We start from the raw sequence: 56,066 nt of genomic DNA on the forward strand, positions 1-56,066 counted from the left end.
CCGTTCGCAAGTGCAGCCGTTGGGGCTCGGTGAGCCCCAAGGCCAGGACCAATCCGCGCACATTGCCGGAGCGCCCAAACTGTCGCAGTACCAGCCGCCACCATCCATCAGAGCCCCAAGGAGTCTTGAAGATGGCCCTCCCTAGCCCATATCGACCACGGTGCCCCGGGTCGGTGGTTTGCAGCCACGCCACATCGGCCGCGAACTCCACAAGCCGCCCTTGTGCTCCAAGGTGCCAAGGGCGCGGGCCCCGCAGGATAGGCGGGATGCCGCGCCCCATCAGTTCCATGTGCAGCGCCCACAACATCGCCGGATCGCCGCAGGTCTCAACCGATGCCCGGAGGTCAAGGCTAAATCGCCCAGCCAGCGCCGCCACGCGCGCATTGAAGCGTTCAACCTCCGAGCCACGCTTGCGCGCCACCAAGGCCGGGGCAGAAAAAAGGCCGCACTCGGCGGCCTCTTCGGTGTCCAGGTCAATCGCCGGATGCGTGCTCATGCCGTGGCGAAGGTTTGCCGGGCGTGGTGGTGGATTGAGCCCCCGCTGTCGTCATCTTGATCACAGGGCGACACCACCACCGCGCCGCCCGTGATTGGGCACACGATGGCCAAGACATCAACGCCACCCCAGTGCAGCACATGCACCTGCTGTGTGGGATGGTCCAGGGTTGTGATGCGCTCGCCCGTGCTCAACATGTCCCCAAGCTGCTCAATGTCCAGGTAGCTCACTTGCATGGCTCTGCCTCCATCAGACTGTTGATGAGGGCAGCTGTGCGCCTTGCCTTCGCCCCAGCGGCTGCAGCAGCTGCGTTCAGCTCATCACCAGGAGCAAGGCCGCCCATCAACAGCAGCAACTCTCGGTCGAGGTTGGCAAACAGGTCCGTGATCTGCGCCTGCACCATGGCCCGCTTTTGTGCTTCTTCTTGTGTCATTAGCATGCCTCCCGGCTGGCAAGCCACGCTTCAACGTCGCTGCGAAGGAATCCCACGCTCCTGGGACCAAGCTGCACGGGCTTGGGGAAGCCCGGGATTTTGCGCCAGCGCGACAGCGTGGCGAGGCTGATATTCAAAAGCACGGCAGCACGCTTGGGCCGCAGAACGATACTGTCCATACGAATTCCTTTGTTGTTTACGAACCTTCGTATGATTCCAAGGTGTGTCAGTTTGGAGTAGTGGGCTACAAATCATTTGCAGCCCACTGCTCCCACCCGAAGTATTCGTTTAGAAGGTCGCGGATTTCGCCTCGGCACTTTTTCTCCTGCTTGGGCTCCTGCCGCGTTTTGTTCCTCTTTGCGGCTACGAACTTCTCGTAGGCCACATCCTCAACGGCCTGCTTGAAGGACTCGCTGGTCATTCCGGTATGTTTTAGTTTCTGGAATGCCTCGTCCGCAGCATCAACAATCACCCGGCGCAAGCCCCATACCTCGGTCGCTCCCACCCGGTTCTTGGCCCTGAGGGCGGTAGCTAGATTGGCAGGCATGCCGTCATACGCGCTCAGCGCTGCCAGCAGGTAGCGCACCAAGTCCGGAGTGGCAGAGCTGGCCAAGATTTCGGCGTCCGTTGGGCTCTCCGAAAATGCCTTCGCCGCACTACGCTTCAAATCTGCGAAGGCCGTTTTTGGGGAGGCGCGTTTGCCGAAAATGTGAAGGCCATCAGCTAGGTTTTTCAGGGCACCCCGCACTTCAATGTCCGCATCCTTTGCAAGCTCCTGTGAACTGCCCATGACCAGGGCCACACCATGCGCCAGCCTCTCAGAATGCATTTTCCGCATCTCTCGAAGGTTTTTTCGCACCTCCAGGAGTTCGGCGGCCAATGTGCTCCGTTGTTGCGCCGTCAGTGCCCTGCGTGCAGCGCGTGCCTCTTCCAGCAATTCGCTCATGCCGCCCGCCCAATCGGCACCACATCCGCACCACGGCGCAGCTTGTCCAAGTAGTCCGCCCACTCGATCATCATTCGCCGCCGCTGCTCCATGAACTCCGCACGGTCATAGGCTGCGCCCAAGGGGCCACTCTTCCCGTGGGCCAACTGAGCCTCGATCACGTCGGCAGAGATGCCGTGAATGCGCTCAATCATTAGCGTGCGCGCCATGGCCCTGAACCCGTGGGCGCTCATTTCGTCGGAGGCAAACCCCATGCGCCGCAGGGCGGCATTGATGGTGTTGTCGCTCATGGCCCTCTCGCCTGTGCGCAAGCTGGGGAAAACGAAGCGGCCATGGCCGGTGAGGGGCTGCAGCTCTTTCAGGATGGCGATGGCCTGGGGCGCCAGGGGAACAAAGTGCGGCCTGCCGTTGAGCTTCTGAGCAAGTCGCCGCTTCATGTCCTGGGATGGGATCGTTAGCATGGCCTTGTCCAGGTCGATCCACGCCCATTCCATCTGCCGGATGTTGCCAGGGCGCTGAAAGAGCAGGGCGGACAGTGCCAGTGCCGCCTTGGTCATGGGCTGGCCGGTGTAGCCATCAATGGCCCGTAGCAGTTCGCCCGCCTTGGTGGGTTCCAGCACGGCAGCCATGTGCTTGACCACGATAGGCTTCAATGCGCCGTGCAGGTCGGTCACGGGGCTGCGTTCACAGCGCCCGGTTTGCACGCCGTAGCGGAACACCTGCCCGGCAGTCTGGCGGAGGGTGTGGGCGGTTTCGTTGGCGCCACGTTTCTCTACTTTGCGCAGTGCATCCAGCAGCACGGGGGCGGTGATGGCGGGCAATGTCAGCTTGCCGATGTACGGGAACAGGTCTTTCTCCATGCGCTCTATCCACCGCGCTGCATAGCGGGGGCTCCAGCCGCTGGCCTGGGTGGTGTGGAACTCCCGGGCCACTGCTTCAAAAGTGTTGGCGGCTGCTACACGGGCTGCAAGTTTCGCGGCCTTCTTGGCTGCGCTTGGGTCTATGCCTTCCGCGAGCAGTGCCCGGGCTTCGTCGCGGCGCTTTCGTGCCTTCGCCAAAGAGACTGCGGGGTACACGCCAATCGCTAGCGTTTTTTGCTCGCCCAGATGGCGGTAGCTCAGACGCCAATACTTGCCTACCGGTTTGACGTGCAGGTACAGGCCCTGCCCATCGGCGTGTTTTTTTCCCGCTGCGACGCTGGGATCGTGCTTGATGTTCTTTACGAAGGTGTCGGTAAGTGCCATGTGCGCCCTGCTGTTGGTATCTGCTCCGCTGGTATGTTCAGGTTCCAACAGAAATACCAACTTTTTGTTGGTATGTCATGGTACGTAGTGAGTCCCGGTGAGACAACAAAAAACCCGCTAAGCCAATAGGCATGCGGGTTTTTGATGTGTTCTGAGTCGGTGTGAGACGTCTATTTGGCCTGCCCGGAGGGACTCGAACCCCCGACCTATAGCTTAGAAGGCTATTGCTCTATCCAGTTGAGCTACGGGCAGAAAGGCTTTCGGCGGTGATGCCTACTGGCTGGGCGGAGTGTCCGCCCCTGCGTTGGTGCAGAGGCAGGATCATACCCGCCACGGCGGCGCCCTCTTGCAAGAAGCCCTCTGATTTTGCAGTGCAGGCGGGGATGCGGTTATAACGAGGCCATGCGCGGGCGCACGAGGCGCTCTCCCCTCCAGCACACATCACCATGCCGCACAGCGTTTCCCTTATCCACACCATTGCCGCAGCCCTTGGGCTGGCGCTGGCGCTGGGTTTTCTGGCAACACGTCTGCGTTTGCCGGCGCTGGTGGGCTATTTGTTGGCAGGGGTGGCGATCGGGCCGTTCACCCCGGGGTTTGTTGCGGATGCGGCCATGGCCAGTCAGTTGGCCGAGATTGGTGTGATGCTGCTGATGTTTGGCGTGGGCCTGCATTTCTCGCTGGGGGACCTGCTGGCGGTGCGCAAGATTGCCGTCCCTGGGGCGGTGGTGCAGATGATGGTGGCTACGGCGCTGGGTATGGCACTGGCCACCTGGTGGGGGTGGAGCCTGGGCGGGGCGCTGGTGTTTGGGCTTTCGCTGTCGGTGGCGAGCACGGTGGTGCTGCTGCGGGCCCTGGAGACGCTGGGCATTCTGGACAGCTACACCGGCCGCATCGCCGTGGGCTGGCTGGTGGTGGAAGACCTGGCCATGGTGCTGGTGCTGGTGCTGTTGCCCCCGCTGGCCGGGTGGCTGGGGAGCAGCGCTGGCGCGGAGTTGGACGCCGCACAGCTGGGGCGCACGGTGGGCTGGACGCTGCTCCAGGTCGGGGGCTTTGTGGCCCTGATGCTGCTGGTGGGGCGTCGCTTGTTCCCCTGGGTGCTGTGGCAGGTGGCGCGCACCGGTTCACGCGAGCTGTTCACCTTGTGTGTGGTGGCGGCGGCAGTGGGGATTGCGTTCGGGTCGGCCGCGTTGTTTGGTGTGTCGTTTGCGCTCGGCGCTTTTTTTGCCGGCATGGTGATGCGTGAATCCGAGTTTGCCCACCGGGCCGCGCACGAGTCCCTGCCGCTGCGCGATGCCTTTGCCGTGCTGTTTTTTGTGTCGGTGGGCATGCTGTTCAACCCTGCCGTGCTGTGGGAGCGGCCTTTGCAGGTGCTGGCGGTGGTGGCGATCATCATGGTGGGCAAAACACTGGCGGCGGCTGCGCTGGTGCTGGCGTTCCGCTACCCCCTCAACACGGCGCTCACGGTGTCGGCCAGCCTGGCGCAGATTGGCGAGTTCTCGTTCATCCTGGTGGCCCTGGGGGCATCGCTGGGCCTGTTGCCGCCCGAAGGCGCCAGCCTGGTACTGGCAGGGGCGCTGATTTCGATGGCGCTCAACCCCTTGCTCTTTCATGCGATTGCGCCGCTGCAGGACTGGCTGCGGGCCCGCTCGGCCTGGGCGCGGCGGCTGGAGCAGCGCGATGACCCGCTGGCCGAGCTGCCGATGAGCACGGATTCGCGCTACCTTGCCCGCCAGGTGGTGCTGGTGGGGTACGGCCGTGTAGGGCGGCGTGTAGCAGGCGCTCTGGCTGCACACGACATTCCGTTTGTGGTGGCCGAGCAGAACCGCGAGCTGGTGGAGTCGCTGCGGGCCGAGGGCATTGCGGCTGTGTTTGGCGACGCGGTAGAACCCGCCGTGTTGATCCAGGCACACATCGCCCGGGCCGCCATGCTGGTGATTGCCACGCCCGACTCTCTCAACGTGCGGCAGATCATTGCCACGGCGGTCACGTTGAACCCTGCCATCGAGACCGTGGTGCGCAGCCACAGCGAGGATGAGGCGCGCCGGCTGGTGCAGGAGTGTGATAGCACCGTGGTATTTCTGGCCGAAGATGCGCTGGCCCAGCTGATGTCGCACCATGTGCTGGAGCGGTCCCGGGAGCGGCAGGCGCGCTCCACCGGCCCTGCGCCCCTGCATGGACCGGTGTGATTCAAGAAAAAACAGGGCTCTGCGCGCGACCATAAAGGATTTATTGCTATTTATTTGATAGCAATTCCATGGCGTCGCCTTTTTGGGGGATAACCCAGTGCGCCTCCACCTGTTCTGAAGCGGCCCGCACGTGGCCGACGGCCCTGCCCAAAGCAGGCTGGCCATGTCGGCCGTCAAACACCCCTCGCTGTCACCGGGGCACCGGCACGTTTTGGCGGCCGCAGGCCCTCTCTGTGCAGGCGGTCTGCCCCGCCGCCACAGCGGCCGAGGGTGCCGCGCCCTTTCGTCGGGGCGCGGTTCTTCAATTACTCGGTTTCTTCAAACACCAAGGCGGGCGTGGCCATGACGCGGGCCATCTGGCCCAGGTCTTCGATCATCCGGTTGGCGAAGTAGCTGTTCTGCGTGTCTGGCTCCAGCGCGGCCACGGCCAGGTTGGCGCGGGGCTGGTTCAGCGGGACATAGAAGCTGCCCGCCGGGGCATCCACGGCGCTGCGCACGGTGGACACCTGGACACGCACGATGCCGGTGCCCCCAGCAATGGTTCCAATCACGTCCTGGCGGTCGCCGGTTTCGCGCGCGGTTTCCCGGTAGGTTTCGGCCAGCATGGCGCCGGGCTCGGCCACGCGCATCACTTGCAGGCCCAGCAGCCGCAGGCGCTCCACCGCCGCTGTAGAGCCCGCCGCCAGCCAGTACCCGCAGGGGCGGGCGCGCGACTTGGTGGCCCGCAGGGTGAGCGACGAGTTCCAGTCCACGCGGATGGTGCGGTCTGCACCAGTCTCCGGGTCCAGGAAGTCCAGGTCCCGCTGGGTGGGGGTGGCTGCCGCCTCGACCACCACCTGATCGCGGCAGGCCTGGGCGCTCACGTCCCGGGCGACAAACGAACGCACCTGTTCGAGGTTGGCGGCCCGCTCGGCCGTGCTGCGCAGGGCGCTGGAGATGGCGGTGACCTGCGAATGCACGCGGCGCTGGATGTGCATGCGGCCAATGCCCACGCCGCGTGTCTCGATGAGCAGGCTGACGGTGTTCTTGAGGCCATTCACGTTGCGCCCCGTGTCGGGCTGTGTGCCGCCCATGGAGATGCGCTTGTCCTCCAGATTGGTCGAGGTGGTGTAGTACCAGTCGCTGGCGATGCCCTGGGCCTTGAGCGCGGCCACCATGGGCTGGTGGTACCACTCCTGCGATGCCTTGGTCAGGAACTCGGGGTAGTTGGCCGTGGTGGTGTACTGCAGCAGGGCGTCGTAGCGCTGGACGGCGTTGAACTTCTGCAGGTACCGGCCCACCACGGTGTATTCGTGGGCATCCACCACCAGGATGGGACGGTAGTCGTTGATGACCCGGGCCAGTGCGCGGGCCTCGGGGGTGTTGAGCAGCAGGTGGTCGCGGTTCATGTCCGTGCCGTTGGCCGTGACGCGGGTGCCCACCTCGGCGCCATCGGGGTTGGCGCGGGGCACCACCACCACGTTGATGCGGTCCAGCAGCGGCTCCAGCAGCCCCTGGGCCAGTTCACTGCTGATGACCAGCAAGGCTTCGCTGCCTGCGGGCTCATCGCCATGCTGCTGGCCGATCAGCACCACCGTGGGACGGCCGCTGTTGTCCAGGCTGGCGGGGTCGGTGCCTGCTGCGCGGGTGAGCAGCAGCCCCTGGATGGGCTCGCCGCGCTGCGAGGTGCCGATGTTGAGCAGCTTGGTGCGTGTAGCGCTACGGGGGACTGCATCCGACAGGGACCGCAGCCATTGGCCCAGCTCGGCGTTGGTGGTGAAGGCCCGGCGATCCTGTGCCAACCCTGGGGTGTTGTAGGACGTTGGCGGGTTGGGGAAACGTGCGGCCACGGCAGCGCTGTAAGGCGGTGCCATGGGGCCTTCGTTCTGCACCACCAGCGGCGCAGTCGGGGGCAGGGGGGGGGACACCACGGCCGCGCGCTGTGGCGGCTGCTGCGGTGGCAGTTGCTGCTGGCCCAGCGGTGCAGGCACCACCGTGCCTTGTTGCGCGCGCGGCAGTGGGGCTGGTGCGGTGGGCCGCTGGGCAGCTGGTGTGGAGGGCCAGGGGGGCAGCGGTGTGCTGCCACAGGCCGTGAGCAGCAGGGCAGCGAGGGTGGCTGAGGTTGTCCAGCGCATGGCCCGCAAAGAAACCGTGACGGGGTGGGCGGTGTCTGTCCCTGCGGGGGGCGTGCGGCGAAGAGATGGGTGCATGGTCATGGGTGTTCTGCCAAGGGATGCCTCGCTGGGGGGCGTCTGTGCCGTTGATATTACCTGTGCAGTTGTGCCCAGCTGTATCGGCGTACATCCCGTTGCAATGCGCTGGTTGACACGGCGAGGGCCTGTGCTCTGGGCCAAATGGTCTTGTGGCGATGGCTACGGTGGTGACTGTGGTGTTGCGGGCGGCATCTTGAGCCGCAGCAGCGCACGCACAAACCCGTGGTCGGACCGGGTGCGGTCGCGGCTTTCGTGCAGGTGGTCGTTGAAGTAGTCCACCCGGCGCACATCGCCCACGCTGTTGCGCCCGGTGGCCATGAACTCTTCGCTCACCAGGATCTGGTCGAGCACGGAGGGGGAGCCCTGGTGGATGTGCGAATACGCCACATCTTTTTTCAGCGCGGCGTCGCCCTGGAGGTCGTAGGCATTGAACAGGGCCACATCCCTGGCCGACCGGTCGTAGGCGATCTCGGTGGTGGCACAGATGAGTTGCGTGGTCACGCTGTCGGGCGTGTCGTTGAAGTCGCCCAGCACCACCAGCGGGATGTTGGTGCGGTGTAGGAGGTCGATGACCAGGCAGCGCAGTGCCATGGCTTCGGCACCCCGCATGACCAGCGAGCGCAGCGAGGCCAGCGCCATCACCTTGCGGTCGTCGCGGTCCTCGGTGGGGTGGCCCTGCGCATCCTGCAGAAACTTGGGGCGTTTGGATTTGAGGTGTGCGGTCAGCACATTGAGGGGCTGACCATGTTTCATGCGCAGCGTGGCGACCAGGGGCGGGCGCTCGAAGCGGGTGTGCGGCCCCATGCCGGGCACCTCCACCTGGAAGCCCGGGGGGAAGTCAGGAAACGACTGCAGGGCCTCCACCTTGAGCCGTGTGGCAATGCCCACGCGGGGTGTGCCTTGTGCGCCATGGCGCCCGGTGTCGTTCTCGGCACCGGGGACGGCCACAAAGTCGTAGCGCAGGCCGCTGCGGCCCAGGGCGCCCTTGAAGGCGGCTTCATCCCAGACCTCCTGCACCGCCAGCACATCGGCGTTGAGCATGCGCAGGCGCTCCCCCAGCCAGGTGAGCTTGCGCTCGAACTCTGCGGCGCTGTAAGGCTCCTGGTTTTCATAGAACATGCGCCCGGGGTTGGCCAGGTTCAACACATTGCAGGTGGCCACCATCAGGGTGGCCAGGGGCTGGGGTGGGTCGTTGGGGCGCATGGGGCAGAGGAGCCGGGTAATCCGTAGGGGCAACAAACTTGCGGGTCAGATCTCAAGCGCGGGGACTGGGCAGGCGTCAAGGCGGCTGCAGCGCGCGCCCCGACAGCACCTGCAGCCCGGGCGGGCCTGACTGTACGGCATGGACCAGCGCACGCCCCACATCGACGCCGGGGCGGGCGCGGTAGTTGTCAGGAATGAGCGGGTCCAGCCATTTGAAGAGCTGGATGGAGAAGGATTCGGCCGGGCGTGTGGCCTGCTGCAAAGCCTGGCGCTCGCCAATCATCAGGGAGGGGCGGGTAATGACCAGGGTGGCAAAGCCCAGGGCTTTCAGATCGCGCTCGACCTCGCCCTTGACGCGGTTGTAGAAGATGCGTGAGAGCGCATTCGCGCCCATGGCGGTCACTACGCCGCAGCGGCTTGCGCCCGCGGCACGTGCTGCCTGCGCGGTGGCCATGACGGCGTCGTAGTCCACCTTGCGAAAAGCGCTTTGGCTGCCCGCCGCCGCGATGGTGGTGCCCAGGGTGATGTAGACATGGTCCACCGCAGGCAATGCGGGCAGGTCGGAGAAATCGACCGCGTGCAGTTGCAGCCGAGGATGGGCCAGCGCCGGAGGGCGCCGGTCCCGGGCATGCAGCACATGGATGGTGGCTGCTGCGCCCAGGGAGGCTGTCGGGTGAGGTGGCGAGGTGCCCGCAGCGGCCGCTGGCGCCGCCGCGTGGCCCCCCGACGGGGTGGTGTCAGCGGTTAAAAGAGCCGCGAGGACCGCCCGACCCACGAGGCCCGTTGCCCCGGCCACCAGAATTGCCGCCGCCATAGCCGCCACCTCCACCGTTGCCGCCACGATAACCGCCACCACCACGGCGACCGCCGCCGCCCATGCTGTCTACGCTGGTGCGCATCGGGTCAGGCTGTCCACCGGCCGCATGGCCCGAGTGGCGGTTGCCGGGGTTGCTGTGGCCCGAGTGTGTACCCAGGTGGGCATTGGCGCGTGGGGGTTGCGAATCGTCATAGCGATTGCCGCCGCCGCCACCTTCATAACCACCGCCACCGGAGCGACCGCGTGCAGGAGCCTGGCCACCGGCGCGTGCACCGCCGCCCTGGCCACCACCACCGGCACCACCAGCACGGCCACCACGTGGACCATTGCCGCCGCCATTCGCTGCGGCACCGCCACCGGCGCGCCCGCCACGGCCACCGCCGCCATTGCCACCACCGGCAGGTCGGGGGCCGCGCTCGCTGCCGCCGTTGCCAGCGCCCTGGCCGGCCTTGTTGGTGCGAATGCGTTCCATCATTTCGCTGCGGGCGGCCTTGGCGGCTGCCTGCATCACGTCACGGCTCGGGGGCTTGCCTGCGCCGCCCCAGATGGTCTGGCGGCCCATGGCGATGGGTTCGGCCTTTTCACCTGCATCGGGGCCAAAGCCTTCAATGACCTGCACGGGGATCTGCTGCTTGGTGAAGCGCTCGATCTCCATCATGAAGCCTTCTTCGTCCATGCAGACCAGGCTCACGGCTTCGCCCGTTGCGCCTGCGCGGCCGGTGCGGCCAATGCGGTGCACGTAATCCTCCGAGACGTTCGGGATTTCGTAATTCACCACATGGGGCAGGTCGTCGATGTCGATGCCGCGTGCTGCGATGTCGGTGGCCACCAGCGCGCGGATGTCACCGCTCTTGAAGCCGGCCAGGGCCTGCGTGCGGGCGCTCTGGCTCTTGTTGCCGTGCAGGGCCATGGCCTGAACGCCGTTCTTGGTCAGGAACTCGGCCACGTTGTTGGCGCCGAACTTGGTGCGGGTGAACACCAGCACCTGGCTCCAGTTGTGCTGCTGGATGATGTGCAGCAGCACCTGTTTCTTCTTGCCACGGCCCACGGGGTGGATCACCTGGGTGATGCGCTGCACCGTGGTGTTGCGGGGGGTGACCTGGATGCTTTGCGGGTTCTTGAGCAGTGTGTTGGCCAGGTCGCGGATCTCGTCGCTGAAGGTGGCGGAGAACAGCAGGCTCTGCTTGTCCTTGGGCACCAGGGCCAGCACCTTCTTCACGTCGTGGATGAAGCCCATGTCCAGCATGCGGTCGGCTTCGTCGAGCACCAGCACTTCCACGGTGGACAGGTCCAGGAAGCCCTGCTGCTGCAGGTCCAGCAGGCGACCCGGGGTGGCCACCAGGATGTCCACGCCGCGCTTGATGCGGTCGATCTGCGGGTTCATGCCCACGCCGCCGAAGACGACGGTGGAGTTGATGTCGAGGTACTTGCCGTATTCGCGTACGGACTCTTCCACCTGGGCGGCCAGTTCACGGGTGGGGGTCAGCACCAGGGCACGGATGCCCTTGCCGCCGAACTTGTTCTTGGGGGCTGTGCCTTGCGAGAGGCGGTGCAGCATGGGCAGGGTGAACGCGGCGGTCTTGCCCGTGCCAGTCTGGGCGCCGGCCAGCAGGTCGTGGCCTTCCAGAACAGCGGGAATGGCCTGTGCCTGAATGGGCGTGGGGGTCTCGTAGCCCGTTTCGTGCACGGCCTTCAGGATGGCAGGAGCCAGGTTCAGTTCGTCAAATGTCATGTCTTTGGATGCGCCCGTCCGGGGCGCTGGGTATCGGCCTGTCGTACAACCGGGGGGTTGTCGAGCCAGTCTCAGGCTGATGAGGTTCAGGATTGGGAGCCCGGAAGCGTTGCTTCTTTCGTCCCCAGCAGTGTGCTGATGTGACGGGCAACTGGAGCCCGCTACGGTGGGTATTGTCGCATGGCCTGATAATCTAGGTTTGCACGCAGAATTTCTGCTGCCCACTTTCGCAGGTTTAAGACACAAGCAAATGGCCCAATACGTATTTTCCATGAACCGCGTCGGCAAGATCGTGCCGCCCAAGCGCCAGATCCTCAAAGACATTTCCCTGAGCTTCTTCCCCGGCGCCAAAATCGGCGTGCTGGGAACGAACGGCTCCGGCAAGTCCACGCTGCTCAAGATCATGGCGGGCCTGGACAAGGAAATCGAAGGCGAAGCCATTCCCATGGCCGGCCTGAACATCGGCTACCTGCCCCAGGAGCCCCAGCTCGACCCCACCCAGACGGTGCGCGAAAGCGTGGAAGCCGCCATGGGCAAGGTGTTTGCCGCCAAAGCCCGCCTGGAAGAGGTGTACACCGCCTATGGCGAGGAAGACGCTGACTTTGACGCCCTGGCCGCCGAGCAGGCCGAGCTCGAAGCCATCATCGCCACCGCTGGCACCGACTCCGAACACCAACTGGAAATCGCCGCCGACGCGCTGCGCCTGCCCCCGTGGGACGCCAACATCGGCGTGCTGTCCGGCGGTGAGAAGCGTCGCGTCGCACTGTGCCGCCTGCTGCTGTCCAAGCCCGACATGCTGCTGCTCGACGAACCCACCAACCACTTGGACGCTGAATCGGTAGACTGGCTGGAGCAGTTCCTGCAGCGCTACTCCGGCACCGTGGTGGCCATCACCCACGATCGCTACTTCCTCGACAACGCCGCTGAGTGGATTCTGGAACTGGACCGTGGCTCTGGCATCCCCTACAAGGGCAACTACTCTGACTGGCTGACGCAAAAGGGCGCCCGCCTGGAAGCCGAGCAAAAGGGCGAAGAAGCCCGTGCCAAGGCCTTGAAGAAGGAACTGGAATGGTCGCGCCAGAACCCCAAGGCGCGCCAGGCCAAGAGCAAGGCCCGCCTGGCCCGCTTTGAAGAACTGAGCGACTTCGAATACCAGAAGCGCAACGAAACCAACGAAATCTTCATCCCCGTGGCCGACCGCCTGGGCAGCCAGGTGATCGAGTTCAAGAACGTCACCAAGTCCTTTGGCGACCGCGTGCTGATCGACAACCTGAGCTTCAACATCCCTGCCGGTGCCATCGTCGGCATCATCGGTCCCAACGGCGCTGGTAAGTCCACGCTGTTCAAGCTGATTGCGGGCAAGGAGAAGCCGGATTCGGGCGAAGTGGTGATTGGCTCCACCGTCAAGATGGCCTTTGTGGACCAGCACCGTGATGATCTGGCCAACGACAAAACGGTCTGGGAAGACGTGTCGGGCGGGCTTGACATCCTGAACGTGGGCAAGTTCCAGATGGCCAGCCGCGCCTACTGTGGTCGCTTCAACTTCAACGGCGGCGACCAGCAAAAGAAGGTCGGCATGCTCTCCGGGGGGGAGCGCGGTCGCCTGCACCTGGCCAAGACCCTGATTGCGGGTGGCAACGTGCTGATGCTCGATGAGCCGTCCAACGATCTGGACGTGGAAACCTTGCGTGCTCTGGAAGATGCACTGCTGGAGTTTGCTGGCACGATGTTGGTTATCAGCCACGATCGCTGGTTCCTGGACCGTATCGCCACCCACATCCTGGCGGCCGAAGGTGACAGCCAGTGGACGTTCTTTGACGGCAATTACCAGGAGTACGAGGCCGACAAGAAGAAGCGTCTGGGTGAGGAGGGGGCCAAACCCAAGCGGATGCGCTACAAAGCCCTGAAATAAGCCGCTGGTAGCCAGCTCAAAGACCTGAATCCAGCCTTCAGGTCAAGTAGGATTGCAACTGGAAACCTGTTCGCCGACTCCTCCCCACCATGTCCCAGCAGCCTGCGTCTCGTACGAGAACCGTGTTTCGTGCCTGTGTCGTCAACGCCGTGCGCGGGGGCGAGGCATTGATGCAGCAGCTGGTCAAGGTCACCCAAGGGGCCTTGGCGGAGGAAGAGACGGGCAGCGTCGGCATCCAGCAGCGCAATCTGATCAGCGACAGCCTGCGCTACCTCAACCAGCATGAGGCTGCGCTGGTCAAGGGTTACCCCATGGCCCTGCTGGAAATCTTTGCAGAGGGGCCTGCTGTCACCAAGGGGCGCAATTCGGCCGACGACACCGGCATGGATTTCGGTGAGCTGTCGCTCATGGACGAGAACGAGATGCTGGCGCAGGTGGAGCTCTCCAAGGCCCAGCAATCGGCCTTGCATGCCACCGATGCTGTGCTGGCTGAACTCAATACCCTGGTCAGCGCGGCACAGGGGTTGCGCAGTGTGCAGCCCGAGCGCAACCCGCTGCGCCCCGAAAGTTACATACGGGCCCTGCAGCGGGTGGTCAGCGATACGGGTGTGTCCCCCGAAGTCCGGCAGCTCTGGATGCAGCACATGCGGGACTTGCTGGGCAAGCTGCTCGTAGAGGAATACAAAAACACCGCCAAGAGCCTGCGCGAGCATGGTGTCCAGCCCGTGGGCTATGCCGTGCTGGGCACGCCTTCGGGCGGCGGCGGCCGCAACAGCGGCCCGGGCACGGGCTATGGGCAGGGGGGCTATGGTGGTCCTGGAACCGGCTATGGCACCGGGTATTCGGGCTACGGCCATTCAATGAACGCCCCCATGGGCGACTACGGCAACACCGGCTACGGCAGGGGCGTGGGGCCGTCCACGGGCTGGAGCGGAGACTCCCAGCAAGCGCCGATGTCGGCGGCGGTCGATGCGGCCGAAGAAGCCCTGCTCACGGTGGGCATCCTGCGCCAGATGCTGGCCGGTGGCGATCCGTTTGCGCCCCCTGGCTATGGGGCCGTGGTTGCGCAACCTGTGGCAGGGCAACCCGGATGGGTGGATCCCCGCGCGGGCACGGCCAGCGCGCAGTCTTCGCTGTCCGGGGCGTACTTCCCCGCAGGGGCGGCTGCCGAGGCCATCGAAGACATGGCCCAGCTGGAGCGTCTGGTGGGGCGACTGGCGGGTGGTGTTGGTGCCAGCCAAGGGGGCTCATTGCCAGTGCCCTTGTCTGGGTGGCGCGGCCCAGGGGTGGCGCCGGTGGTGTATGCCTCCATGCCCATGGAGGCCGCGACGCAGTCCACCGCCATGGCAGTGGAGGTGGTCGGGCGCATGATGGCGAACATCGCGCAGGATGCGCGCTTGCTGCCCCCCGTCCAGCTGGCGGTCAAGAGCCTGGAGCCTGCGCTCAAGCAACTGGTGCACCACGATGGGCGCTTTTTTACCGATGGCACCCATCCCGCGCGCCGCCTGCTTGACGAGTTGACCCAGCGCAGCCTGGCTTTTACCGCCGAGACAGACCAGGGATTCAGCCGCTTCATGCGCCTGGTCACGGAAGCCGTAGAGCACCTGTCCACCAACGAGATCAAAGACGCCGGTCCTTTCGATACCGTGCTCAAGGCGCTGCAGTCGGCTTGGGACAAGCAAGAACAGAAAATCAAGGCAGAGCAGGAGGCCGAGGAAAAAGCCCGCCTGCATGCCGAGCAGCGGGAGCTGCTGGCTGAAAAGGTGGCGGCGGATATCCGCAAGCTGCCTGACCTGGAGCAGGTGCCTGCCGATATTCTTGACTTCGCCGCAGGCCCCTGGGCCGACGTGATTGCCCTGGCGCAGGTGATGAACAGCGACGGCGGCAAGGACGACCCGGGGGGTTACCTGGCGCTGGTGCCCGTGCTGCTGTGGAGTGCCCAGCCGGATTTGACACGGCAAGAGCCGGACCGGCTCAATGACGCCATTCCCGGGCTGCTCGCCAAGCTGCGCAAGGGCCTCAAGACCGTCAACTACCCGGCAGTCCAGACCAGCGCCTTGCTCCAGCGCCTGGTGGGGTTGCACCAGGAGGCCTTTGAAAAGCCAGCCCCCGTCGTCGCACCAGAGCCCGTGGTGGAGGTCCCCCCCGAGGCCGTAGCCGCCGAAGCGCCGCCTGCCGTGCCCGAAGAGGCCGAGGGCAGCAGCACACCGCCCGTGGAAGCGCCCGACCCCTATGCCGATTTTGTGATCGGTGCTTGGGTGGAGCTGGTGACCAATGGGCGCGTGGTGCGCACGCAGCTCACCTGGGCCAGCCCCCATGGCACGCTGTTCCTGTTCACCGCGCCAGACGCCAGCACCCAGTCCATGACGCGGCGTATGCGGGACAAGCTGGCCCAGGAAGGGGCGCTGCGCGTGGTGCTAGCGCTTCCCCCCAAGGGGGCCAGCCGCGCAGCCGATGCCGCTGGTGCAGGGGCTGCAGGCGCTGATCGCAGGCCATCCGATGGTCGGGCCTCCGGTGCACGGCCATCATCCAGCTCCAAGATGGCGCCACTGTCCAAGTCGGCGCCTCTCTCGCCCTCGTCGGGCGCCAAGTCTTCCAAAAGCCGCTGAGTTTCCCCGCCTGGTTTTTTGTGGTCAGGAGGCTTCTGCCTCCGGAATCGGCTTGGGCTCTCCCCCCTCCGACACCCGAAGGAGTTTTTTGCGGACCAGGTGAATGTGGTTGCGCAGGGCGTACAGCTCATCGGCATAGGAGAGAGGCACGCTCACTTTTTCGGCCTGGGCTTCCAGCGCGCTGAGGGCCTTGAGCAACTCGGCCGTGTCGGTTTTGCCGATCTCCAGGTCGCTCTCAATCTCGCGCAGGCGGCCATACCAGCGGAACACCCGCGAGCGCACGCGGAACTGGTACAGCGGCGGCACGATGCGTGACAGCGGCAGCATGATCGCCAGCAGAATGCCCAGCACCAGCCACATGCGCTCGATCAGATTGGCAATCCAGAACGGCAGATAGCGCTGCAGCATGGGCACGGCCTCGTTCATGGCGCGATCGGCTTCCTTGGCAGTGGGCAATTCGCTATTGCGCGCGTTGGGGAACTCGCGCGCGCGGTTGAACCAGCCTGCGCCACTGTGCAGCTTCTGGGCATTCTGTGCAAACAGCGTGAGCAAGGCCGGGTGGGTGCCCTCGCGGGCCAGCAGCGATGTGGTGGACGCCACCAGCCGCACGTCCCTCACCGGCACGTTGCTGGCCAGATCCACCACGCCGCGCGGCAGGGTGACTGGTGTCAGGAAGGGGAAGCGCCGTGCATAGGCCTCGTGCTGCGCGAAGTCCAGCAACTGGACGCCAGGGGTTTGCAGCAGCATCTGCACCATCAGGGATTCGGGGGCCGATGCGAACACCAGCGCGTCCAGCTTGCCCGCCAGGAAGTCCACGGTGGCCGGGGTCTGGTCCAGGCGCGAGAGCTTGACGGCCCCCCGCTCGACCTTGTTGGCCTCCAGCAGGCGCTCCATCAGCGTGGGCACGCCACTGCCTTGTGAGCCCACATTCACATGCAGGCCACGCAGCTGCCGCAGTCCATCCAGCCGGGGCGTGTTGTACATGCGCTGCGCCGTCTCTGTGCGGTAGAACAGCCACACAGGCTCCACAAACAGGTTGCCCAGCGACACCAGTTCATCGGGGTCGTCGGGCAGGAGTTCGGCGGTTCCGCCCTGTACGAAGGCCACATCCGCCTTGCCTTCGCGCAGCAGTTGCAGGTTGTGCGATGAGCCTTCGCTGGGCAACAGCACCACCTCGATGCCATCCACTGCGAGTGCCTTCTGGTAGCGCTTGCCAAACTCTTCGTAGGCGCTTTGCGCTGGCCCGGTGGCCAGGGTCACTGTTTTAGGCGGATTGGGGTTGAGCCACCAGTAAGCCAGCGCCAGCAGCCCCACGGCAAGAAAAGCGAGCGGACCGGCGGAAACGATCAGATCGCGCAGGGAGAGCAGGGTGTTGCGAAAGGCCTGGGACATGGGATGGGGATGAAGATCACAAAAGCAGCGGGGGCAGGTGCGACACCGTACATGGGGTGGGACCAAAAGAATGCCCCCCGCAGAAAGACTGTTCGGCGGCCCTGTGGATTATCCCGGGCCTTGGGGTGCGTGGCGGGCGGAAGTCCGCGCCACCCCAACCCCAGCTGGTCGCAGCGGAGCAGTGCGGGGCAAGGGGGCGGCAAGACAGCCCGCCGCTCCTTGCCCACGGCCTACTGTGGCTGGCGCCGCCGTTGGCGCTCGTAGGCGATGCACTCCTGCAGGGACAAGAGGTCGTCCTGGTTGCCGTCAGCGGCCTCGAAGTAGGCCATGCGCGCCTGCACCACCTCCGAGAAAGACAGCTTGCCATCGGCGTCCTTGTCGGCCGCAGCCAGCCGCCGCAGTGCGCCCTTGCCGATGCGGGGCACCTGGCCCAGTTGAGCCAGGTGCACATAGCCCTGTGCATCGGGCCCCAGGCTGTGCCAGCTTTGCACGATGTCCTGGTGGAACTCGTCCAGCGACACGTTTCCATCGTGGTTGAGGTCGGCCGATGAACAAATGGCCTGGAGGCGGTCGGCGAGGGGCCGGGCCGCCTGCTTGGGGCCCGCCTTGGCGGGCCGGGCCGGGGTGGTGGGGGAGGTCACGGGGGCATCGGCTGCGTGGGCTACCGGGGCAGCAGCCAGGAAGGCCAACGAGGCCAGAGCGCAGGTGGCTGCGCAGAGGCTGTGAACGGTATTTTTCATCATCATCACGCACTCCTTACCACCACCAGCGCTGGCTGGGGCTGCGGTTGCAGGGCCAGACCATGGTGTGCGCGCCCGGGCGAACCTGGCCGGCCTCCACATCCAGGCATTTGCCGGTGAGCTGGCTCACGATCTGCCCGCCCCGGGTGGACCAGCTCTGGCTGCGCGAGCCCGAGCAGGACCACAGCACCACCCGTGCGCCATCGCGCGGGTCGCCCCGGTCCACGTCCACGCACAGGTCGCGCACCCGGATCTCGCCGCCACGCCCCACTGCGAATCGCTGCGACGCCGTGCCGTTGCACTCATACACCTGCAGCGTGGTGCCGGGCTGGAACTTGCCGCCGCGCACATCCAGGCACAGGCCGCCGCCCGCACGGATCTCGCGGCCCCAGTCGCCACCCTGCTGGGGGTAGTCCGGGTACTCGGGGCGCCGGTCGTTGTCGTGCCGGTTGTGGTTGGCCAGCAGGGCAATCCCCGCGATGGCGGCCACCGCCGCCACGGCTGCTCCGGCGTTGGAGCCACTGCTGTTGCCGGGGGCGTAGCTGCGCGTGATCTTGAAGCGTCCGCCGCAGCCGCCGTTGGTCCACAGCTCGCGATTGGTCAGGTCGTAGCCCCAGGTGCGGTTGAAGCGGCAGGTGCCCTGGGTTTGTTCCACCAGATCCACCTGGGTCACATCGTCCGCCAAGCGGTAGGCGGTGTAGCCGCCGCTGGACTGCAAATCCACCAGCTGGTCCTGTGCCTGCACCGCCTGGACGCTCATGAGCAATGGCAGGCACAGCAGCCACGCGGGTTTCCGAAAGGCCGGGTCTTTCATGGTTTTCTCTCCTCGTTGCGATAAGGGGCGGGGGCTTGCAGAGCTCGCCGCGGGGCGCCACCCGCTGTCTGCATCATAGGATGGCCTGCAGCCATTGCGTTCGGTTGTAGTTCGCGCCATCGGTTGAAATCCCGTTGGCCCGGCGGCGCTGGTTCGTGCATGATGGCACCGCGCCAAGGCAAGCCTGTGTCTGCCTGTGTCACCCCCAACCACTGCCGTGCCCGATGAAACGCTTCTATGTCGTTGCCTCCATCCCACTGCTGCTGGCGGCGCTGATCCCCATTGCGGCCTCATTGTGGGTGGCCCATCGCAAAGCCAAGGACGATCAGATCACCTACCTGACGTCGTTGGCGGACGAGGCGCTGCGGCGCGGCGTGGCCTCGCGCCAGCAGCTGGTGGCCGCGCTCAACGAGCTGGACCGGGACCCGCACCCCCCCTGCAGCCAGGCCAGCCTCACGCGCATGCAGCAGCTCGTGGGCACCTCGTTCTACCTGCAAGGCATGGGCTCGGTGATGAATGGCACCCTGGTCTGCAGCACGCTCACCCAGGGCAGCGACCTGGTGCCACTCACCGGCAACCACATGGTCACCTCCACCGGGATTGCCAGCTGGATTGGTGCCCGCCTGCCTTTTGCGCCCGATCAGCCCTTCAACATCTACGCCCGCAACGGCCACGCGGTGATCATCCACCCCGGCATCGTGATCGACATGCCGGTGCTTCACGACGATGTTTCGCTGGGGCTGCTGATCAGCGCGCCGCAGGCGCTGATACGGTCCAAGGGCCCGCTGGATGCGCAGTGGCTGGCTTTGTACACCCCCCATGCCAGCAGCCAGGTCGAAAGCGACACCCACCACATCGTTTTCCGGGCGTCGAAAGACAACAACATCGCCGCCATTGCCGCAGCCCCCAAGGCACAGGCCTACGGCGGGCTCAGGGCCCAGGCGCTGATCCTGGCGCCGTTGGGCCTGGTGGCCAGCGCCCTGTTTGCGCTGGGTGTGGCAATGCTCACCCGGTGGCAGCTGTCGCCGCGCGTGCGGCTGCGCGCGGCCCTGCGTCGGCGCGAGTTCTTCATCCTCTACCAGCCCATCGTCGATCTGCAGACCGGCCAATGGGTGGGGGCCGAAGCCCTGCTGCGCTGGCGCCGCCGCAACGGCACCCTGGTGCCACCCGACGAGTTCATTGCCGAAGCCGAGAAGGCCGGGGTCATCGCTTCCATCACACGCTACGTGATGGACATGGTGCTGGCCGACCTGCCTGAGCTGCTCAAGGCCAGCCCGGGTTTTCATGTGAGCCTGAACCTCTCGCCGCAGGACCTGGTGGCCGACGGGCCGGTGCAGTACCTGCAGCGGCGCTTCAGCGCCATGGAGTTTCCGGCGGGCGCGCTGATGCTCGAAGTCACCGAGCGGGGGCTGGTGGACATCGAGGCCGCACGGCCCGCGTTGCAGGCGGCGCGGCAGATCGGGGCGTCGATTGCGCTGGATGATTTCGGCACGGGCTACTCCAGCCTGTCCATGCTGGAGTCCATCGACATCGACACCCTCAAGATCGACCGCATCTTCATCGCCAGCATCGGCGCGCAGGCCGCCATCAGCCCGGTCACCACCCACATCATCGAAATGGCCCACACGCTCAAGCTGGCGTTGATTGCCGAGGGCGTGGAGACGCAGGACCAGGTGGACTTCCTGATCGCGCGGGGCGTGCGCCAGGCCCAGGGCTGGAAGTTCGCCCGTGCCATGCCCCTGGTGGAACTGCTGGCCGGGCTGCGCGCGGCCCCGGCCGCCCGCCAGCGGTAGCGCCACCCGAATCAAGGCAGCCCTGCGCCGGTTGTTTTTTAGCCGCGCCTGCTTGTGCTCACTTGAGCAGCAGTGCCGACCCGCTGCCGTGAATCCGGAAGACCGCCACGGCACTGACGAGGTCGTCGGCCTGCCCGCGCAGGCTCGATGCGGCGGCGGCCATTTCCTCCACCAGCGCCGCATTCTGCTGGGTCGCCTGGTCCATCAGCGTGACGGCTTCACCCACCTGCGTGACCCCCGCGCTCTGTTCAGAGCTGGCAGCGCTGATCTCGCCCATGATGTGCGTCACGTTGCGGATGCTGGCCACCACCTCCGTCATGGTCTGGCCAGCCTTGTCCACCAGGGCGGTGCCATGCTCCACGCGGCCCACGCTTTCGGTGATCAGCTGCTTGATCTCCTTGGCGGCGGCGGCGCTGCGCTGGGCCAGGTTGCGCACCTCGCTGGCCACCACGGCAAAGCCCCGGCCCTGCTCGCCTGCGCGGGCGGCTTCCACTGCGGCATTCAGCGCAAGGATGTTGGTCTGGAACGCAATGCCGTCGATCACGCTGATGATGTCGTTGATCTTGCGGCTGGAGTCGTTGATGTCCTTCATGGTGGCCACCACCATGGCCACCACGTCGCCCCCCTGCTGCGCGACAGTCGAGGCCGAATGCGCGAGCCGGTTGGCATTGACCGCGTTGTCTGCGTTCTGCTTCACGGTCGAGCCCAGCTGTTCCATCGACGCCGCCGTCTGCTGCAGCGCACTGGCCTGCTGCTCGGTGCGCATCGACAGGTTCTGGTTGCCCTGCGCGATCTCGGCGCTGGCGGTGGAAACACTCTCCGACCCCTGGCGCACCCCCGGCACCAGGTTCGACAAGCTTTGGCGCATGGCCTCCATCGAAGCCACCACCGTGGCGATTTCGTCCTTGCCCTGCGCCACCAGCGGCGTGGCCAAGTTGCCCCGCGCAAACTCCTGCGTGGCCCGACTGGCCTCGCTCAGGGGCCGGACGATAGAGCGCATGGTGGCGATGCCCAGCACGCAGGCAAACAACACCATTGCCACACTCAGCACAATCAGCTGCAGGCGCAGTGATTCAAACTGGCGCACCGACTGCTCGTTGGCCCGTTTGCTGATGGCGTCACTCTCGGCCAGAAAGGCGTCGATGTTGCCGACCAGCTTGGCCAGCAGGGGGCGGCATTCCGTGTTGATCTTCTGGATCGCCACGTCCTTCTCGCCCTGGCTGCCCAGCCGCGTGATCTCCAGCGCGATCGGCCCATAGGCGGCTTCCGTCTCTTTGATCTGTGCCAGCAGGCTGCGCAAAGGGGTTGTTTCGGGTGGAGCCGCCTGGAGGGCTTCCTCCACGCTCTTGAGTGCCCGCCCCATGCCGTCGTGCGCCGCCCCGATGAGCCGGAGTTCGGCGGCGGCATCTTCCTTCGACCCGGCAATCATCAGGTTGCGGGCCGAGATGGCCCGCGCATTGGCCGCATCCAGCACTTGGTTGCCCAGGCTTTTGACCACATTCAGGTGATTGACCTGGTTGTCCAGGCTCTCCTGCGTCTGCGCTTCTCCATGCAGGCCCATGATGGCCACCAGGATCAAGGCACCGGTGATAACTAAATAGCCAATACCAAGACGCGTCTTGATGCTCAGGTTTTGCAGGACATTCATGCAATGGGCCCTCCAGCTGGTGATAACGATGATGCGCTTTTGTGGGCTAAAGCGCCATGTTTTCAATCTCTTGTGAGCAGGTGGCCACATGCGTTCAAGTAGCGTGGGGCGTCACGGCGCGACACAGCCCTTGATGCTGGGCTGCTTTTCAGTCCCGTCAAGGTTTTTTTGACCGCGCACGGCAGGGTTTTGCATGCCCTGCGTTGCGTTTCTGGATGCCGTTGGAGCGCCGGGAGTGCTTTCAGCGCATCGGGGTGGCCCAGTGCCACCCGGTGGGCCTCAGCCCAGTTCGGCTGCAGAGGGAAGGTACAGGCCTTCGGCCGTGGTGATGGCCCGGGCTGCCCGCGCCGCACGGGCCGTGGCGATGGCCGTGGCTTCGGCCGCCATGGTGGCCAGCACCATCATGCCCAGGCTCTTGCCGCTGCGGCCCGTGCCCAGGCTGAAGAGGGTGTCGCCGTCGGACATGGTGTGCACCGGGTTGATGCTGCGCGCCAGGCCGTCGTGTGCGGCCACGGCCAGGCGGTGGGCCTGCACCTTGGTGATGACTGCGTCGGTGGCGACCACGCCGATGGTGGTGTTGGTGCCCGCCAGCAGCGGCTGGGGTGGGTCGCCGCGCAGCAGGGCGCGGCGTGTGTCGCGCAGGCGCAGGCCGTCGTCGGTGCGGGCCCCGGCAATGACTTGCGCGGTGTCGGGGTCGATCACATCGCCCAGCGCATTGCAGGCGATGAGGGCGCCCACCGTGACGCCGTCCACGGTGACGGACGCGGTGCCGATGCCGCCTTTCATGGCCCGCTGGATGCCAAAAATCTTGCCCAGCGCCGCGCCCGTGCCTGCGCCCACATTGCCTTCGGCCGGGTCGGCGGTGGTGGCCGCCTCGCACGCGGCGTAGCCTGCGGCGGCGTCGGGGCGCACGCGCATGTCGCCCACCAGCAGGTCGAACAGCACGGCGGCGGGCACGATGGGCAGGCGGCCCACGGCCACGTCAAAACCCACGCCACGCTCTTCGAGCCACCGCACCGCACCGGTGGCGGCGTCCAGCCCCCAGGCGCTGCCGCCCGCGAGCATGATTGCGTGCACCTTATCCACCAGGTTGGAGGGGTGCAGCAGGTCCGTCTCGCGTGTGCCGGGGGCGGCACCCCGCACGTCCACACCGGCCACGGCGCCCTCGCGGGTGATGATGACGGTGCAGCCCGTGGGGCGGCGGGTTTCGGTGAAGTGGCCGACCTCGATGCCGGCCACGCGGGTGATGCTGCCGACGTCGCCAGCCAGTGCGTGTGGAGAACTCATGGCCGTTGATTATGGTGCCCCGGCGCCGTGCGGCACTTGCGCAGCATCAGGGGCCCTGTGCCGCGCGTGGAGCCGCTTCAGTGCGCTTTCTCGATCCGCTGGACGTGGTAGGCCCCGCTGATCTGTTCGGCCCGAAAGCGCACCTTGTCGCCGGGCTTCAAGTCGCCCAGCACGCTGGCATCCGCCACGCGGAACACCATGGTCATGGGCGGCATCTCCAGGTTCTTGATCTCGCCGTGCTTCAGCGTGACGCGCAGGGTGCGTGGGTCCCAGCGGGTGATTTCGCCTTCGCTCAACTCCGCGCCCTGCGGCGTGGGTGGGGCGGCATGGTGGCTGCTGTGGCTGTCCGATGCGGTTGCGGCCGGTGCTTGCGCCAGCGCGGGCCCTGCGGCCAGCAGGACGAGGCTGGCCGCCAGCGGGATGGAGAGGAATGCAATCTTCATGTCGATGCCTTCTTGTTGTAGCTGTTGAACACGCGCGTGCTGCCGTCGTGCGCCACCAGCAGCACGTCGTAGGGGTCGCGCCGGTCGCCATACACGGCGCCGTCCATGCCCGGCGAGCCCACGGGCATGCCGGGCACCGCCAGGCCCAGCGCCTTGGGCTTTTGCTGCAGCAGCTTGCGCACGTCACTGGCGGGCACATGGCCTTCAAGCAGGTAGCCGCCCACCAGCGCGGTGTGGCACGACCCCAGCGTTTGCGGCAGGCCCAGGCGGGCGCGCACCGCGTTGTTGCCGGTGGCGTGCACTTTCACGGCAAAGCCGTTGGCTTGCATGTGGTCCACCCAGTCCTGGCAGCAGCCGCAGTTGGGGTCTTTCCAGACCTCGACGGGCGTGGGTGTTGCGGCACGTGGGGCGGTGGGCAGCAGGGCGATGGCCAGGCCCGCGCCTGCGAGGGGCAGGGCGGTGGCAAGCCATTGGCGGCGGCTGGGCTGGGCGCGGGAGGCAGAGGGTTGCGTCATGGTGGGGCTCCAGAAAGTCGGGTTGCGGCTCATGGCTTGCGCGGCAGCACAGTGATGGTGCCCGTCATGCCCGCCTGGTAGTGGCCCGCGATGAGGCAGGCAAAGTCGAACTGGCCTGCGCGGTTGAACTGCCACACGATGTCGCCCTTCTTGCCCGCGCCCACATGGGCCATGTAGGGCTCGTCGTGTTCCATGCCGGGGTGCTTGGCCATCATCTCGGCGTGCGCATCCAGCTCGGGCTTGGTACCGATCACGATCTCGTGCAGCACCTGGCCCTTGTTCTCGGCGCGCAGCCGCACGGTCTCGCCTTCGCGCACTTCGATGTGACGGGGCGTGAAGCGCATGTCGTCCGTCATGCGGATGGTGATGGTGCGGGCTACGGCCTGGGTGTCGCCAGCAATGCCCCAAGGCTTTTGTTCCTTCACCACCGGGGCGTTGCGGGCCGTGTGGGGCATGTTTTCATGGCCAAAAGAGGCGTTTCCGCCCGCTAGTAAAGCGCAAGCAGCTATCAATTTAATAGTATTCATGGTGTGTCCTGTCTCAGTGCTGGTGGCCGCTGGTGGCGGGTTTGCGGGCGCTGGCGGCGCCGGGGGCGGTGCCCGGCGTGGTGGTGCGCGCGGGGCGGGGTGTGCTGGCGGGTGCGCCCTGCCATTCGTAGGCCTGCGTGCCTGCTGGCTGGGTGTAGTCGCCGGGGTCGCGGTAGTCGCCCGCCGCCTGACTGGCGCGCACCTTGAAGGTGGTGAACATGCCGCCCATCTCCAGCGGGCCATAGGGGCCGGTGCCGGTCATCATGGGAAAGGTGTTGTCGGGCAGCGGCATCTCCATGGCACCCATGTCGGCCATACCGCGCTCGCCCATCACCATGTAGTCGGGCACGATCTTCTGGATCTTGCCGACCAGGCCTGCATGCTGAACGCCGATCATGGTGGGCACGTCGTGCCCCATGGCGCCCATGGTGTGGTGGCTCTTGTGGCAGTGCAGGGCCCAGTCGCCGGGCTCGTCGGCAATCAGCTCGATCTGCCGCATCTGGCCCACGGCCACATCGGTGGTCACCTCGGGCCAGCGCGCGCTGCGCGGCACGGGGCCGCCGTCGGTGCCGGTCACCTCGAACTCATGGCCGTGGATATGGATGGGGTGGTTGGTCATGGTGAGGTTGCCCACGCGGATGCGCACGCGCTCGCCCTGGCGCGCCACCAGCGGGCTGATGGCCGGGAACACGCGGCTGTTCCAGCACCAGATGTTGTGGTCCAGCATGGTGTTGACCTTGGGGGTCATGCTGCCGGGCTCCACATCGAAGGCGTTGAGCAAAAACGCGTAGTCGCGCTGCACGGTGGCAATCTGCGGGTGGCTGCCCTTGGGGTGGGTGATCCACAGGCCCATCATGCCCATGGCCATCTGCACCATCTCGTCGGCATGCGGGTGGTACATGAAGGTGCCGGGGCGGCGCGCCACGAACTCGTAGACAAAGGTCTTGCCCGGCGCAATGCCCGGCTGGTTGAGCCCGCCTACGCCGTCCATGCCGTTGGGCAGGCGCTGGCCGTGCCAGTGGATGGTCGTGTGCTCGGGCAGGCGGTTGGTGACGAAGATGCGCACGCGATCGCCCTCGACCACCTCGATGGTGGGGCCGGGGCTCTGGCCGTTGTACCCCCATAGGTTGACCATGAAGCCGGGCGCCACCTCGCGCACCACGGGCTCAGCCACCAGGTGGAACTCTTTGACGCTGGCATTCATGCGCCAGGGGGCGGTCCAGCCGTTCAGGGTGACCACGGGGTTGTAGGGGCGGCCCGTGGGCGGGTGCAGCGGCGGCGCGGTGTCGGCGCTCGACTGCATCGCGGGCTCGGGCAGCGCGGCCAGGGCCACGCGGCTGACGGAAGCGGCGGCCACGGCCGTGGCCGCGCCGGAGAAGAAATTGCGGCGGTTCATGGTTCAGTGGCCTTGTGGGGTGGTGGAGGCGGCGGCGCCCGAGGTGAGGCCCTGCAGGGCGCCGGGCGATGTGCCCGTCAGTGCGAGTTGCAGGTCGGTCTCTGCCAGCCAGAAGTCGCGCTGCGCTTCGATGGCATTGGCCACGGCCTGCGTGCTGTTGCGCGCTTCGGCCAGCATGTCCCACACACTGGCCAGCATGCCGTTGTAGCGCAGCGTGGTTTCGTCTGCGATGAATTGGCGCAGCGGCACCACCTCGCTGTGCTGCTGGCGCGCCAGGTCCAGCGCGGTGCGGTAGGTAAGCCAGGCAGCGCGCACCTCGCTGCGGGCGCGCACGGCGGTGTCCTGCAGCTGGGCGGCGGTTTGTTCCACCTCGGCCTGGGCGCGGGTGCGTGCGGCGCCGCCCCAGTCGAACAGGGGCAGGGGCAGCTCCAGCTCCCAGCCGCGTTTCACATCGGTGTGCCCTGTGTCGCGTTCGGTGCTGGTGTTGCGGTTGTAGGCGATGCCGATGTCGCCAAACACGGCGCCCGCACGGCTCCAGCCCTGGCGCGTGGCCTGGGTGTCGAGCTGGCGGCGGGCCGCCTGCACATCCAGCCGTTCGCGCAAAGCCGTGGTTTCGATGCCGTCTGCGGGCAGGGCGCGGGCGGGCAGCGGTGGCAGCTGGGTGGCCAGCTGGTATTGCGTTTGCGCGCCCCACAGGCCCAGGCGGCGGTGGAGCTCCTCACGCGCAGTGGCGGCGGCCAGCCTGGCGCGGGCGTGCTGGCTGCGGGCCTCTTGCAGCGCGGCCTGTTCGCGGGCCTGCCGCAGGCGGCTCCAGTTGCCCACCTGCACCATGCGGCGGGCCAGCTCGGCACCGGCCTCGGCGGCTTCCACCATGCGCTCGTGTGTGGCGGCCACCTGTTCGGCCGCCACGGCGCGCAGCCAGGCTCGGCGCGTGTCGGCGGCCAGCAGCACCACGTCCTGCGCGGCTTGCAGCGTGGCGATCTGCAGGCGCTCGGCCTGGCGCTCGGCACGCCAGGGCAGGGTGATGAGCTCGAGCAGGCCAAAGGCCAGGGTGCGCTCGATCTCGCGCTCGTGGCTGTTGGCAAAGCGCCCCAGGCTCAGGTGTGGGTTGGGCAGGGTGATGGCCTGCACTCGCTCGGCATCGGCCACGCCCAGCGCGGCCAGCCGGGCCTGCAGGCCGGGGTTGTTCAGCAGCGCAATGCGCACGGCCGCGTCCTGCGTGAGGGGGTGGGCCAGCCAGCCTTCGATGGACTGCTGCGCCTTGGCGCGGGCGGCGGGCTCGGCGGCGGGCAGAGCGGCGTGGGGGCTGCCGGTGCGGCCCTGGGTGAGTGCGGCCACGTCGCCGCGCAGGCCGTCGGGCGACACGCTGGCGCAGCCCGCCAGCACCAGGACTGTGGCGAGGAGGGGCAAGCGATGGTGCAGGCGAATCATGGCTTGCCCCCGTGCATGGGCTGGTCGCCGTGGTGGCTGCGGTGGTGCGGGGGCATGGGCTTGCGGGCTGCACCGGGGGCCGCTTCAGCGCCACTGTGCTGGTGGGGCGAGGACGATGACGAGGGCGGGTTGGTCGCGGTGCCCTGCCGCTTCTCCCACACCACGATGTCAGCGTGGCCGCGCGGGAACTGGCCGACCGCGTGGTGGGCGTCCTGCCACGCCTGCCCCGTGGGCAGCTCGGCCAGGGCGGTGGGGGTTGGGGGTGCGGGATGAATCAGTGGCGCCGTGGCCGCACCGGGGGCGGCCGCCAGGGCGGCAGCGTGGGGGCTTTGGGCAAAGGCGGTGGGCACCGCGACCCAAGGGGTGAACAGCGGTGCAAGCAGGGCAAGACAGGCCAGTCGGGTGCGGGGTGGCCGCAGGCGTGGGGTCGGGCGGTAAGGGGGGTAAAAAAGGGCGCGCATGGCGATCTCCAGACAGCGAGAAAAACAGGCAATGCGCTGCAACCGGTGCGCCCCAGGTGGGGCGGACCGGCGGTGCAGACGCACTTCGGGCGTCGGAGATCAGGCGATGGGGGGTTTGATGGTCAGTGCTGCCGGGGCACTGTCAAATGGCGCGGCGCCCAGGGCGCGCAGGGGGCCGGCAGGCTGGTGCGCCGGGGTCAGCGCTGCAGGCACGTCCAGCATGGCCGAATGGCAGATGTCACAGGCCGAACAGGCGCTGGCGTGGTGGTCGTGGGCCGCGCAGCCGGTGCTGGCGCCATCGCAGGCGGTCACATCGGCGGCAGGGGCCGCCAAGGCGTGGTCGTGATCGTGGTAATCGTGATCGGCTTCGGGCTCTGTGGCCGGGCTCTCGGGGGGCGGGGGGCTGCCGTGGTGTGAGCCATGTGCGCCATGTGCGCCATGTGCGCCATGGGTGGCAGAGGGGGGCTGATGGGCCTCGGCCGGTGTGTGGGGGGCGGCACGGGCGGTATCAGCCTGGATGTGGCTGTGCGGTGCGGGGGGGGACTGCAGCGGGGGCAAGACCCCGGCGGCCATGGCGGTGCCGGTGAGGCCCCGCAGGACCAGCACCACCATCAGCAAAAGGGAGAGGCCGCGACGCATCCGTGAATGATACGGCGCGCAAAGGGTTGGTTCCCCTGGGCGCAGGTTCTTTCCCTCCCGGGGGCTGCGCTGCCGGGTGGGCGACCCGGGCAAACGAGGGAGGACGGCCAGGGCGGTGGGCGCTAACATGCAACAAAACATGTCCGCTGCGGGGTGCGGCCCACGGGTTGTGGCCTGTGCGGCGGGCCCGCGCACCAGCCTTCTTTCCTTGTCTTGCACAGAAAGGTCGGTATGTCCCCCTGGGTTGCAGGAATGTGGAGCACCTTGCCCGCGCGCATCCGCTGGCTGGTGCTGTGGGCCACGCTGCCAGCGGTGCTGCTGGTCGTCTACCAGGCCCGGGCCCACCGCGCCGACGCGATTGCGGCGGCAGAAGCACGCGCGCTGCAGACGCTGCATTCGGTGGCGGGCACCCAGCAGCGCCTGATCCAGAACACGCGGCAGTTTCTGCAGCAACTGGCGGCCATGCCGCAGGTGCGCGACCCCGCAGCGCCCGAGTGCGGTCGTTACCTGGCCGAGGTGCTGTCGCTCAACACCACCTACGTGAACATCGGTGTGCCGCGTGCGGACGGCGATCTGCTGTGCAATGCCCGCCCGCTGAAGGCGCCGGTCAATGTGGCCAACCGCCCGTATTTTCAGCAGACCATCACCGGCCGCGACTTTGCCGTGGGCAGCTTTCAGGTGGACCGCGCTGCCCAGGTGGCCAGCGTCAACTTTGCCTACCCGGTGATCCCGGCGGGCACGCAGGACGTGGTGGGCGCCGCCGTGGCCGTGGTGTCGCTGGAGTGGTGGAGCCTGCGGCTCACCGACCTGGGCCTGCCCGATGGGGCGGTGGCACGGGTGTCAGACCCCGATGGCCGCGTGCTGGCCCGCTACCCGCCCGAAGCCAGCGAGCTGGGTGCCCCGTTTGCCGATGGCGAGTTCCGCGCGATGGTGCTGCAAACCCCGCAGGGCCAGCGCCTGCGCACGCGTGCCGACGGCGCCCCCGAGCTGGTGGTGTTCCAGCCCCTGATCGAAGCGGGCGGCAAACCCGTGGCCACCATGAGCCTCGCGGTGCCGCTGGAGAACCTGTATGCCGCCGCCAACCAGCGCATGTGGACCGAGATGGCCTTCCTGCTGGCCGGGCTGTTGGTGTCGGTGGTGGTGGCCCAGGTGGGCGTGCAGCGTGGCGTGGTGCGGCCCCTGCAGCGCCTGCTGCACGCCACCGACGAGTTGGCCGAGGGGCGTTATGTGTCGCGCACGCCCGCCACGGGGCTGCAGGAGCTGACCGAGCTGGGCCGCCGCTTCGACCGCATGGCGCTGACCCGCCAGAACGCCGAGGCCGAGCTGCGCCAGAGCGAGGAGAACCTGGCCATCACCCTGCACTCCATCGGCGACGCCGTGGTGGCCACCGATGCGCAGGGCCGCATCACCCGCATGAATGCGGTGGCCGAGCGCTTGACCGGCTGGCCGCTGGCGCAGGCCCTGGGCCAGCCACTGGCCGATGTGTTCCGCATCGTCAACGCCGGCACGCGCGAACCGCAGGTGGACCCGGTGCAGCAGGTGATGGACAAAGGCCAGGTGGTGGCGCTGAGCAACCACACCACCTTGCTCGCGCGCCACGGGGCCGAGTACCAGATCGCCGACAGCGCTGCCCCCATCCGCAACCCCCAGGGCCAGATCGTGGGCGTGGTGCTGGTGTTCAGCGATGTGAGCGAGTCCTACCGCGTGCGCCGCAAGCTGGAGGACAACGAGGCGCGTTTTCGCACCCTCACGGCGCTGTCGTCCGACTGGTACTGGGAGCAGGATGCGCAGTTTCGCCTCACGCATGTGGAAGGCCGCGCCGATGACCGGCTGGTGCAGGAGGCCGCGCTGCACATGGGCAAGACGCGCTGGGAGCTGGCCGCGCCGGGCATGAGCGATGCGCTGTGGGAAGAGCACCGCGCGCTGCTGGAGCGCCACCAGGAGTTCCGCGACTTCGAGTTCGAGCGCCACGACCGGCAGGGCCACTCATACTGGGTGTCCATCAGCGGCACGCCGGTGTTCGATGCAGACGGCATGTTTTGTGGCTACCGGGGCGTGGGCAAGGACATCACCGCCCGCAAGCGCGACGAAAACGAACTGCGCATTGCCGCCATCGCGTTCGAGTCGCAGGAGGGCATGGTCGTCACCGATGCCGACACCCGCATCCTGCGCACCAACCGCGCCTTCAGCCGCATCACCGGCTACAGCGCCAACGAGGTGGTGGGCCAGCCCACCCGCCTGCTGGCCTCGGGCCACCACGACAAAGCCTTCTTCGACGCCATGTGGGCCAGCCTGGCCAGTGCGGGCGAGTGGAAGGGCGAGCTGTGGAACCGCTGCAAGAGCGGCGAGGTGAACCTGCACTCCATGGCCATCACCGCCGTGACGGACCGCCACGGGGCGCTGACCCATTACGTGGCCACGCTCAGCGACATCACCCAGCGCGCCGCCGCCGCGCGCGAGATCGAGCACCTGGCGTTCTACGATCCGCTCACGCACCTGCCCAACCGCCGCCTGATGATGGACCGGCTGCAGCAGGCGTTTGCCACCAGCGCCCGCGCCGGTCTGCAAGGGGCCCTGTTATGCCTGGACCTGGACCACTTCAAGACCCTGAACGACACCCTGGGCCACGATATGGGCGACGTGCTGCTGCAGCAGGTGGCCGAGCGCCTGACCCGCTGTGTGCGTGAAGGCGACACCGTGGCGCGCCTGGGCGGTGATGAATTTCTGGTGCTGCTGGAAGACCTGGGCGCCCAGGCCACCGATGCGGCCGAGCAGGCGCAGACCGTGGGCGAGAAGATACTGGCCGCGCTCAACCAGCCGTACCAGCTGGCATCGCACCATGTGCACAGCACCACCAGCGTGGGCGCGGTGCTGTTTCGGGGCCAGGGGCAGACGGTGGAGGATGTGGTCAAACACGCAGACCTGGCCATGTATGCGGCCAAGACCGCCGGGCGCAATAGCATCCGCTTTTTCGACCCGCGCATGCAGGCCGCCGTCACGGCCCGCGCAACGCTGGAGAACGACCTGCGCACGGCCGTGGAGCAGGGCCAGTTCACGCTGCACTACCAGACCCAGGTGGGTTGCGGCACCCGCGTGGTGGGGGCCGAGGCGCTGATCCGCTGGAACCACCCCACGCGCGGCATGGTGTCGCCGTTCGAGTTCATCCCCCTGGCCGAAGAAACCGGCCTGATCCTGCCCATGGGCCTGTGGGTGCTGCAGACCGCCTGCACGCAGCTGCGCCGCTGGCAGGACCACCCCGCCACTGCCGAGCTGCAACTGGCCGTGAACGTGAGCGCGCGCCAGTTCCACCAGGACGACTTCATCGAGCAGGTGGTGACGGTGCTGCGCCAGACCGGCGCGCGGCCCGACCGCCTGAAGCTGGAGCTGACCGAAAGCCTGGCGCTGGACAACGTGGACGACACCATCGCCAAGATGAATACCCTGCGTGCGCTGGGCCTGGGGTTTTCGATGGACGACTTCGGCACGGGGCAGTCGTCCCTGTCCTACCTCACGCGGCTGCCGCTCGACCAGCTCAAGATCGACCAGAGTTTTGTGCGCAACATCGGCATCCAGCACACGGATGCTCTCATCGTGCAGACCATCATCGGCATGGCGCAGAGTCTGGGCATTGACGTGATTGCCGAGGGCGTGGAGACCGAGGCGCAGCGCGCGTTTCTCGAGCAGCATGGCTGCACGCTGTGGCAGGGCTACCTGTTCAGCCGCCCCGTGCCCATCGAGGTGCTGGAGCAGCGCCTGCACAGCGGGCTGGGCTGGCAGGTGTCAACGTAAAAGGCGTGTTTTTGTAGAGCGCTCAACCGCCCTTGGCCCGGGGCTACACCGCCATGTAGCGCCCCGGCCGGTGGTTCATGGCCAGCACCAGGTTGAGCGCCACGGCGCCCGCAATGGACCAGGCCACGCGCAGGGGCTCCACCGTCCACAGCGCCAGCAGCACGATGCAGCAGTCCACAGCCATCTGCACCTTGCCCGCGCGCCAGCCGTAGCGGTCTTGCAGGTACAGCGCGGCAATGCCCACACCGCCCAGGCTGCAGCGGTGGCGGAACAGCACGAGGAAGCCCGTGCCCGTGATCAGCCCGCCCGCAATGGCCGCATACAGCGGCTGCAGTTGCGCAAACTGCAGGAACTGCGACTGCAGCTCGGTCAGCAGCGACAGCAGCAGCACCGCGATGAAGGTCTTGACGGTGAACGCCCGCCCCAGCTTGCGCAGCGCGAGCCAGTAAAACGGCAGGTTGAGCACAAAGAAGATCTTGCCGAAGCCGATGCCCGTGGCGTAGTGCAGCAAAAACGCCAGCCCCGCCGTGCCCCCGGTGAGCAACCCCGCGCTGGTGAAAAACGCCACCCCCACCGAAATCAGCAGCACCCCGGTGAAGATGGCCACGGCGTCTTCCGTGAGGCTGTGGGGCACCACCACCGGTGCGGCGGGGGTGGACGGGGCAGGGGCTGCGGGGGAGCTGGACATGGGCAATAAGGAAAGGCTGGAGGAGTGCGTGCGCCGAATTGGAGCACGCAAGCCCCATGCCTGGCTTGTCGCGCGTCAAGTTCTGGCGCCGTGCCGGGCGCTGATCGCGGTGGGGTGGGGGCCCCGTTGTGGCACGGGTTTACTCCTCATTTGATAGCTGCTTTGGCAAGCTGGTCGTGCGCAGAGGCCACTTTTTATCCAAATTTTCACCAACTGCCGTGGCGGCCAGCGCTTCGTCGATCAGCTGGGTGATCTCCGGCCGGGGCGCCATGGGCGCGAACGCACTCACCCGCGCGCGGCCGATGTTGCCCATGGGCAGCCGTGCCAGCGCATGGCCCAGCGGCACCAGCGCCAGCCGCAGCAACTGGCCCGCCGCCTCGCGCGGGTCGCGCAGCTGCAGTGCATAGCGCAGCATGGCGGTGTGCGAGCGCCAGTGCAGCGACAGCGTGGTCTGCCCTAGCACATGGGCGGCCTCCAGCCAGTGCCAGCGCGTCGTGGGTGGTGCACCTGCATCGCGGGCGAAGGCGGCGAGCAGGTGGTCGAACGCGGCCTGTTGCTGCCAGGGCGGGGTGGTGGCGCTTGCCCCGCGCTGTGCGGCCAGCTGGCGCCAGCGCCGCTGGCGGTGCCGGTAAAACAGCTGGGCAAAGGCCGCGCTCAGCGGTGTCATCAACCAGGGCAGGTGGCGGGCCACAACCTCGATGTCGTCGGTGTACAGCGTGCGGCCGTCGGGCAGCGCCTGCAGGGTGATGCGGTGGTCCCAGCGCCGCATCAGCGCACCCTCGCCGTTGTCGCGCAGCGTGGGCCAGCCACCGGCCTGCGCGGGCGCCTCGATGGAGATGCGCACGGTTTGCGGGCCCATGGGCAGCAGGCCCAGCAGCCACATCTGCACGCGCAGGTCGCCGGGGGACCAGTGGGCGGGCCAGGGCGTGCCGCCCGGGCGCTTGAACCGTACCAGCGGCGCGGTGATGTGGCGGAACACGGCGGTGCTTTGCAGCTGCGCCGCCACCCAGTCGGGCGGCGCATTCAAGGGGTGGACAGGTGCACGCGCATGGCTCAGTGCCCCTGCAGTGGTGCGCCTGCGGCAGTGCTGGCCAGCTCCTGCCGGGCATGGCGGACCACGCTCCAGCCCCCGCTGATGGCCAGGCCCGCCATGATGGCGGCCACCACCAGGTCGGGCCACACGGTGCCTGTACCCAGCACGCCCAGGGCCGCGCCCATCACGGCCAGGTTGCCCAGCGCGTCGTTGCGGGTGCACAGCCACACGCCGCGCATGTTGGCGTCGCCCTCGCGATACGCATACAGCAGCGCCGCCACGCCCAGGTTGGCGGCCAGCGCCAGCAGGCCCACGCTGCCCATGGTGAAGGGCTCGGGCGGAATGCCCTGCCACGCGCCCCAGGCCACGCGGCCGATCACAAACACGCCAAAGGCCAGCATGCTGGCGCCCTTGACCAGGGCAGCGCGGGCGCGCCAGCGGAGGGCCATGGCCAACACCCACAGCGACAGGCCGTAGTTGGCCGCGTCGCCCAGAAAATCGATGGCATCTGCCAGCAGCGAGGCCGAGCCCGAGCGCAGACCCGCGCCCAGCTCCAGCACAAACATCGCGGCGTTGACGATGAGCGCAATCCACAGGATGCGGCGGTAGCGCGGGTCCGCGCCAGCGGGCGCGCCATGGCTGTGGCCAGGGGCGCTGTGGTCATGGTGGTCGTGATGGCAATGGGCAGACATGGGTTTCTTCTCCTGGCAGTTTTTGAGGTCGATGGCATGATTGGAAACCTTGAAGTCACTTGAAGGTCAAGCCCATGCACCCCAATACCGCGCAGTTCCGCATCGGCGAGGCCGCCCAGCAGTCCGGGGTGTCGGCCGCCAACATCCGCTACTACGAAAAAGAGGGTCTCCTCCCCCCCGGTGCACGCGAGGGCAACAGCTACCGCCTGTACAGCGGCGCCGATGTGCACCAGCTGCGCTTCATCCGCCTGTGCCGGGCCATGGACATGTCGCTGGACGAAGTGCGAACCCTGCTGGCGCTGGACTGGGGCCGCAAGGCCGATTGCGACGCCGCGCGCGACACGCTGGATGCCCACCTGCAGCATGTGCGCACCCGCCTGGCCGAGCTGCAGGCGCTGGAATCCGACCTGCTCGCGCTGCGCAGCCGCTGCGACGGCTCGGACGCCACCTGCCACATCATCGAAGCCCTGCACGAGCGCGCCGATGCGCAGCAGGCGGCCCTGCCCACCCCGGCAGGCCTGGGCAAGCGCCATGTGTGAGGGCATGTTTCCTGGTGATGTGGTTTGCTATTATTTTGGTAGCTATAAAGGCATGACCATCAGGCGGGAGAGCCCAAAAAAGCTTGTATCCCTGTGCCTGCAGGCGTGCCATGCGCCCACCCGCAAGCCGCCGCTATGATTCGGCCATGATCTCGCGCCTGCCCGGCCTCTCCCTGCCCGAACGTGTGTGGAACACGGCGCGGCGCTGGGCGGTGGCCTGGTGGCGCATTCTGTATCTGGGCGCCGTGGTGCTGGTGCTGGTGTTGTCGCCGTCCAGCTACGGCAAGGGCACACGCCGCGCACTGGCCCGGCACCTGTACCTGGATACGGCGCCGGTGCTGCTGGGCTTTACGGTGCTGGCGGCGCTCATCAGCCTGGTGCTCACGCGCATCGTGGTGGTCACGGCGCTGAGCTACGGGCTGTCGCGCTACGCGCTGGAGATGGTGATCCGCGTGCTGGTGCTGGAGCTGATCCCGCTCACCGCAGCCCTGTTTGTGGCCATGCGCTGCACCATCCCCAATGGCGCCCAGCTGTCGCGCCTGCGGCAGGCGGGGTGGTTTGATGCGCTGCGCAGCCAGGGCTCCGACCCGGTGCGCATCGAGCTGCTGCCGCGTGTGATTGCCGGGGTGTTTGCCTGCGTCACGCTGGCTGCGCTCAGCTGCGTGGTGGCGCTGGTGCTGGCCTACCTGGGCGTGTATGGTTTCAACATGGCCGGGCTGTCTGGCTACACGCGCATGTTTGGCCAGGTGTTCTCGCCCAGCGTGACCATGGTGTTTGTGCTCAAGACCCTGTTCTTCAGCCTGGCCGTGGCGCTGATCCCCATGGCCGCAGGCCTGTACGACAGCGGCGAGCACACCCAGCCCGACTCGGAGCTGGGCGGCCTGGCCCGCATGTTTGCCGTGCTGCTGCTGATCGAGACCGCCTCGCTCATGGGCAACTATTACTGACTGGTTTGCTCTACCCGCATCGATGAACGACCCCATCCCCACGCCCCCCACCGCAGCCGATGGTGTGCCACCCGTCGAAACCCTGCGCCCCGTGGCCCACCTGGAGCTGAAGGCTGCCGCGCTGCTGCTGTTCACATTGGCGCTCATCGTGGGCTCGGGCCTGTACCTGCTGTATGCGCGGGGGGCGTTCGAGCCCACCCAGACCCTGGTCCTCACGGCCGACGATTCCGAAGGCGTGGTGGTAGGCATGGACATGACGTTCTCGGGCTTCCCCATCGGCCGGGTGCGCCGCATCGAACTGGCCGACAGCGGCAATGCCCGCATCCTGATCGATGTACCCCGCAAGGACGCGCACTGGCTGCGTGCATCCAGCGTGTTCACGCTGGTGCGGGGGCTGGTGGGCGGCACCAACATCCGGGCGTACTCCGGCATCCTCACCGACGACCCGCTGCCCGACGGCGCCGTGCGCCCCGTGCTGCGCGGCGATGCCACGGCCGAGATCCCCCAGCTCATGGCCACCGCGCGCGAGTTGCTCACCAACCTCAATGCGCTGACCTCGCCGGACGCCGCGCTGGGCAGCAGCCTCGCCAATGTGAAAACCCTCACCGATCGCCTCAACGGCCCCGGGGGCGCGCTGGGTGTGCTGATGGGCAACGAGACTGATGCTAAAAAAATCATCGCCACGCTGGAGCGCACCAACACGCTGCTGGCGCGGCTCGATGGCATGGCCGCGCGGGCCGACCGGCAGGTGCTGGGCAGCGACGGCAGCAAGGACGCGCTGGTGCCCGAAGTGCGCGCGGCCGTGGCGCAGCTCAATGGCCTTCTGGCCGACACCCGCGCCAGCGTCAAAAAGGTGGACGCCGTGCTGGCCGAAGCCCAGGCCGTTGGCGCCAACGCCCGCGAGGCCACCAACGACCTCGGGGCTTTGCGTGCCGAGGTGGAAAGCAACCTGCGCAAGGTGGAGAGCCTGGTCAACGAGATCAACCGCAAATGGCCTTTTGCGCGCGACACGGAGCTGAAACTGCCATGAAGCCATTCGCCATGCCCCGTCTGCGGGCGCCGGTGCGGTTCGCTGTTGTCAGCTGCGCCTTGTTGCTGGTGGCCTGCTCCAGCAAACCCCCGGTGCCCGACTGGCAGATGAACGCCCAGGCAGCCGCCACCAAGGCCACCGAGGCCTATCTGTCGGGCAATGCGCGCGTCGAGCAACTGGAGTGGGACCGGGCCCGCGCCGAAGTGGCCCGCACCGGCCGTGCTGATTTGGTGGCGCGGCTGGAGCTGATGCGCTGCGCTGCGCAGGTGGCCAGCCTGGTGGTGGCGCCATGTGACCGGTTTGAAGCGCTGCGCCCGGATGCTGCTGCGCCCGAGTGGGCGTATGCCGACTATCTGGCCGGCCGGGTGTCGCCACAACAGCTGCCTTTGTTGCCCGAGGCGCAGCGCAAGGTGGCCGCCTCGGGTGACGCCGCCACGCTGGCGGGCATCGAAGATCCGCTCTCGCGTCTGGTGGCTGCCGGGGTGTTGTTCCAGACCGGGCGCGCCAGCCCCGCTGTGATGGCCGCCGCAACAGACACGGCATCCGCCCAAGGCTGGCGCAGGCCGCTGCTGGCCTGGTTGTTACTTCAGGTGCAGCGGGCCGAGGCAGCCGGGGATGCAGAAGCCGCCGCCGCACTGCGCCGCCGTGTGGGCATCGTGGAGCAGGGCGCGGCCCGGGTGAAGTAGGCGGCGGCGCGCTGGTTCAGCGCAGGCGCGCCTGGAGCTGGCTTTCGATGTCGCTGCGCTCTGCGGCAAATTGCTGGGCGCTGATCTCGTTGGCTTCGAACTTGCGCGCCATGGACAGCAGCAGCACCGTGTTTTCCAGCCGCGTGTCTTGCTGCAGCGACGGTGGCAGGGCCGTGAGTCGGTCAAAGCTTTGTTTGTACAGCTCGCTCCAGCTGAGCGCACCCGCCTGGGCCTGGGCCTGCGCGTTGTCATGCCATCGCGAGAATTCCTCCAGGGCGCCATCGCGGGGGCTGGAGCAGCCTGCAAGCACGCCCAAGAGCGCCAGGGCTGCCCAAGGATGGGCGGTGAAAAGTGAGCGAAGAATGTCTGCAGGGATTCGAAAACGTGGGTTCACGATCGTCCTCCATTCCTGAATGCCACCCAAAAATCAAGGTGTGCAGCGCCGAATGGTACTCTGATGCTATCGTTTTTGCTACGGTGTTGCTGTTTTGACCCACACGCCCGCGCGTCGGGCGCGATACCCAAGTCGCAAGGGGTTTGGTGGCTCAGTGGCTCACAAAGCCGCTGGACAAAATTTCGTCCAGCCCGGCAGGCAGGTGCAGCATCGAATCCACCGACTGCACGGCCACGTCGGGCATCAGCACGGTGACTGCCGCCAGCACGGCCAGCACCACGGTGCCCAGAAAGGCTGCAACGGCGCGTGTGCCAGGTGGGAGGGGATGGCGTTTCATGATGAAGTCCTCGTCATCAAGAGACAAAAAAGGGGTGGGCGTCTCAATGACCGCCCAGACAGCCTCAATGGCTGCCGGATAGGATTTCAACAAGGTGCCGCAGTTCCGTCTGTAAGACAAGAGCGATATCTGGGCGCCACAGGCAGGCTGTTACGGCTGGTTGCCTTCTTTGCGAAGCCGACACGACTGGCGCAGGCGATGGGGCGGGGCTGGCAATGCGGTGACCACCGGGATGGCTCAAGAGCCGAAGATCCTGTGTGATCCGCGTCTTGTGAGTTGAGCACATCGGGGCCGAGGCTCAAGCGTGTTTTTGGGGCGAGACAGGCAAAGAAAAAGCCTGCAAGTTTTGCAACTTGCAGGCTTCGTATTTGGTGCCCAGGAGAGGACTCGAACCTCCACGATGTTACTCGCTAGTACCTGAAACTAGTGCGTCTACCAATTCCGCCACCTGGGCTTTCAGATCAGCTTCGAATTATATAGCGTTTTTTTGGGGCTCCAGCCAAATTGCTCATTTTTCTGAAAATTGTGCGCGGCAGCCTTTGGCCATCGTGCAGCGTGGTGGCCGGATGGTGTGTGCACGAGGCGGCGGTGGGTTCGGTCGGTGCGGCCTGCCTGATGCGCGCATGTGGTTAGCGTGCGCAGGTCGTTTGAAAAATAAAAAAGCCGCTGTGTGTGCAGCGGCTTTGATATTTTGAAAACCGTCTCCGGTTCTCGTTAAACTTGGTGCCCAGGAGAGGACTCGAACCTCCACGATGTTACTCGCTAGTACCTGAAACTAGTGCGTCTACCAATTCCGCCACCTGGGCATTTCAGGAAAGACTCAGATTGTATAACAAAAAAACCACCCCCGGCGCGCAACCCGTTGCGCATTTGTCTCAGGAAATTGAAGGCAGCGTGCAGGGGCACCGTGATGGACACGGTTTTGTCATCCGCGACGATGGCGAAGGCGACATCTTTATTCCCCCCAACGAAATGCGCGCCGTGCTGCACAAGGACCGTGTGCGCGTGCGCATCGTGCGCCAGGATCGCCGTGGCCGCCCCGAAGGCCGCGTGGCTGAAATCATCGAACGCCCGCCCCAGCCCATCATCGGCCGACTGCTGCAGGAGAGCGGCGTGTGGCTGGTGGCGCCAGAAGACAAGCGCTACGGCCAGGATGTATTGATCCCCAAGGGCGCTACGGGCGCCGCGAAACCTGGGCAGGTCGTCGTCGTTGAACTGACCGAGCCGCCAGCACTGTTCGGCCAGCCCGTGGGCCGCATCACCGAAGTGCTGGGCGAGGTGGACGACCCCGGCATGGAGATCGAGATCGCCGTGCGCAAGTACGGCGTGCCGCACGAGTTCTCGGCCGAGTGCCTGGCCCAGGCCAAGGAGCTGCCCGACAAGGTGCGCGCGCAAGACAAGAAGCGCCGCGTGGACCTGACCGACGTGCCCCTGGTCACCATCGACGGCGAAGACGCGCGCGACTTCGACGATGCCGTGTACTGCGAGCCCGCCAAGGTGGGCCGCAGCAAGGGCTGGCGCCTGCTGGTGGCCATTGCCGACGTGAGCCACTACGTGGAGACCGGCAGTGCCATCGACATCGATGCGTACGACCGCGCCACCAGCGTGTACTTCCCGCGCCGCGTGATCCCCATGCTGCCGGAGAAGCTCAGCAACGGGCTCTGTTCCCTGAATCCCGACGTGGAACGCCTGTGCATGGTTTGCGACATGCTGGTCACGGCCAAGGGCGAGGTGCATGCGTACCAGTTCTACCCGGCCGTGATGCACAGCCACGCACGCTTCACATACACCGAAGTCGCGGCCATCCTGGCCAACACGCGCGGCCCGGAGGCCAGCAAGCGCAAGGACCGCGTCAAGGACCTGCTCAACCTGCACGACGTGTACCGCGCGCTGCTCATTGCACGCCAGGCGCGCGGCGCGGTGGACTTTGAAACGACGGAGACGCAAATCGTCTGCGACGAAAACGGCCGCATCGAGAAGATCGTGCCGCGCACCCGCAACGATGCGCACAAGCTCATCGAAGAGGCCATGCTGGCCGCCAACGTGTGCAGCGCTGACTTCATCGCGCAGGGCGGCCAGCCCGGCCTGTTCCGTGTGCACGAAGGCCCCACGCCCGAGAAGCAGGAGATCCTGCGCAACTACCTCAAGGCCATGGCCGTGGGCATGAGCATTGGCGACGACCCCAAGCCGGGCGACTTCCAGGCGATTGCCACGGCCACCAAAGACCGGCCCGACGCGCAGCAGATCCACACCATGCTGCTGCGCTCCATGCAGCAGGCCATCTACACGCCCACCAACAGCGGGCACTTTGGCTTGGCGTTCGATGCGTATACCCACTTCACCAGTCCCATCCGTCGCTACCCCGACCTGCTGGTGCACCGGGTCATCAAGGCCATCCTGAACAAGACGCAGTACAAGCTGCCCGCGCTGCCCACACCGGGCGAGGCGCATGCCAAGCTGGCCAAGCGCTTGGCTGCGCGCGTGGCCGCGCCTGGCACCAAGCCGCGCAAGGACGTGAAGCCGCCCAGCCGTGAGACCCAGGCCTGGGAGGCCGCCGGCCTGCACTGCAGTGCCAACGAACGCCGCGCCGACGAGGCCAGCCGCGACGTGGAAGCCTGGCTCAAGTGCAAGTACATGCGCGAGCACCTGGGCGAGGAATACAGCGGCGTGGTCAGTGCTGCGACCAGCTTCGGCATCTTCGTGACGCTGGACGCGATGTACGTCGAAGGCCTGGTGCACATCACCGAGCTGGGCGGCGAATACTTCAAGTTCGACGAAGCGCGCCAGGAGCTGCGCGGCGAGCGCACCGGCATTCGTTATGCCATCGGCGCCCGCGTGCGGGTGCAGGTGAGCCGCGTCGATCTGGACGGCCGCAAGATCGACTTCCGCCTGGTGCGTGAGGGCGAAGAGCTGCTGGGCCGCGCTCTCAAGGACAAGGGCGTTGGCGCTGACGGGGCAGGCGGTGGCGCGCGCAAAGCCAGTGGCCGCTCAGGCGGCCGCAAGGCAGACAAAGGCGCTGCGATGTCGGCCACCGAAAAGGCGGGCCTGACCCGCGAGCGTGCGGCGCGTTCGCCCATACAGTCGCTGAAGGCTTCGGTCAAGAAAGCGGTGGCGGGCAAGTCCAGCAAGGGCAAGGCGCGCAAGCCGCGCCGGGGCTGACCGCTCACGAACCCCTGGGCGCTGGTGGTTGCATCAGATTGCTCATTAATTGATAGCTGCTACCGCTTGATAGACGGGCGGTAGCGGCTATTTTTATTGGATTTTCTGGGATGCCAGCGCGCTGGACGGGGCAAGGCCCTCCAGAAAACGCGCATACCGCTGCGCCGTGTCGGCGGGCGCTTCCATCATGGGCAGGTGGCCGACACCGGGCAGGGCTTCCAGCTGTGCCTGGGGCAACAGCTTTTGCAAGGGCAACAGGCCCGAGCGGTCGAACACGCGGTCGCTGTCGCCCCACAGCGCGAGCACGGGGTGCTGCTGCAGGCCGCCCAGCCGTTGCTCCAGCAGGTAGCGGTCCTTGAGCTGGGCATCCCACAGGCGGGTGTTCGACGCAGCGTTGCCCAGCGCCGCCTGCTCGGTGGCGTGCAGGATGGGGTAGGGCAGAAAGGGGCGCTTTTCAAACACCAGATCCATCATGGCGCTGAAGGTGGCGGCGTCGTGGGCGACCAGCGGGCGCTGCCCGGCGTCGATGAGGCGGTCCATGGTGCTGGGCTTGGGCGAGTGGATGCCATGGGGCGCGCCGATGAAGGCCACGCTGGCCACGTGCTCGGGGTGTTGCAGCGCAAACAGCGCGGCGATGGTGCCGCCCATGGAGTTGCCCGCGAGGTGGGCTTTTTCGATGCCCAGGGCGTCCAGCAGCGCGCCCAGGCGCTGGGTGTGCGCGGCGTAGTCATAGGGCTGGTCGTCCAGCCGCGTGCTCTCGCCAAAACCGGGGAAGTCTGGGGCAACCACCCGGTACTGGGCGGTGAGGGGGCGCGCAAAATCCACCCAATGGTCCTTCTCCGCAAAAATGCCGTGCAGCAGCACCAGGGGCGTAGTGTCTGGGTTTGTGGGCGCCGGCTGGGAGGGCGCCCCGCTGTCCAGGTAGTGGATGGTGTGCAGCGCCGCGGTGGTGGTTTTTTCTTCCATGCCCGAGAGGCTGCGGTTGAGGTGGAGCAGGGGCTCCTTCAGCAGCGACGGGGCGCCGTAGTAGAGGCCCACGCCGCCCAGGGCGAGTGCGGCGGCAACAGAAAAGAAGGCAATGCGTTTCAAGAACCAGTCTCCAAAAAAACAAAGGGGTACCGTGGCGCTGCGCTGGGGCTCGCGAGCGCCGTGCAAGGCTACCGAGAACCGTGCCGCAAGACTTGTAGGTTTGGGCTATGCCGCAGCGCACGAACACCCTGACGCTGGGCGCTGACCGCGCGCTGTATGTGGGCGAGATCCCGGCCACGGGCTGGCATTGCCATGCGTCGCCCGTGCTGCTGATGGGGCTCTCGGGCCGGTTTGCTTTGCATTGGGGTGCAGGGCTGGTGGAAACCTGTCACAGCGCGCTGGTGGATGCCGGGGTGGAGCATCTGTTCGACCCCTGTGGCGAAGTGGTGGCGCTGGTGTACCTGGAACCGGATTCGCCAGAGGCGCGCAGCCTGCGCAGCGTGTTCCAGCGGCAGGGTGGCGTGCTGCTGGATGTGGCGGCGCCGGTGGGGGCGCGTGCGGCCATGGAAGACCATCTGCGCGCCTTCGATCTACCGGCCCTGCTGCACCGCCACCTGCTGCAGGCGGCGCCCCCGCTGGACCCGCGCGTGGCCCACAGCCTGCACGCCCTGCGCCGCCCGCAGCAGGAGCAGGGGCGCCTGGCGCGGGCTGGGTTGGCGTCCGGCGTGCAGCTGTCGGCCTCGCGCTTCAACCATTTGTTCCGCGCCGAAATGGGCGTGAGCCTGCGCAGCTACCGCGTGTGGTCGCAGGTGCGGCTGGCCATGGCGGGGCTGGCGGTCAGCCCGCGCCTGACGGATGCGGCGCTGCATGGGGACTTTGCGGACTCGGCGCATTTCAGCCGCATGTTCCGCCAGACCTTTGGCATGACGCCGTCGAGTGTGCTCAAGCCGCTCAAGCAGGTCACGCTGTTGGATTGACTCCCATCACCCGCCCACACACCGTGCCAGCGCACTGGCGGTGAGGGCCCGGCCCGCTGGCCACGCATCCGCCGCCTGGCCGTGCTGGTACACCGCTTCGCTCGCAGCGCGCAGGGCGCTGGCACCGGCGGCCAGGTGCGCGCCCACCATGCCCGCCAGCACATCGCCCGTGCCCGCCGTGGCCAGCCGCGCATTGCCGGTGGGGTTGATGGCGGGGACGCGGTCGGGGGCGGCAATCACGGTGCCCGAACCCTTGAGCACAGCCACGCAGTTGAATTGGTCAGCGAGTTGTTGCGCGGCCTCCAGCCGGTCGGCCTGGACTTCGGCGGTGGTCAGGCCCAGCAGGCGCGCGGCCTCCAGCGGGTGGGGGGTGATGACCGTGGGTTGTCCATGCTGGCCCCGTGCCACCACCAGTGCGTGCAAGGCGGCTTCGGTGGCGATGGTGTTGAGCGCGTCGGCATCCAGCACCAGGCGGGCCGCGCGGGTGATGACCTTGGGCAGCACGGCGGCAATGGCCTGGCCGCCGCCGCAGCCGCAGACCACGGTGAGCTGCTCCAGTGCCAGCGCATCGAAGCGGCGGAACATCAGCTCGGGCTGCTGCACATCGAGCTGCTGGTATCCGTTGTCGAGCAGTGCCACCAGCACCCGGCCCGCGCCGCTGTGCAGGGCGGCCGACGCGGCCAGCAGCGCCGCACCCGCCATGCCCATGCCGCGTGCTGCCAAGCCCTCGCCACCCACCACGGCCACGTCGCCAAAGCTGCCCTTGTGGCTGGCATGGGCGCGTGGCGCTGGCAATGGCGGGCCGCAGAGCCAGGCCGTGGGTGCCTCATGCCCGGGGTGGGTGCCCAGGTCGTCCCACCACACCTGGCCCGCAGCGTCGCGCCCGGCGGCGGTGAACAGGCCGGGCTTGAGGGTGAGCAAACTCAGCGTGTGGCGTGCCGGGCCTGGTGTGTGGGGGCTGCGGGCCATGTGGGCATGGTGGTGTGGCGCAGTCTGGGGTGCAAAGCCCGCTGCGAACTGGCCGGTGTTGGCATCCAGCCCGCTGGGCAGGTCCACCGCCAGCACGGGCGCCGGGCTGTGTTGCAGGGCGTGTAGGCAGGCCAGCAGCCGCGCATCGGGCACGCGGATGGGGGCGTGGGGCGATGAAGACACGCCAATGCCCAGCAGCGCGTCAATGCGCAGGTCCTGCGGGCCCAGGTCGGCGGGCGGGGCGTCGGTCCATACCACGCCAGCCGCCTGCGCGCGTTGCCATGACGCCTTGGCGTCCGGCGGGGCCTTGTCAGGGTGGCCTAGCCACGTCACCACCACGTTGCGGCCTTGGCGCTGCAGGTGCATGGCGGCCTCCAGCCCGTCGCCGCCGTTGTTGCCGGGGCCGCAGGCAATCCAGACCGTGCGCGCGTGGGGCGCCAGGGCCTGGGCCAGCTGCCCTACGGCCAGGCCCGCGCGCTGCATCAGGGTGTGCGCGGGCAGGGTGGCGGCCGCCGCCTGCTCGATGCGGCGGGTGGCAGCGGTGTGGAACAGCGGGTGGGGTTGGTGGGGGGTGATGCGGTGCATGGTGGCGGCAGGTGCTGCACGGCGCCATGCCGTGCGCCTGCCATTGTGCGTCGCCACCCCGGGGGCGACAACGCACCTGCGTCAGAACGGCCGCATGCCCAGGCCGTCCAGCGGCACCTCGGGCACGCGCTGTGCCATCAGGTCCGCCAGGGCCCGCGCGCTGCCACAGGCCAGGGCCCAGCCCCCGGCGCCGTGGCCGGTGTTGAGCCACAGGCCGGGCACGCCGCTGGCGCCCACCACTGGGGCGCCGTCGGGCAGCAGGGGGCGCGCGCCGCGCCAGACCTGCACGCCGGACGAAAGCTGTGCACCCCCCGGGAACCAGTCGTTGAGCGTGCGGTACAGGCGCTGCAAGGTGGCGGCGTGGTGCTCGGCGTCGGCACCTGCCAGTTCGGCGCCGCCCGCAATGCGCACACGCTGTCCCAGTCGCGTGATGGAGATCTGCTGGGCGGCGTCCACCACACTGGCCTGGGGGGCGTGGGTGGATTCGCGCAGCGGGGCGCTGACGGAGTAGCCATACACCGCCGCCATGGGCAGGCGCATACCCAGCGCTGGCAGCAGCGCGGCCGAGGCGGTGCCGGCGCACAGCACCACGGCGTCAAAACGCCGCAAGTCGCTCTCGCCCTGCACCACCACGCCGACCGGGGTGGTCCCGATGCGATCGATGCGGGTGTTGAAGGCGAAGTGCACGCCCGAGCCCTGTGTGCCCTGGCGCAGCAGCTGCGCAAACAAGCGGCAGTTGCCTGCGCGGGCATCGGGCAGGTGGATGGCACCGGCCAGCGGCGCTTCGGGCGACAGGCCGGGCTCGATCTGGCGCGCGATGTCGGCATCCACTTCGCGCAAGGCCACGCCGCTGTCGCGCAGCACCTGCAGCGCGGGCTGGAGCTGGGCGCGTTCCTGTTCTGTGCGCAGCAGCACCAGGCGCCCTTGGCTGGCCTCAAAGTCGAGTTCGTGCCGCTGGGCCAGGGCCTGCAGGCGGCTTTGGCTGTATTGCGCCAGGCGCTCCAGCGCGGCCGCTGGGGCGCTGCTGGCGTGTGTGGCGCTGCGCCAGCGGCTGAGCCAGGCCCAGTTGGCGCGGCTCAGCCCGCCAGACAGCCGCAGCGTGGCGTGTGGCCCCATCAGCCGCAGGGCGTGACCGAATCCGGGCACGGCCCAGGGGGTGAGCAGGTGGGGGGCGAGCAGGCCGGCCGTGGCAAAGCTGGCTTCTTCGGCGGCGGCGCTGCGTTGTTCAAAAACGGTGACTTCGTGGCCGTCGCTGGCCAGCTCGTACGCGGTGGTGACGCCGACAATCCCGGCGCCCACGATGGCAATCTTCATGAAATTTGGGTGTTTTTGGCCTCTTGCGCCTGATGGTAAAGCGCGAGTAGCTATTATTTTTGTAGTGTTTGTTCGATCTGCAGGCCCACATTGAGCACGGTGTCGTCCCGCAAGGCCCCGTGCCAGACCATCAGGCCCACCGGGAGTTCCCCCGGAGCGTGGCAGGGCAGAGACAGCGCGCAGCCGTCCAGCAGGTTGACGACACTGGTGTTGCGCAGCAGCAGATTGTTGACGCGGAAGAACTCGGCATCGCGCGCGGCATCCCGGGCCTTGTCCGTGCCGTCTGCGGGGGCAACATCGGCCACCAGCGGCGCCACGATGGGCACGGTGGGGGACAGCAGTGTGTCGTACGGCTCCATATCGGCGAGCATGCGTGCAATCCACTGCTGGCGCGCCTGCAGCAGGTCGATGTACTCCCAGGCCATCAGCGTGGCGCCTTTTTCGATGCGCATGCGCACCCGGGGGTCGTAGCGGTTGCCTGCGCGTTGCAGCAGCTCGCGGTGCCAGGCATAGGCCTCGGGGGCGGCAAAACCATAGGCGGGTTGCTCCGCCACGGCGGGCAGGGGGATGGTGTCGATGTGGGCCCCGGCCTGGCGCAGGGTGCGCAGGGTGCGCTCGAACGCCTGGGCCACGGTCGCGTCGAGCCCGTCCAAAAACAAGGTGGACGGGACGGCCAGCCGGTATTGGGACAACGGCGCCAGGCTGCGCGTGACGCGCCGGGCGGCCAGCACCTCGTGCGCCACGATGGCGTCGCGCACGCTGCGCGTCATGGCACAGGCGGTGTCCAGGGTGGTGGACAGGGGGACGGCGCCCGTGGTGGGTACCAGGTGCGCCGTGTTCTTGAAGCCTACGATGCCATTGAGGGCGGCCGGAATCCGGATGGAACCACCAGTGTCCGACCCCAGCCCGATGAACGCAGCCCCCGTGGCCACCGACACGCCTGCGCCGGAGGACGAGCCGCCCGGCACACGCGGCGCGCCAGGCAGGGCGCCAGAGCGTGCATCCCAGGCGGCGGGTGTGCCGTGGTGCGGGTTCACGCCCACGCCCGAAAAGGCGAACTCGACCATGTTCGTGCGCCCGATCAGGCTGGCCCCGGCCGCGCGCAGGCGGGCGACCGCAGGGCAGTCCTGGGCGGCGGCCGGTGCGTCGGCCAGAGCGGTGGAGCCTGCGGGTGTGGCCTGGCCTGCGATGTCGAACAGGTCCTTGACCGACACCGCCAGCCCCGCAAGGGGCAACTGGGCCAGGCCGGGCTGCACCGCTGTGGTGCGTGCCTCGTCGAACATCGTGCGGACAAAGCTGTAGGTGTTGGCGGGGGCCTGGGCGGCGTCGATGCAGCGTTCCAGCTCGGCGGGCGCGGTGGTGGCGCCCTCCCGCAGCTGGTCGCGGGTGGTGATCAGGTCAGGCAGCATGGTGTGCTAGAATCTTTGGGTTTTGCTGGGAGCAGCGACGCAGGCGGTGCATGCATCGCAGGTGTGGCGGCTGTCACAAAGCCAATCGCAAAGCAGCCCTGTCAAGGTGTTGCGGCATTCGTGAAGAACACGGTGCTGCAAATATTGGGGCTGATTTTAGACCTAACCTTTGGAGTATTTTTATGTCCGTTACCATGCGCGAAATGCTGGAAGCCGGTGTCCACTTCGGTCACCAAACCCGCTTCTGGAACCCCAAGATGGCCCCCTACATCTTCGGCCATCGCAACAAGATTCACATCATCAACCTGGAAAAGTCGCTGCCACTGTTCCAGGAAGCCCAAAAGTTCGCCAAGCAACTGGCTGCCAACCGCGGCACGATCCTGATGGTCGGCACGAAGCGTCAAGCCCGTGAAATCCTGTCCACCGAAGCCCTGCGCGCTGGCGTGCCTTTCGTGGATCAGCGCTGGCTGGGCGGCATGCTGACGAACTTCAAGACCGTGAAGACCTCGATCAAGCGCCTGAAGGACATGAAGGCCCAGCAAGAAGCTGGCCTCGACAGCCTGAGCAAGAAGGAGCAACTGACGTTCTCCCGCGAAATCGAAAAGCTCGAAAAGGACATCGGCGGCATCCAGGACATGGCTGCACTGCCCGACGCCATCTTCATCATCGACGTGGGCTTCCACAAGATCGCCGTTGCTGAAGCCAAGAAGCTGGGCATCCCGCTGATCGGTGTGGTTGACACCAACCACTCGCCCGAAGGCATCGACTACGTGATCCCCGGCAACGACGACTCGGCCAAGGCCGTGACGCTGTACGCCCGTGGCATCGCTGACGCGATCATCGAAGGCCGCGCCAACGCCGTGAACGAAGTGGTCAAGGCCGCTGCGTCCGAAAGCTCGGACGAGTTCGTGGAAGTGCAAGAAGCCGCCGCCTGATACCCGGCTGCGCGATTCGTCGCGAAGAAAAGCGGGGCCCCTGTGAGCCCCCTTTTTTTTAGGCTGAATCCAATCCAATCCGATCCAATCGATTGAACTGAACACTGAAGGAATAAAGATGGCTGCAATTACCGCAAGCATGGTGGCTGAACTGCGTGGCAAGACCGATGCCCCCATGATGGAATGCAAGAAGGCACTGACCGAAGCCGAGGGCGACATGGCCAAGGCCGAAGAGCTGCTGCGCGTCAAGCTGGGCACGAAGGCTGGCAAGGCCGCCTCGCGCGTGACGGCTGAAGGCGTGGTCGCCAGCTTCATCAACGGCAACCTGGGCGCCCTGATCGAAGTCAACAGCGAAACCGACTTCGTCTCCAAGAACGACAGCTTCATCGCCATGGCCAACGCCGCTGCCAAGCTGGTGGCCGAGCACAACCCTGCCGACATCGAAGCCCTGGGTGCCCTGGCCTACGCACAAGACAGTTTCGGCCCCACGTTGGAAGACGTGCGCAAGGGCCTGATCGGCAAGATCGGCGAGAACATGTCGTTCCGCCGCTTCAAGCGCTTCAGCGGTTCCAACCTGGCTGCCTACCTGCATGGTTCGCGCATCGGTGTGGTCGTCGAGTTCGACGGCGACGCAGCTGCCGCCAAGGATGTGGCCATGCACGTGGCCGCCATGAAGCCCGTGGCCCTGACCAGCGCTGACGTGCCTGCCGAACTGATCGCCAAGGAGCGCTCGGTGGCTGAAGGCAAGGCCGACGAAGCCAACAAGGAGCTGGTGGCTGCTGGCAAGCCTGCACAAAGCGCCGAAATCACGGCCAAGCGCATCGACGGCGCCGTGCAGAAGTACCTCAAGGAAGTCTCGCTGGCTGACCAGGTCTTCGTGAAGGCTGCCGACGGCAAGCAGACCGTTGCCCAGATGCTCAAGGCTGCCAACACCAACGTGAAGGGCTTCACCCTCTACGTCGTGGGCGAAGGCATCGAGAAGAAGGCTGACGACTTCGCTGCCGAAGTGGCTGCCCAAGTGGCTGCCGCCAAGGCCGCTGCTGCCTGATCGGCTGCACTGCAGCCCCGTCCCCCACATTTTTTACCGCCGTACCTGCCTTTGGAGAAATCACCCATGTCCCACGCTGCACCAGCCCACAAGCGCATCCTGCTCAAGCTGTCTGGTGAGGCGCTGATGGGGGATGACGCCTTTGGCATCAACCGCGCCACCATCGTTCGCATGGTGGAAGAGATCGCCGAAGTCACCCGCCTGGGCGTGCAGGTGGCGGTGGTGATCGGTGGGGGCAATATTTTCCGTGGTGTCGCGGGCGGCTCGGTCGGCATGGACCGCGCCACCGCCGACTACATGGGCATGCTGGCCACCGTGATGAACGCGCTGGCCCTGGCCGATGCCATGGACAAGCAGGGCCTGGTGGCCCGTGTGATGTCCGCCATCGCCATCGAGCAGGTGGTCGAGCCCTATGTGCGCCCCAAGGCCCTGCAGTACCTCGAAGAGGGCAAGGTCGTTGTGTTTGCCGCTGGCACGGGCAATCCTTTCTTCACCACTGATACGGCAGCGGCCCTGCGTGGTGCCGAGATTGGCGCCGAGCTGGTGCTCAAGGCCACCAAGGTGGACGGCGTTTATACTGCCGACCCCCAGAAGGACCCCACGGCCACGCGCTACACAAAGCTCAGCTTTGACGAGGCCATGTCCCGCAATCTGGGCATCATGGATGCGACCGCCTTTGCCCTGTGCCGCGACCAGAAGCTGCCGGTGAAGGTGTTTTCCATCATCAAGCACGGCGCCCTGAAGCGCGTGGTGATGGGCGAAGACGAAGGTACGCTGGTTTACGCTTGATCACGATGGATGGGCCTGCACCGGATGCAGGCTGGCCCGAGGAGAAAACATGACGATTGCCGACATCAAGAAAACCACAGAGACCAAGATGGACCAGTCCATCACGGCCTTCAAAAACAACCTGCAGAAGATCCGCACCGGCCGCGCCAACCCCGCGCTGCTCGATACGGTGCAGGTCGAGTACTACGGCTCCATGGTTCCCTTGAGCCAGGTGGCCAATGTGGCGCTGATCGACTCGCGCACCATCAGCGTGCAGCCCTGGGAAAAGGGCATGGGCGCCAAGATCGAAAAGGCCATCCGCGAAAGTGATCTGGGCCTGAACCCTGCATCGCTGGGCGATCTGATCCGCGTTCCGATGCCCGCGATGAGCGAAGAGCGCCGCAAGGAAATGACCAAGCTGGCGCGCAACGAAGGCGAGAGCGCCAAGATTGCCGTGCGCAACCTGCGCCGCGATGCCAACGAATCCGTCAAGAAGCTGGTCAAGGACAAGCTGGCATCCGAAGACGACCAGAAGCGCGCCGAAACCGACGTGCAGAAGTTCACCGACAAGCACATCGCCGAGATCGATGCGCTGGTGGCCGCCAAAGAGCAGGAAATCATGGCGGTTTGAGCCCCCAGGGCTTGATCGTTCCCATGTCTGTTTCTCCGGTGGTGCCACACCACATCGCCATCGTCATGGATGGCAACGGCCGCTGGGCCAAGCGCCGCTTTCTGCCGCGCCTGGCGGGCCACAAGCAGGGGGTTGATTCGCTGCGCCGCTGTGTGCGCGCCTGCGCTGAGCGCGGCGTGGGCGTTTTGACCGTTTTTGCGTTCTCTTCCGAAAACTGGAACCGCCCTGCCGACGAGGTGTCGGGCCTCATGGAGCTGCTCGCGCTGGCGCTGGGCCGCGAAGTGCCGCAGCTCAAGAAAGACGGTGTGCGCCTGTACTTTGTGGGCGAACGCGCGGGTCTCTCGCAGAAGGTCCGCGACGGCCTGGTGCAGGCAGAGACCGCCACGGCCGAAAACACGCGCCTGGTGCTCAATGTGTGCTTCAACTACGGCGGCCGCTGGGACATTGCCCAGGCGGCTGCGTCGCTGGCGGCGCGCGGCGAGCCCATCACCGAGGCCAGCCTGCACGGGGCGATGGGCATGTCCCATGTGCCCGACCCGGACCTGGTGATCCGCACCGGCGGCGAAATGCGGATCAGCAACTTCCTGCTGTGGCAATCTGCCTACGCGGAGTTTGTGTTCAGTGACCGGCTGTGGCCGGACTTCGATGAGTCGGCGCTGGACGAGGCGATTGCCGCCTTCGGCAGCCGCGAGCGCCGCTTTGGCAAAACTTCTGAACAGATCCTGCCCGCGCATCCCGATCCGATGCCGGGCTGAGAACCCCAGCAGGTTCTGAAAGGCCCCATGCTCAAACAGCGTGTCATCACCGCCCTTGTTCTGCTGGCCATCTTGCTGCCAGCACTTTTTTATCCTTCCACGGTGCCCTTTACCGTGGTGGTGCTGGTGCTCATGGCCGCTGGCGCATGGGAGTGGGGCCGCCTGAGCGGGCTGGGCCAGACGGGCTCAGTGGCCGTGGGTGCTGTCTGCACGGCATTGTGTGCGGGGTCCTGGGCGCTGGGCTGGGTGGATCGCCCGCTGACGGCGCTGTGGGTCGCGGGGGGCGGGCTCTGGGTGCTGGCGACCGCATGGCTGCTCCAGGCCGGCGTGCCGGGCTGGCCCCGCATTCCTGCAGTGGTGCGCCTGGTCGCCGGTGTGCTGGCCCTGTGGCTGGCCTGGCTGGCGGTGGTGCAGGCGCGCAATGTCGGGATCAACTTCTTGCTGTCGGTGCTGCTGCTGGTGTGGGTGGCCGACATCTTTGCCTATTTTGCGGGCCGTGCATTTGGCCTGCGCTTCACCAAGGGCAAGCTGGCCCCTTCCATCAGCCCGGGCAAGAGCTGGGAAGGTGTGTGGGGCGGGCTGGCGGGCGTGGTGGTCATGGCCTTTGTCTGGGTGGTGGCCGACGCCTACTGGCAAGCGGCGGTGCCCAGCTTCTACAGCCGCATGGCCCAGCAGGGCTGGTGGCTGCTGGTGGTCGCGGCCTTGTTCATGGTGGCCATGAGTGTGTCCGGCGACCTGGTGGAGTCGCTCATCAAGCGCAGCGCAGGGGTCAAGGACAGCAGTGGACTGCTGCCGGGGCACGGCGGCGTGCTCGACCGCGTGGACGCCTTGCTGCCAACCTTGCCCCTGGCCATGATGCTCACGCGCCTCACGACCCCATGATGAAACAAAAAATCACCGTCCTCGGCTCCACCGGGTCCATCGGCACCAGCACCCTCGATGTGGTGGCCCGCCACCCGGACCGTTTTGAGGTGTTTGCCCTGAGTGCGGCCACCCAGGTGGATTTGCTGCTGGCCCAGTGCGCGCAGTTTCGCCCTCGTTATGCGGTGATGGCCAGTGCGCCCCATGCGCAGCTGCTGGCTGAAAAAATCAAGGAAAATAGCCTGCCTACGCGCGTCCTGTTTGAGGTGAATGCTATTGAAAATATAGCATCACACCCCGATGTGGATGCCGTGATGGCCGCCATCGTCGGGGCTGCGGGTCTGGGGCCTTGCCTCGCTGCCGCCCGGGCGGGCAAGCGATTGCTGTTGGCCAATAAAGAGGCGCTGGTGGTGGGGGGGGGCTTGTTCATGCAGACGGTGCGCCAGGGCGGCGCCACGCTGCTGCCCATCGACAGCGAGCATTCCGCCATCTTTCAATGCCTGCCTGAAGATCCGTCCACCTGGCCCGACCGGGTAGACAGCATTTTGCTCACGGCATCCGGCGGGCCCTTCCGCCAGCGCGACCCCGCCACTTTGGCCGAGATCACCCCGGCCCAGGCCTGCGCGCATCCCAACTTCTCGATGGGCCGCAAGATCTCGGTCGATTCGGCCACCATGATGAACAAGGCGCTCGAGGTGATCGAGGCGCGCTGGCTGTTCGACCTGCATCCCGACCAGATCAAGGTGGTGATCCATCCGCAGCAGATCATCCATTCGATGGTGCAGTTCAAGGATGCATCCATCCTCGCGCAGCTGGGCACGCCGGACATGCGCGTGCCCATCGCCTGTGGCCTGGCCTGGCCTGAGCGTATTGCCAGCGGTGCCAGCAAGCTGGATTTCTCGACCCTGAGCGCACTGGCGTTCGAAGAGGCCGATGCCGTTCGTTTCCCGGGCCTGCATCTTTCGTGGCAGGCGCTGAAGGCGGCCGAAGGCACGACCGCCGTGCTGAACGCCGCCAATGAAGTGGCCGTGGGGGCGTTTTTGTCCGGGCGCCTGCGGTTTGATCGCATTCATGCGGTCAACCTTGCAACTTTGGAGGCCGTGACGCCCTCCAAGCCGGATTCGCTCGAAGCCCTGCTGGATCTGGACACCCAGGCCCGCAGCGCCGCCGAGCATGCCGCAGGCCGATTGGCGGCCTGAGCCCTCCCGACCCACGGAACCATTTCGCCATGCTGCTGACCCTTGTTGCTTTTGTCGTGGCCCTCGGTCTTTTGATTGCGGTGCATGAGTACGGCCACTACCGGGTGGCCGTGGCTTGTGGGGTGAAGGTGCTGCGCTTCTCCGTGGGTTTTGGCCACCCCCTGCTGCGCTGGCAACCCAAGGGGTCTCCCACGGAGTTTGTGGTCGGTGCCTTTCCGCTCGGCGGCTATGTGCGCATGCTGGATGAGCGCGAGGCGCCTGTGCCGCCCGAAGAGCGCCACCTGGCGTTCAACACCCAGCCTCTGCGCTCGCGGGCCGCCATTGTGGCGGCCGGCCCCCTGGCCAACCTGTTGCTGGCGGTGCTGCTGTATTCCATTGTGAACTGGAATGGCGTGGAAGAGCCCCGCGCTCTGCTGGCGAGTCCCGTGGCCGGGTCGGTCGCGCACAAAGCGGGCTTGCGGGGCGGTGAACTGGTGGAGCGTGCGGCGCTGGGAGCCGACGAAATGGAGCCCGTCCGCTCGTTCGAGGATCTGCGCTGGCTGCTCACGCGGGGTGCGCTGGAAGGGCAGGCGGTGCGCCTGGATGTGAAGCCGCAGGCGGGCGCCGCGCACCGAGAGATTCTGCTGGACATGTCGGGCATCGACAGCCGCGAGGCCGATGCGCAGCTGTTCCGCAAGATCGGAATTCTGGGCCCGTGGACCCGCCCGGTATTGGGCGAGGTCATGCCCGATGGCGCGGCGGCCCGCGCTGGCTTGCGCGAGGGCGATGTGGTGCTCAAGCTGGGCGCCGCTGACGTGGTGGATGGCCAGCAGTTGCGCGAGCTGATCCGCCAGTCGCTGCGCGGCAATGAGCCTTTGTCGCAGGCCTGGCGCATTGACCGTGCAGGGCAGTTGCTCACACTGGATGTGTTGCCCGAAGCCAAGCAGGATCAGGGCGCCACGGTGGGGCGCATCGGTGCCTTTGTGGGCGCGCCCCCCGAGTTTGTGACCGTGGAATACGGCCTGTTCGAAGGCGCCTGGGCTGGGGCGGTCAAGACCTGGGATGTGTCGGTGCTGACCTTGCGCATGATGGGGCGCATGGTGATCGGCGAGGCTTCGCTCAAGAATCTGAGCGGTCCCTTGACGATTGCTGACTACGCCGGGCGTTCTGCCAGCATGGGGTTGACCCAGTACCTCGTGTTTCTTGCCCTCATCAGCGTGAGTCTGGGCGTGCTCAACCTGCTGCCGCTGCCTGTCTTGGACGGTGGGCACCTGATGTATTATCTTTGGGAGGGTGTCACGGGCAAGGGAGTGTCGGACGCATGGATGGAGCGTCTGCAGCGTGGAGGCGTTGCGGTCCTGCTTCTCATGATGTCCATAGCCCTGTTCAACGATATCACCCGGCTCTTTGGCTAACCTTTTGCCGCGATTGCCCTGCAATGGCGGCTCCAGCTTCATTCATGAAAAAACACATCAATCGCCTGGGCGTGCGTACCGCATCGGCCGTTGCCGCCATGG

At 66.7% G+C, this 56,066-nt stretch carries 51 protein-coding genes and 3 tRNA genes (2 of these 54 only partly in view); 20 read left to right on the plus strand and 34 right to left on the minus strand.

Going from position 1 to position 56,066, the window contains the following annotated elements:
- The 7 genes from A1D30_RS03820 to A1D30_RS03850 all read right to left on the minus strand — a co-directional run.
- Window positions 1–496, minus strand: the 5' portion of a protein-coding gene (locus A1D30_RS03820; protein WP_063459474.1) for a hypothetical protein. Its footprint begins 305 nt before the window's first position; only the first 496 of its 801 coding nucleotides appear in the window; it begins with the start codon at window positions 494–496; its stop codon lies off the left edge, out of view.
- On the minus strand, window positions 493–732 hold the full coding sequence (locus A1D30_RS03825) for a hypothetical protein (protein ID WP_063459475.1): 240 nt from the start codon (window positions 730–732) through the stop codon (window positions 493–495). The genes A1D30_RS03820 and A1D30_RS03825 overlap by 4 nt, the downstream gene beginning before the upstream one ends.
- Window positions 723–929 (minus strand): hypothetical protein, encoded by a 207-nt coding sequence (locus A1D30_RS03830; protein WP_063459476.1) that lies wholly within the window; start codon window positions 927–929, stop codon window positions 723–725. The genes A1D30_RS03825 and A1D30_RS03830 overlap by 10 nt, the downstream gene beginning before the upstream one ends.
- Window positions 929–1,108, minus strand: a complete 180-nt coding sequence (locus A1D30_RS03835) for an AlpA family phage regulatory protein (protein ID WP_063459477.1) — start codon at window positions 1,106–1,108, stop codon at window positions 929–931. Before A1D30_RS03835 ends, A1D30_RS03830 begins: the two co-directional genes overlap by 1 nt.
- A 65-nt stretch (window positions 1,109–1,173) precedes the next feature.
- Window positions 1,174–1,875: a hypothetical protein gene (locus A1D30_RS03840; protein WP_063459478.1), complete on the minus strand. Its 702-nt coding sequence runs from the start codon at window positions 1,873–1,875 to the stop codon at window positions 1,174–1,176.
- On the minus strand, window positions 1,872–3,119 hold the full coding sequence (locus A1D30_RS03845) for an integrase arm-type DNA-binding domain-containing protein (RefSeq protein WP_063459479.1): 1,248 nt from the start codon (window positions 3,117–3,119) through the stop codon (window positions 1,872–1,874). Before A1D30_RS03845 ends, A1D30_RS03840 begins: the two co-directional genes overlap by 4 nt.
- A gap of 175 nt (window positions 3,120–3,294) precedes the next feature.
- Window positions 3,295–3,371: transfer RNA gene (locus A1D30_RS03850), tRNA-Arg, on the minus strand.
- 194 nt (window positions 3,372–3,565) lie between these two features.
- On the opposite strand from A1D30_RS03850, the gene ybaL reads away from it, so the two are divergent.
- Window positions 3,566–5,305 carry a YbaL family putative K(+) efflux transporter gene (gene ybaL, locus A1D30_RS03855; RefSeq protein ID WP_063459480.1) on the plus strand — a complete coding sequence of 580 codons (1,740 nt, stop codon included), beginning with the start codon at window positions 3,566–3,568 and terminating at the stop codon, window positions 5,303–5,305.
- 305 nt (window positions 5,306–5,610) lie between these two features.
- On the opposite strand, the gene A1D30_RS03860 is transcribed toward ybaL, so the two are convergent.
- From A1D30_RS03860 to A1D30_RS03875, 4 genes are all read right to left on the minus strand, one after another.
- On the minus strand, window positions 5,611–7,419 hold the full coding sequence (locus A1D30_RS03860; protein WP_242421783.1) for a M14 family zinc carboxypeptidase: 1,809 nt from the start codon (window positions 7,417–7,419) through the stop codon (window positions 5,611–5,613).
- A 237-nt stretch (window positions 7,420–7,656) separates the two neighbouring features.
- Window positions 7,657–8,700: an endonuclease/exonuclease/phosphatase family protein gene (locus A1D30_RS03865; protein ID WP_063459481.1), complete on the minus strand. Its 1,044-nt coding sequence runs from the start codon at window positions 8,698–8,700 to the stop codon at window positions 7,657–7,659.
- Window positions 8,701–8,776: 76 nt separating this feature from the next.
- Window positions 8,777–9,337: a nucleoside-diphosphate sugar epimerase gene (locus tag A1D30_RS03870; protein WP_242421776.1), complete on the minus strand. Its 561-nt coding sequence runs from the start codon at window positions 9,335–9,337 to the stop codon at window positions 8,777–8,779.
- A 100-nt stretch (window positions 9,338–9,437) separates the two neighbouring features.
- Window positions 9,438–11,249: a DEAD/DEAH box helicase gene (locus tag A1D30_RS03875; protein WP_063459483.1), complete on the minus strand. Its 1,812-nt coding sequence runs from the start codon at window positions 11,247–11,249 to the stop codon at window positions 9,438–9,440.
- A gap of 250 nt (window positions 11,250–11,499) precedes the next feature.
- On the opposite strand from A1D30_RS03875, the gene ettA reads away from it, so the two are divergent.
- Both ettA and A1D30_RS03885 read left to right on the plus strand, forming a co-directional pair.
- Window positions 11,500–13,161, plus strand: a complete 1,662-nt coding sequence (gene ettA / locus A1D30_RS03880; RefSeq protein WP_063459484.1) for an energy-dependent translational throttle protein EttA — start codon at window positions 11,500–11,502, stop codon at window positions 13,159–13,161.
- Between the two features lie 89 nt (window positions 13,162–13,250).
- The gene (locus tag A1D30_RS03885) at window positions 13,251–15,770 is read left to right on the plus strand and encodes a DUF1631 family protein (RefSeq protein WP_082836310.1); all 2,520 of its coding nucleotides are present in this window, start codon (window positions 13,251–13,253) and stop codon (window positions 15,768–15,770) included.
- Between the two features lie 24 nt (window positions 15,771–15,794).
- On the opposite strand, the gene A1D30_RS03890 is transcribed toward A1D30_RS03885, so the two are convergent.
- The 3 genes from A1D30_RS03890 to A1D30_RS03900 all read right to left on the minus strand — a co-directional run bounded on the left by A1D30_RS03890 (window position 15,795) and on the right by A1D30_RS03900 (window position 18,716).
- Entirely contained in the window at window positions 15,795–17,162 is a 1,368-nt protein-coding gene (locus A1D30_RS03890) for a TAXI family TRAP transporter solute-binding subunit (RefSeq protein ID WP_063459486.1), read from the minus strand.
- A 230-nt stretch (window positions 17,163–17,392) separates the two neighbouring features.
- Window positions 17,393–17,902, minus strand: a complete 510-nt coding sequence (locus tag A1D30_RS03895) for a hypothetical protein (RefSeq protein WP_063459627.1) — start codon at window positions 17,900–17,902, stop codon at window positions 17,393–17,395.
- Window positions 17,903–17,918: 16 nt separating this feature from the next.
- Entirely contained in the window at window positions 17,919–18,716 is a 798-nt protein-coding gene (locus A1D30_RS03900; RefSeq protein ID WP_063459487.1) for a lectin, read from the minus strand.
- A 224-nt stretch (window positions 18,717–18,940) separates the two neighbouring features.
- Between A1D30_RS03900 and A1D30_RS03905 the strand changes: the two genes are divergently transcribed.
- Entirely contained in the window at window positions 18,941–20,509 is a 1,569-nt protein-coding gene (locus A1D30_RS03905) for an EAL domain-containing protein (protein ID WP_063459488.1), read from the plus strand.
- Between the two features lie 58 nt (window positions 20,510–20,567).
- Here the strand turns inward: A1D30_RS03905 and A1D30_RS03910 are convergent, their stop codons facing one another.
- From A1D30_RS03910 to A1D30_RS03950, 9 genes are all read right to left on the minus strand, one after another.
- The gene (locus tag A1D30_RS03910; RefSeq protein WP_063459489.1) at window positions 20,568–22,157 is read right to left on the minus strand and encodes a methyl-accepting chemotaxis protein; all 1,590 of its coding nucleotides are present in this window, start codon (window positions 22,155–22,157) and stop codon (window positions 20,568–20,570) included.
- 279 nt (window positions 22,158–22,436) lie between these two features.
- Entirely contained in the window at window positions 22,437–23,444 is a 1,008-nt protein-coding gene (locus A1D30_RS03915) for a P1 family peptidase (protein ID WP_063459490.1), read from the minus strand.
- A 77-nt stretch (window positions 23,445–23,521) separates the two neighbouring features.
- Complete coding sequence (locus A1D30_RS03920) at window positions 23,522–23,887, minus strand: copper-binding protein (protein ID WP_063459491.1); 366 nt, start codon at window positions 23,885–23,887, stop codon at window positions 23,522–23,524.
- Window positions 23,884–24,402: a DUF411 domain-containing protein gene (locus A1D30_RS03925; protein ID WP_063459492.1), complete on the minus strand. Its 519-nt coding sequence runs from the start codon at window positions 24,400–24,402 to the stop codon at window positions 23,884–23,886. The genes A1D30_RS03920 and A1D30_RS03925 overlap by 4 nt, the downstream gene beginning before the upstream one ends.
- 29 nt (window positions 24,403–24,431) lie before the next feature.
- Entirely contained in the window at window positions 24,432–24,929 is a 498-nt protein-coding gene (locus tag A1D30_RS03930) for a cupredoxin family protein (protein WP_063459493.1), read from the minus strand.
- Between the two features lie 13 nt (window positions 24,930–24,942).
- Window positions 24,943–26,325, minus strand: a complete 1,383-nt coding sequence (locus tag A1D30_RS03935) for a copper oxidase (protein ID WP_063459494.1) — start codon at window positions 26,323–26,325, stop codon at window positions 24,943–24,945.
- A gap of 3 nt (window positions 26,326–26,328) precedes the next feature.
- Window positions 26,329–27,756: a TolC family protein gene (locus A1D30_RS03940; protein ID WP_063459495.1), complete on the minus strand. Its 1,428-nt coding sequence runs from the start codon at window positions 27,754–27,756 to the stop codon at window positions 26,329–26,331.
- Entirely contained in the window at window positions 27,753–28,217 is a 465-nt protein-coding gene (locus A1D30_RS03945; protein WP_131798415.1) for a hypothetical protein, read from the minus strand. The genes A1D30_RS03940 and A1D30_RS03945 overlap by 4 nt, the downstream gene beginning before the upstream one ends.
- Window positions 28,218–28,316: 99 nt before the next feature.
- Window positions 28,317–28,856 (minus strand): hypothetical protein, encoded by a 540-nt coding sequence (locus A1D30_RS03950; RefSeq protein WP_131798416.1) that lies wholly within the window; start codon window positions 28,854–28,856, stop codon window positions 28,317–28,319.
- Between the two features lie 231 nt (window positions 28,857–29,087).
- Between A1D30_RS03950 and A1D30_RS03955 the strand changes: the two genes are divergently transcribed.
- The gene (locus A1D30_RS03955) at window positions 29,088–32,645 is read left to right on the plus strand and encodes an EAL domain-containing protein (protein WP_242421777.1); all 3,558 of its coding nucleotides are present in this window, start codon (window positions 29,088–29,090) and stop codon (window positions 32,643–32,645) included.
- A 43-nt stretch (window positions 32,646–32,688) separates the two neighbouring features.
- Here A1D30_RS03955 and A1D30_RS03960 read toward each other — a convergent pair whose 3' ends face one another.
- The 3 genes from A1D30_RS03960 to A1D30_RS03970 all read right to left on the minus strand — a co-directional run bounded on the left by A1D30_RS03960 (window position 32,689) and on the right by A1D30_RS03970 (window position 35,058).
- Entirely contained in the window at window positions 32,689–33,333 is a 645-nt protein-coding gene (locus A1D30_RS03960; protein ID WP_063459499.1) for a YitT family protein, read from the minus strand.
- A gap of 139 nt (window positions 33,334–33,472) precedes the next feature.
- Window positions 33,473–34,360 carry a DUF3703 domain-containing protein gene (locus A1D30_RS26355; RefSeq protein ID WP_242421778.1) on the minus strand — a complete coding sequence of 296 codons (888 nt, stop codon included), beginning with the start codon at window positions 34,358–34,360 and terminating at the stop codon, window positions 33,473–33,475.
- Window positions 34,361–34,386: 26 nt separating this feature from the next.
- A complete protein-coding gene (locus tag A1D30_RS03970) occupies window positions 34,387–35,058 on the minus strand; it encodes a cation transporter (RefSeq protein WP_199865922.1) in 672 nt (223 codons plus the stop codon).
- Window positions 35,059–35,132: 74 nt separating this feature from the next.
- Between A1D30_RS03970 and A1D30_RS03975 the strand changes: the two genes are divergently transcribed.
- From A1D30_RS03975 to A1D30_RS03990, 4 genes are all read left to right on the plus strand, one after another.
- Window positions 35,133–35,597: a Cd(II)/Pb(II)-responsive transcriptional regulator gene (locus tag A1D30_RS03975; protein ID WP_063459629.1), complete on the plus strand. Its 465-nt coding sequence runs from the start codon at window positions 35,133–35,135 to the stop codon at window positions 35,595–35,597.
- Between the two features lie 146 nt (window positions 35,598–35,743).
- Window positions 35,744–36,544, plus strand: a complete 801-nt coding sequence (locus A1D30_RS03980) for an ABC transporter permease (protein ID WP_063459630.1) — start codon at window positions 35,744–35,746, stop codon at window positions 36,542–36,544.
- A 22-nt stretch (window positions 36,545–36,566) separates the two neighbouring features.
- The gene (locus tag A1D30_RS03985) at window positions 36,567–37,574 is read left to right on the plus strand and encodes an MlaD family protein (protein WP_063459500.1); all 1,008 of its coding nucleotides are present in this window, start codon (window positions 36,567–36,569) and stop codon (window positions 37,572–37,574) included.
- Window positions 37,571–38,260, plus strand: a complete 690-nt coding sequence (locus A1D30_RS03990; protein WP_242421779.1) for a hypothetical protein — start codon at window positions 37,571–37,573, stop codon at window positions 38,258–38,260. Before A1D30_RS03985 ends, A1D30_RS03990 begins: the two co-directional genes overlap by 4 nt.
- Window positions 38,261–38,276: 16 nt before the next feature.
- Here A1D30_RS03990 and A1D30_RS03995 read toward each other — a convergent pair whose 3' ends face one another.
- The 4 genes from A1D30_RS03995 to A1D30_RS04010 all read right to left on the minus strand — a co-directional run bounded on the left by A1D30_RS03995 (window position 38,277) and on the right by A1D30_RS04010 (window position 39,797).
- A complete protein-coding gene (locus A1D30_RS03995; protein ID WP_242421780.1) occupies window positions 38,277–38,654 on the minus strand; it encodes a hypothetical protein in 378 nt (125 codons plus the stop codon).
- 151 nt (window positions 38,655–38,805) lie between these two features.
- The gene (locus A1D30_RS04000) at window positions 38,806–38,991 is read right to left on the minus strand and encodes a hypothetical protein (RefSeq protein WP_063459633.1); all 186 of its coding nucleotides are present in this window, start codon (window positions 38,989–38,991) and stop codon (window positions 38,806–38,808) included.
- A 369-nt stretch (window positions 38,992–39,360) separates the two neighbouring features.
- Window positions 39,361–39,445 (minus strand) — tRNA-Leu (locus A1D30_RS04005).
- A gap of 267 nt (window positions 39,446–39,712) precedes the next feature.
- Window positions 39,713–39,797: transfer RNA gene (locus tag A1D30_RS04010), tRNA-Leu, on the minus strand.
- 19 nt (window positions 39,798–39,816) lie between these two features.
- On the opposite strand from A1D30_RS04010, the gene rnr reads away from it, so the two are divergent.
- Window positions 39,817–42,150, plus strand: a complete 2,334-nt coding sequence (rnr, locus tag A1D30_RS04015; RefSeq protein ID WP_063459501.1) for a ribonuclease R — start codon at window positions 39,817–39,819, stop codon at window positions 42,148–42,150.
- A 93-nt stretch (window positions 42,151–42,243) separates the two neighbouring features.
- On the opposite strand, the gene A1D30_RS04020 is transcribed toward rnr, so the two are convergent.
- The gene (locus tag A1D30_RS04020; RefSeq protein WP_063459502.1) at window positions 42,244–43,239 is read right to left on the minus strand and encodes an alpha/beta fold hydrolase; all 996 of its coding nucleotides are present in this window, start codon (window positions 43,237–43,239) and stop codon (window positions 42,244–42,246) included.
- Window positions 43,240–43,346: 107 nt separating this feature from the next.
- On the opposite strand from A1D30_RS04020, the gene A1D30_RS04025 reads away from it, so the two are divergent.
- Window positions 43,347–44,096: an AraC family transcriptional regulator gene (locus tag A1D30_RS04025; protein ID WP_063459503.1), complete on the plus strand. Its 750-nt coding sequence runs from the start codon at window positions 43,347–43,349 to the stop codon at window positions 44,094–44,096.
- A gap of 6 nt (window positions 44,097–44,102) precedes the next feature.
- Here A1D30_RS04025 and A1D30_RS04030 read toward each other — a convergent pair whose 3' ends face one another.
- The 3 genes from A1D30_RS04030 to A1D30_RS04040 all read right to left on the minus strand — a co-directional run bounded on the left by A1D30_RS04030 (window position 44,103) and on the right by A1D30_RS04040 (window position 48,373).
- Window positions 44,103–45,650: an NAD(P)H-hydrate dehydratase gene (locus A1D30_RS04030; RefSeq protein WP_063459504.1), complete on the minus strand. Its 1,548-nt coding sequence runs from the start codon at window positions 45,648–45,650 to the stop codon at window positions 44,103–44,105.
- Between the two features lie 81 nt (window positions 45,651–45,731).
- Window positions 45,732–46,964, minus strand: coding sequence for an FAD-dependent oxidoreductase (locus tag A1D30_RS04035; protein ID WP_063459505.1), 1,233 nt, complete (start codon window positions 46,962–46,964; stop codon window positions 45,732–45,734).
- 53 nt (window positions 46,965–47,017) lie between these two features.
- A complete protein-coding gene (locus tag A1D30_RS04040) occupies window positions 47,018–48,373 on the minus strand; it encodes an amidase (RefSeq protein WP_063459506.1) in 1,356 nt (451 codons plus the stop codon).
- Window positions 48,374–48,555: 182 nt separating this feature from the next.
- Here A1D30_RS04040 and rpsB point away from each other — a divergent pair, with 182 nt between their 5' ends.
- The 9 genes from rpsB to bamA all read left to right on the plus strand — a co-directional run.
- A complete protein-coding gene (gene rpsB, locus A1D30_RS04045) occupies window positions 48,556–49,308 on the plus strand; it encodes a 30S ribosomal protein S2 (RefSeq protein WP_063459507.1) in 753 nt (250 codons plus the stop codon).
- Window positions 49,309–49,426: 118 nt separating this feature from the next.
- Window positions 49,427–50,356 (plus strand): translation elongation factor Ts, encoded by a 930-nt coding sequence (tsf, locus tag A1D30_RS04050; protein WP_063459508.1) that lies wholly within the window; start codon window positions 49,427–49,429, stop codon window positions 50,354–50,356.
- A gap of 66 nt (window positions 50,357–50,422) precedes the next feature.
- The gene (pyrH, locus tag A1D30_RS04055; RefSeq protein WP_026436856.1) at window positions 50,423–51,145 is read left to right on the plus strand and encodes a UMP kinase; all 723 of its coding nucleotides are present in this window, start codon (window positions 50,423–50,425) and stop codon (window positions 51,143–51,145) included.
- Window positions 51,146–51,194: 49 nt separating this feature from the next.
- Window positions 51,195–51,755 carry a ribosome recycling factor gene (frr, locus tag A1D30_RS04060; RefSeq protein WP_063459509.1) on the plus strand — a complete coding sequence of 187 codons (561 nt, stop codon included), beginning with the start codon at window positions 51,195–51,197 and terminating at the stop codon, window positions 51,753–51,755.
- A 23-nt stretch (window positions 51,756–51,778) separates the two neighbouring features.
- Entirely contained in the window at window positions 51,779–52,510 is a 732-nt protein-coding gene (gene uppS, locus A1D30_RS04065) for a polyprenyl diphosphate synthase (RefSeq protein ID WP_063459510.1), read from the plus strand.
- Window positions 52,511–52,537: 27 nt separating this feature from the next.
- The gene (locus A1D30_RS04070) at window positions 52,538–53,392 is read left to right on the plus strand and encodes a phosphatidate cytidylyltransferase (RefSeq protein ID WP_063459511.1); all 855 of its coding nucleotides are present in this window, start codon (window positions 52,538–52,540) and stop codon (window positions 53,390–53,392) included.
- Complete coding sequence (ispC, locus tag A1D30_RS04075) at window positions 53,392–54,570, plus strand: 1-deoxy-D-xylulose-5-phosphate reductoisomerase (protein WP_063459634.1); 1,179 nt, start codon at window positions 53,392–53,394, stop codon at window positions 54,568–54,570. The genes A1D30_RS04070 and ispC overlap by 1 nt, the downstream gene beginning before the upstream one ends.
- A gap of 29 nt (window positions 54,571–54,599) precedes the next feature.
- On the plus strand, window positions 54,600–55,964 hold the full coding sequence (rseP, locus tag A1D30_RS04080) for an RIP metalloprotease RseP (protein ID WP_063459512.1): 1,365 nt from the start codon (window positions 54,600–54,602) through the stop codon (window positions 55,962–55,964).
- Between the two features lie 44 nt (window positions 55,965–56,008).
- On the plus strand, window positions 56,009–56,066 hold the beginning of the coding sequence (bamA, locus tag A1D30_RS04085; RefSeq protein WP_063459513.1) for an outer membrane protein assembly factor BamA. The gene runs 2,240 nt beyond the window's last position; the window shows 58 of its 2,298 coding nt (coding positions 1–58); the start codon lies at window positions 56,009–56,011; its stop codon lies beyond the right edge, outside the window.

The organism is Acidovorax sp. GW101-3H11, assembly GCF_001633105.1.
In the GTDB taxonomy this organism is placed as follows: Bacteria; Pseudomonadota; Gammaproteobacteria; order Burkholderiales; family Burkholderiaceae_C; genus Acidovorax.

Bases quoted from the DNA above. Each gene is read 5' to 3' on its own strand.
- A1D30_RS03825 (WP_063459475.1), bottom strand. From the start codon at position 732: ATGCAAGTGAGCTACCTGGACATTGAGCAGCTTGGGGACATGTTGAGC.
- A1D30_RS03830 (WP_063459476.1), bottom strand. From the start codon at position 929: ATGACACAAGAAGAAGCACAAAAGCGGGCCATGGTGCAGGCGCAGATC.
- A1D30_RS03835 (WP_063459477.1), bottom strand. From the start codon at position 1,108: ATGGACAGTATCGTTCTGCGGCCCAAGCGTGCTGCCGTGCTTTTGAAT.
- A1D30_RS03840 (WP_063459478.1), bottom strand. From the start codon at position 1,875: ATGAGCGAATTGCTGGAAGAGGCACGCGCTGCACGCAGGGCACTGACG.
- A1D30_RS03845 (WP_063459479.1), bottom strand. From the start codon at position 3,119: ATGGCACTTACCGACACCTTCGTAAAGAACATCAAGCACGATCCCAGC.
- ybaL (WP_063459480.1), top strand. From the start codon at position 3,566: ATGCCGCACAGCGTTTCCCTTATCCACACCATTGCCGCAGCCCTTGGG.
- A1D30_RS03860 (WP_242421783.1), bottom strand. From the start codon at position 7,419: ATGCGCTGGACAACCTCAGCCACCCTCGCTGCCCTGCTGCTCACGGCC.
- A1D30_RS03865 (WP_063459481.1), bottom strand. From the start codon at position 8,700: ATGCGCCCCAACGACCCACCCCAGCCCCTGGCCACCCTGATGGTGGCC.
- A1D30_RS03875 (WP_063459483.1), bottom strand. From the start codon at position 11,249: ATGACATTTGACGAACTGAACCTGGCTCCTGCCATCCTGAAGGCCGTG.
- ettA (WP_063459484.1), top strand. From the start codon at position 11,500: ATGGCCCAATACGTATTTTCCATGAACCGCGTCGGCAAGATCGTGCCG.
- A1D30_RS03885 (WP_082836310.1), top strand. From the start codon at position 13,251: ATGTCCCAGCAGCCTGCGTCTCGTACGAGAACCGTGTTTCGTGCCTGT.
- A1D30_RS03890 (WP_063459486.1), bottom strand. From the start codon at position 17,162: ATGTCCCAGGCCTTTCGCAACACCCTGCTCTCCCTGCGCGATCTGATC.
- A1D30_RS03895 (WP_063459627.1), bottom strand. From the start codon at position 17,902: ATGAAAAATACCGTTCACAGCCTCTGCGCAGCCACCTGCGCTCTGGCC.
- A1D30_RS03900 (WP_063459487.1), bottom strand. From the start codon at position 18,716: ATGAAAGACCCGGCCTTTCGGAAACCCGCGTGGCTGCTGTGCCTGCCA.
- A1D30_RS03905 (WP_063459488.1), top strand. From the start codon at position 18,941: ATGAAACGCTTCTATGTCGTTGCCTCCATCCCACTGCTGCTGGCGGCG.
- A1D30_RS03910 (WP_063459489.1), bottom strand. From the start codon at position 22,157: ATGAATGTCCTGCAAAACCTGAGCATCAAGACGCGTCTTGGTATTGGC.
- A1D30_RS03915 (WP_063459490.1), bottom strand. From the start codon at position 23,444: ATGAGTTCTCCACACGCACTGGCTGGCGACGTCGGCAGCATCACCCGC.
- A1D30_RS03920 (WP_063459491.1), bottom strand. From the start codon at position 23,887: ATGAAGATTGCATTCCTCTCCATCCCGCTGGCGGCCAGCCTCGTCCTG.
- A1D30_RS03925 (WP_063459492.1), bottom strand. From the start codon at position 24,402: ATGACGCAACCCTCTGCCTCCCGCGCCCAGCCCAGCCGCCGCCAATGG.
- A1D30_RS03930 (WP_063459493.1), bottom strand. From the start codon at position 24,929: ATGAATACTATTAAATTGATAGCTGCTTGCGCTTTACTAGCGGGCGGA.
- A1D30_RS03935 (WP_063459494.1), bottom strand. From the start codon at position 26,325: ATGAACCGCCGCAATTTCTTCTCCGGCGCGGCCACGGCCGTGGCCGCC.
- A1D30_RS03940 (WP_063459495.1), bottom strand. From the start codon at position 27,756: ATGATTCGCCTGCACCATCGCTTGCCCCTCCTCGCCACAGTCCTGGTG.
- A1D30_RS03945 (WP_131798415.1), bottom strand. From the start codon at position 28,217: ATGCGCGCCCTTTTTTACCCCCCTTACCGCCCGACCCCACGCCTGCGG.
- A1D30_RS03950 (WP_131798416.1), bottom strand. From the start codon at position 28,856: ATGCGTCGCGGCCTCTCCCTTTTGCTGATGGTGGTGCTGGTCCTGCGG.
- A1D30_RS03955 (WP_242421777.1), top strand. From the start codon at position 29,088: ATGTCCCCCTGGGTTGCAGGAATGTGGAGCACCTTGCCCGCGCGCATC.
- A1D30_RS03960 (WP_063459499.1), bottom strand. From the start codon at position 33,333: ATGTCCAGCTCCCCCGCAGCCCCTGCCCCGTCCACCCCCGCCGCACCG.
- A1D30_RS03970 (WP_199865922.1), bottom strand. From the start codon at position 35,058: ATGTCTGCCCATTGCCATCACGACCACCATGACCACAGCGCCCCTGGC.
- A1D30_RS03975 (WP_063459629.1), top strand. From the start codon at position 35,133: ATGCACCCCAATACCGCGCAGTTCCGCATCGGCGAGGCCGCCCAGCAG.
- A1D30_RS03980 (WP_063459630.1), top strand. From the start codon at position 35,744: ATGATCTCGCGCCTGCCCGGCCTCTCCCTGCCCGAACGTGTGTGGAAC.
- A1D30_RS03985 (WP_063459500.1), top strand. From the start codon at position 36,567: ATGAACGACCCCATCCCCACGCCCCCCACCGCAGCCGATGGTGTGCCA.
- A1D30_RS03990 (WP_242421779.1), top strand. From the start codon at position 37,571: ATGAAGCCATTCGCCATGCCCCGTCTGCGGGCGCCGGTGCGGTTCGCT.
- A1D30_RS04000 (WP_063459633.1), bottom strand. From the start codon at position 38,991: ATGAAACGCCATCCCCTCCCACCTGGCACACGCGCCGTTGCAGCCTTT.
- A1D30_RS04025 (WP_063459503.1), top strand. From the start codon at position 43,347: ATGCCGCAGCGCACGAACACCCTGACGCTGGGCGCTGACCGCGCGCTG.
- A1D30_RS04030 (WP_063459504.1), bottom strand. From the start codon at position 45,650: ATGCACCGCATCACCCCCCACCAACCCCACCCGCTGTTCCACACCGCT.
- A1D30_RS04035 (WP_063459505.1), bottom strand. From the start codon at position 46,964: ATGAAGATTGCCATCGTGGGCGCCGGGATTGTCGGCGTCACCACCGCG.
- A1D30_RS04040 (WP_063459506.1), bottom strand. From the start codon at position 48,373: ATGCTGCCTGACCTGATCACCACCCGCGACCAGCTGCGGGAGGGCGCC.
- rpsB (WP_063459507.1), top strand. From the start codon at position 48,556: ATGTCCGTTACCATGCGCGAAATGCTGGAAGCCGGTGTCCACTTCGGT.
- tsf (WP_063459508.1), top strand. From the start codon at position 49,427: ATGGCTGCAATTACCGCAAGCATGGTGGCTGAACTGCGTGGCAAGACC.
- pyrH (WP_026436856.1), top strand. From the start codon at position 50,423: ATGTCCCACGCTGCACCAGCCCACAAGCGCATCCTGCTCAAGCTGTCT.
- frr (WP_063459509.1), top strand. From the start codon at position 51,195: ATGACGATTGCCGACATCAAGAAAACCACAGAGACCAAGATGGACCAG.
- uppS (WP_063459510.1), top strand. From the start codon at position 51,779: ATGTCTGTTTCTCCGGTGGTGCCACACCACATCGCCATCGTCATGGAT.
- A1D30_RS04070 (WP_063459511.1), top strand. From the start codon at position 52,538: ATGCTCAAACAGCGTGTCATCACCGCCCTTGTTCTGCTGGCCATCTTG.
- ispC (WP_063459634.1), top strand. From the start codon at position 53,392: ATGAAACAAAAAATCACCGTCCTCGGCTCCACCGGGTCCATCGGCACC.
- rseP (WP_063459512.1), top strand. From the start codon at position 54,600: ATGCTGCTGACCCTTGTTGCTTTTGTCGTGGCCCTCGGTCTTTTGATT.